Below are 52684 nucleotides of genomic sequence, written 5' to 3'. Positions count from 1 at the left end.
TTGGCACCCACCACAGGAAGGGAATCGGGTGGCGTGGGGCGTCAGATCGATCTGGAGGGCATCACCATCAGGCTTGATCGTGACGACAGAAAAGCCCTCCCAAAAAGGAAGGAAAGTATTAATATCGCGCATAAGAACGCCGGTTTGTTAGATGTGTTTGCTCGCACGAACATCATCAAGCAAATCGGCGTTCTTGTTTCTGTGTTTCCCGGGATTCCGTGAAGAACCTTTTTTTTGCCCTGCCGACAGCGGGCGCTAATCTGCAATCGATCAAAAAACCTTGTGCAAACGAACGAGTGCGTTAGCATCCGTCCCCGAATTGGCGCACCTGGGCATTTTTGCCCGTCGCTGTTGGTTTTCGCGCCGCAAACGCAATGGTTTTGGGGACTTGAAGATGAAGAAGTATCTGTCGATGCTGCTGGTCGGCGTCACGGCACTGGTTGCAGTCAATGCGGCGCACGCCGGCGCGATCGATGACGCGGTCAAGCGCGGCACCTTGAAAGTCGGCATGGATCCGACCTACATGCCGTTCGAGATGACCAACAAGCGTGGCGAGATCATCGGTTTCGAAGTCGACATCCTCAAAGCCATGTCCAAGGCCATGGGCGTCAAGCTGGAGCTGGTCTCCACCGGTTACGACGGCATCATCCCGGCGCTGATGACCGACAAGTTCGACATGATCGGCAGCGGCATGACCCTGACTCAAGAGCGCAACCTGCGCCTGAACTTCAGCGATCCGTTCATTGTGGTCGGCCAGACCTTGCTGATCCGCAAGGAGCTGGAAGGCACCGTCAAGTCGTATAAAGACCTGAACACCGCCGACTACCGCATCACCTCCAAGCTCGGCACCACCGGTGAAATGGTCGCCAAGAAGCTGATCTCCAAAGCCAAGTACCACGGCTACGACAACGAGCAGGAAGCCGTGCTCGACGTGGTCAACGGCAAGGCTGACGCGTTCATCTACGACGCCCCGTACAACGTTGTAGCGGTGACCAAGGTCGGCGCTGGCAAACTGGTGTTCCTCGACAAGCCGTTCACCTACGAGCCGCTGGCCTTCGGCCTGAAGAAGGGTGATTACGACAGTCTCAACTTCATCAACAACTTCCTGCACCAGATCCACGAAGACGGCACCTACGATCGCATCCATGACAAGTGGTTCAAGAGCACCGAGTGGCTCAAGGACATGGAATAACGCCGGTCTGCCAGACCGCGTCGCCCCTTTCGCGAGCAGGCTCGCTCCCACATTTGAAATGCATTCCAATGTGGGAGCGAGCCTGCTCGCGAAGAGGGCCTTGTAAGCAATACAAAATCCGGAACCTGCAATGAAACATAAAAAAGCCCAATGGCCCTGGCACGTTCTGACCGTGCTGGTGCTGATCGGCCTGGCCGGCGCGTTGTATTACGCCACGTCGCTGATGTCCTACGAATGGCGCTGGAACCGCGTGCCGCAGTACTTCGCCTATCAGGCCGAAGAAACCCAGCGCGCCACCGACATCTCCACCGTGACCGAACTGGTGCGCAAGGGCAGCAGCGCGCAAGTCACTCTGCGCAATGATGCCGGTGACGAGCAGCACCTGACCGTCGACGAGAACAGCCTGCAATTCGCTCAGGGCGACGATGTGGCCGAAGGCGATGTCGTGGGCGTCACTCGGCATTGGGCGGCAGGGCCGCTGTTGTGGGGGCTGTGGACGACGCTTTGGCTGTCGGTGGTCTCCGGCGTTCTCGGTTTGCTGATCGGTCTGGTCACCGGGCTGTGCCGCTTGTCGAGTAACCCGACCCTGCGCGACCTGTCGAGCATCTACGTCGAACTGGTGCGCGGCACGCCGCTGTTGGTACAGATCTTCATTTTCTACTTCTTCATCGGCACGGTGATGAACCTGTCCCGGGAGTTCGCCGGGATCGCCGCGCTGTCGCTGTTCACCGGCGCCTATGTGGCCGAGATCATCCGTTCCGGCGTGCAGTCGATTGCCCGTGGGCAGAACGAAGCCGCGCGCTCGCTCGGTCTGAGCGCCGGCCAGTCGATGCGTCACGTGGTGCTGCCGCAAGCGTTCAAGCGCGTGTTGCCGCCGCTGGCCGGGCAGTTCATCAGTCTGGTCAAGGACACCTCGCTGGTGTCGGTGATCGCCATCACCGAACTGCTCAAAAGCGGCCGTGAAGTCATCACCACCTCGTTTTCGCCATTCGAGATTCTGTTCTGCGTTGCCGGCCTGTACCTGTTGATCAACCTGCCGCTGTCGAAAATCGCCAGCCGGCTTGAGCGGAGGCTCGCGCAAAGTGATTGAAGTCCGCGATCTGGTAAAAGTCTTCGACACCCGTGGCCAGGTAGTGCGCGCGGTGGATAACGTCAGCACCACGGTGGCCAAGGGCGAAGTGCTGGTGGTGATCGGTCCTTCCGGTTCCGGCAAGTCGACCTTCCTGCGCTGCCTCAATGGCCTGGAAGAATTCGATTCGGGCTCGGTGAGCATTGATGGCCTGCAACTGGCCGACCCGAAAACCGACGTCAACGCCTACCGCCGCGAAGTCGGCATGGTGTTCCAGCATTTCAACCTGTTCCCGCACATGACCGTGCTGGAAAACCTCTGTCTGGCGCAGAAAGTCGTGCGCAAGCGCGGCAAGAAAGAGCGCGAAGCCAAGGCGATGGAGTTGCTGAAAAAGGTTGGTATCGCGCAGAAGGCCAACGAGTTTCCGTCACGCCTCTCCGGCGGTCAGCAGCAGCGCGTAGCGATTGCCCGGGCGCTGGCGATGGAACCGAAGGTGATGTTGTTCGATGAGCCGACTTCGGCCCTTGACCCGGAAATGGTCGGCGAAGTGCTGGAGGTGATGAAGAACCTGGCCGTGGAAGGCATGACCATGGTCTGCGTTACCCACGAAATGGGTTTTGCCCGGGAAGTGGCGGACCGGGTGCTGTTCTTCGATCACGGCAAATTGCTGGAAGATGCGGCGCCGGCGGAGTTCTTCGATGCGCCGAAGGATCCGCGTGCTCAGGCCTTTCTGCGTCAGGTCTTGTAATTTCAGCGTCTGACCTACCGCTTTCGCGAGCAAGCCCGCTCCCACATTAGACCGCGTCCGCTTGGACAACTCGGTCAACTGTGGGAGCGGGCTTGCTCGCGAGATGCATCACCTCGGTCCACAGCGAACCGAGGCACATCAGTCACCTCAAACCTTGAATCGCCCCACCAGCGTCTGCAGATGCGTCCCCAGCCGCGCCAGCTCAACGCTGGACGCCGCCGTCTCTTCACTCGCCGCCGATGTCTGATCCGACACATCGCGCACATTCAGCACGCTACGGTTGATCTCTTCGGCCACCGCACTCTGCTGTTCAGCCGCCGCAGCAATCTGCTGGTTCATCGCCTGAATCGCCGACACAGTGCGGGTGATGCTTTCCAGCGAGCCACCGGCGCGACGGGTCAGCTCCACACTGCTGTCGGTCAGGGTGCGGCTGTTGTCCATGATCGTCGCCACTTGCTGGGTGCCGTTTTGCAGGCCGACGATCAGCTCTTCGATCTCTTCGGTGGACTTCTGCGTGCGCTGGGCGAGGCTGCGTACTTCGTCGGCGACCACGGCGAAACCACGCCCGGCTTCACCGGCACGCGCCGCTTCGATGGCCGCGTTGAGCGCCAGCAGGTTGGTTTGCTGGGCCACGGATTTGATCACGTCGAGGACGCTGCCGATCTTGTCGCTTTCGCGCTTGAGCTCGCCCATGGCTTCGGTGGAGTGGCCGACTTCAACCGCCAGACGCTCGATCTGTGCGATCGCTTCGCCCACCACCTTGTCGCCTTCACGGGCCTGTTGGTCGGCAGCGACGGCGGCTTCGGAAGCCTCTTCGGCGTTGCGCGCAACTTCCTGCACGGTGGCGGCCATTTCGTTCATGGCGGTGGCGACCTGATCGGTCTCGATCTTCTGATTGTTGACCCCGGCGCTGGTTTGCTCGGTGACGGCCGACAGTTCTTCGGCGGCGCTGGCGATCTGCGTGACGCCGTCGCTGATCCCGCCGATCAACTCGCGCAGGCCTTGGGTCATGCTCTGCATCGAACGTTGCAACTGACCGAGTTCGTCGCGGCGCAACGAGACCAGGTTTTGGGTCAGGTCGCCGGCAGCGACGCGCTCGGCGACTTTCAGGGTCTGGTTCAGCGGAATGATGATCTGCCGGGTGATCGCCCAGGCGGCCAGCAGGCCGAAGGCCACGGCCAGAAGGGTCGCGATGATCAGCATGTTCTTGGCATGCGTGGCATCGGTGTCGCGGACGATGGTCTGGGACTCGGTGAGTTTCTTGCTGACGTCGAGCAAGATGTCGCCCTGAGTCGACATGCGCGCGGCGGCCTTGGCATTGTTGACCTGCGAGTCGCGGAACTGCGCAACCGCTGCGCGGTAGGCTTTGATCGAATCGGTGGCCTGTTGCAGGTTGGCGATGTGCTGTTCCGGCAATTTCGCTGGCAGGCTTTCGAGGTTTTTCAGGGCATTGTCGATGGCGTCCAGCGCTGGCTGCTCAGCCCCGGCCTTGCCGCTGTAGGTGTAGCCGCGCACCTGATAGCGCGCCTGTTGCAGCAGTTTGCTCAGCTCGATCACGCTGTTGAATTGCGCGACGCTGTCGCCCTGCAGCATGGATTTCTCGACTTCGGAAACTTTAGCCACGGCGTTGTCGGCGTTGGCGCCGAGTTTGCTGCGGGCATCTTCACGCTGCACGGTGGCCTGAGTCATGTCGGCGAAGGCGCGTTTGTATTCGGCGACGGCGGCCAGTTGCTGATCGACCATGGCCGCGTCGGACGGCTGCTCGATCAGGCTGCGGGCGGTTTGCAGACCGCTGTCGAGCTTGCTCAGCAGCTCATTGACCGCGCCCGGACCTTGCTCGCCACGGCGTGCTTCATAGTCCAGACGCGCCAGGCGCAGGTCTTTGGTCAGCTCGTTGAGGCTGGAGATGAACCCCAGCTTATCGCCCTGGCTGATGATGCCACTCATGCCGGTCCAACCGGTGAAGGTGATCAACAGCGTCAGCAACAGCACCAGGCCGAAACCGATTCCCAGCTTGCGTTTGACGCTGACGTTTCCAAGACTCTCGGCTAACCAACGGTACATGCGACGACTCCCCGACCACTAATTGGACTTATGGGGACTGTATCGGCTCAGTGATGGCAATCTGTAACGCCATTTGTCCGGGCTAGAACAGGCGCGCGAGCAGGGCAGTGACGGCGGTTTCGACACGCAGGATGCGCTCGCCGAGTTGCACCGGTTGCAGGCCGGATTTGGCCAGCAGATCAATCTCGTAGGGAATCCAGCCACCTTCGGGGCCGATGGCCAGGGTCACCGGTTCGCTCAATGCGCGCGGGCAGGGCGGGTAGTTGCCGGGATGGCCAACCAGACCGAGGGTGCCTTCGGTAATCGCTGGCAGCCGATCTTCGACAAACGGCTTGAAGCGTTTCTCGATGACGATTTCCGGCAGCACCGTATCCCGCGCCTGTTCGAGGCCAAGGACCAGATTCTCGCGAATCGCTTCCGGCTCCAGAAACGGCGTCTGCCAGAAACTCTTCTCGACACGGTAGCTGTTGACCAGAATCACCTTTGACACGCCCATAGTCGCTACGGTCTGGAACACCCGACGCAGCATCTTCGGCCGCGGCAGGGCCAGCACCAATGTCAGCGGCAGCTTGGCCGGTGGCGGCTGATCGAGGGTGACACGCAGTTCCGCTTCACCGGCCTCCAGCCGCAAAAGCTCGGCCGAGCCCATCAGCCCATCGATGCGCCCTACGCGCAGGCTGTCGCCGACTTCCGAGCGATGCACTTCCTGCATGTGCGTCAAACGGCGATCACGCAGCACGACGCGGTCGGCCGCAATGAAATCGGCTTCTTCGAGCAGCAGCAGGTTCATGGCTGGGTCGCTGGCGGCTGGTCGTTATGGTCGTCAGCCGGTTCTTCTTCCGGGCGTTCGCGTTTGCTGATCAAGCCACCGAAGATGATGCCGATTTCAAACAGCATCCACATCGGCACGGCCAACAGGGTCTGCGAGAAGATGTCCGGCGGCGTGAGGATCATGCCGACCACGAAGCAGCCGATGATCACGTACGGACGGATCTTTTTCAGGTATTTGACGTCGACCACGCCGATCCACACCAGCAGCACCACGGCCACCGGGATTTCAAACGCCACGCCGAAGGCGAAGAACAGCGTCATGACGAAATCGAGGTAGCTGGCGATGTCGGTCATCATTTCCACGCCGGCCGGGGTGGCGGCAGCGAAGAACTTGAAGATCAGCGGGAATACGAAGTAATAGGCGAAGGCCATGCCGGTATAGAACAGCAGGATGCTGGAGACCAGCAGCGGCACGGCAATGCGCTTCTCATGCTTGTACAGGCCCGGCGCGATGAAGCCCCAGATCTGATGCAGGATCACCGGGATCGCGAGGAACAGCGAAACCATCATCGTCAGCTTCAGCGGCGTCAGGAACGGCGACGACACGTCGGTGGCGATCATCGTCGCGCCCACCGGCAGGTACTGGCGCAGCGGCGTCGAGACGAAGGTGTAGATCTGCTGGGTGAACGCGAACAGCCCGGCGAAGATGATGAAGATCGCCGCCACACAACGCAGCAGACGGGTGCGCAACTCGGTGAGGTGCGAAACCAGCGGCATGTGCTGGTCGTTTTCGGGAAGGCTAGGGCCTGTCATCGGTCATTTCCTGTGTCGCGCCGAGCCCGTATTTGCGCAGGGCAAGGCGCGAGGCGCGTAGTTTGGCGTTTCAAATAAGCAACGAGTAACGCAGCCCTGCGCAAATACGGGCCGGCCCTTCGGGTTGTGCCTGAAAGCGGGCCAGGCTGCGTTGTAGTCCTTGGGAAGGTAAAGCACATTCCCTGCGGACTACGCCTTGCCTGGCCCGCTTTCAGGCGACAACGCGACGCAGGAAATGACCGATGACAGGCCCTTGTCATGGGGCTCGCGGCGGCAGAGTGGTGTCGTGAGGCGCAGGTGTGATCGGCGCGGCGGTTGTAGTTACGTGTTCAACCGAAGTTTCTGCAGTAGCGGGCACGGTTTCTGTCGGCGCTACAACGGCAGCAGGTGCAGGTGCAGGTGTCGGAGCAGGCGCAGCGGGTGCAGTCGGCGCATGAATCGTCTGCTCACCCACATGTTCAACCGGCGTCGGCTCTTGCTGAACCGGATTGAAAATCTTCCGCGCCTCCTGCTCCAGCGACAGAATGTGCTCGTTGTGCAGTTGCCGACGGATCTCGTCGGCACCGATTTCACGTTCAACTTCCTGTTTGATCGCGTTGAAGCTGCGCTTCAGCCGTCCGACCCACAGGCCGGCGGTGCGTGCAGCACCCGGCAGACGCTCGGGGCCCAGCACCAGCAGGGCAACGAGGCCGACGAGCAGCAGTTCAGAGAAGCTGATACCAAACATTAGTCAGTGCTCACACGTCTTTGCGGATCGGCTCTTCGACTTTCTGCGCCTGCACGTCGATGGTGTGCGGCGGGTTGGCCTGCGCGGTGGCTTGCGGCTGTACCGGTGGCACCGGCTGCGCAGGCGTCACGGTCGGATCGGCAGCCGGCTTCTCGTCGTCGTTCATGGCTTTGCGGAAGCCCTTGATCGATTCGCCAACGTCGGTGCCGAGGTTTTTCAGTTTCTTGGTGCCAAACACCAGCACCACGACTACCAGAATGACGACCCAGTGTTTCCAGTCAAAAATGCCCATGTTGCTGTTCCTCTCTAATAGTTGTTCAGGCGGATGGACGCGAGGCTTTCTCGACGTGTCCGGACAGGCCGAAGCGACGATCCAGTTCATCGAGCACGGCCTGCGGATGCTGCCCCAGTTGGGCGAGCATGACCATGCTGTGGAACCACAGGTCGGCCGTCTCGTAGATCACGTCGCTGCAGTCACCGCTGATGGCGGCGTCCTTGGCGGCAATAATGGTTTCGACCGACTCTTCGCCGACTTTCTCCAGAATCTTGTTCAGACCCTTGTGATACAGGCTGGCGACATAGGAACTGTCGGCCGCTGCGCCCTTGCGCTCTTCAAGTACCTGAGCGAGGCGGGTCAGGGTGTCACTCATGTTTGTGTCCTGCGCAATAGATGGCATGCGGGTCTTTCAGCACCGGGTCGACCGTTTTCCAGTCGCTGTTTTCGAAGACGCGGTAAAAGCAGCTTTGACGGCCGGTATGGCAAGCGATGTCGCCGATCTGTTCAACCATCAGGATGATCACGTCGGCGTCACAGTCCAGACGCATTTCATGCAGGGTCTGTACGTGGCCGGACTCTTCGCCCTTGCGCCACAGCTTGCCACGGGAACGTGACCAGTAGATTGCACGGTTTTCCGCAGCGCTCAGTTCCAGCGCTTCGCGGTTCATCCAGGCCATCATCAGTACGCGTCCGGTCTTGTGATCCTGGGCAATCGCCGGCACCAGGCCATCAGCGTCCCACTTGATCTCGTCCAGCCAGTTTTTCATCTTCGACTCCGACAGCGAACCCACACTTCAAATAGTCGGGTTCAGGCGTTGAAACAGTGTGCCAGCCGATCACGGAACTGGCTATCGGCGAACGACCAGATACAAGCCGACGGCCACCATGATTCCCGCCGGCCAATGCCCCAGTTCGTTCAGCGGGCCACCGGCGGCGAGGATCGTACCGCCCGCCAGATGGGCACTGCCGAGCAGGCGCAGGAACCAGTCGTCCTTGCGTTTATGCCTCGGCGGCGGTGGGTCGTTGGCGTGGGGCTGGGACATGCGTTCGAGCAGATCGCGGGCCATGTTGGCCAGGTGCGGAATCTGTTCGAACTGGCTCTGCACGTTGCCGAGCAAGGCTTTCGGGCTGACGCGCTCGCGCATCCAGCGCTCAAGGAACGGTTGCGCGGTATTCCACAGATCCAGATCCGGATAGAGCTGACGACCGAGGCCTTCGATGTTCAGCAGGGTCTTTTGCAGCAACACAAGTTGCGGCTGCACTTCCATATTGAAGCGGCGTGCAGTCTGGAACAGGCGCATCAGCACCTGGCCAAATGAAATATCTTTTAACGGTTTTTCGAAGATCGGCTCGCACACGGTGCGGATCGCCGCTTCGAATTCGTTGAGCTTGGTTTCTGCCGGCACCCAGCCCGAATCGATGTGCAATTGCGCCACGCGACGGTAGTCACGCTTGAAGAACGCGAACAGGTTGCGCGCCAGATAATCCTGGTCTTCCGGGGTCAGGCTGCCGACGATGCCGCAGTCGATCGCGATGTATTGCGGGCTCCACGGGTTGACGGTGCTGACGAAGATGTTGCCCGGGTGCATGTCGGCGTGGAAGAAACTGTCTCGGAACACCTGGGTGAAGAAGATCTCCACGCCACGTTCGGCAAGCATTTTCATGTCGGTGCGCTGATCGGCAAGGGTCGCCAGATCCGTCACCTGAATCCCGTAGATGCGCTCCATCACCAGCACTTTCGGCCGGCACCAGTCCCAATAGACTTGCGGCACATAAAGCAGCGGCGAACCTTCGAAATTGCGCTTCAGCTGGCTGGCGTTAGCGGCTTCGCGCAGCAGGTCGAGCTCGTCGTAAATGGTTTTTTCGTAGTCCTGCACCACGTCTACCGGGTGCAGCAAGCGGGCGTCGGCCGAGACTTTTTCAGCAGCGCGGGCGAGGATGAACAGCCACGCCAGATCCTGCGCGATGATCGGTTTCAGGCCCGGGCGGATCACCTTCACCACCACTTCTTCGCCGGTTTTCAATTGCGCGGCATGCACCTGCGCCACCGAAGCCGAGGCCAGCGGTTGAACATCGAATCGGCTGAACACTTCGCTGATTTTCTTGCCCAGCTGTTCTTCGATCAGCTTGATCGACAGCTGCGAATCGAACGGCGGCACGCGATCCTGCAGCAGCATCAGCTCATCGGCGATGTCTTCCGGCAGCAGGTCGCGGCGGGTCGAGAGAATCTGCCCGAACTTGATGAAAATCGGCCCCAGATCCTGCAATGCCAGACGCAATCGCGCGCCCCGGCTCAGCTCCAGCGGCTTGCGCGGGAACCAACGCCACGGCAGCGCATAGCGCAACGCCAGGAGGAACCAGGGCAGCGGCAGATCGAACAGCAGATCATCGAGGCGGTAGCGGATCACGACGCGCTGGATGCGCAACAGACGGCGGACGGCAAGCAGCTTCATGCGTTATCGCTTGGGTCGAGGGATCGGGAAAGGCGCTCGAAACGCGCCTCGAGACGTTCCAGATCAAGTTTGATCCGGTCCAGTTCGCTGAACCGTGCTTCGGCTTCGCGCTGCCCGACGAGGGTGCGCGATTCTTCGGCGAGGTATTCGGCGAGGTTCTGGTTGAGGCTGGCAAATCCTTGTTGATACCAGCGTGCGCGGCTGCGCAGGTGACCGCCCACCAGTTGCGTGGCCACCGGGCCGAGCCAGCGCGAGAGTTCGTACTCCCAGTCCAGCTCCAGATCCTGCAGCACACCGGCCAGCTCCAGCAGCACACCGCTGTCGCCATCGAGCTCGACTTGCGGGGCGTGCAGCACCGCGGTCTTGTCTTTGCTCAGGGCCAGTTTCACCAGGCTCGAGGCTGGCGCGCGCAGGGTGCAGTCGACACCGGTTTCCCAATGGGAAGCCAGCATCAAGCCTTCATCGCTGGGCAGAATGAACAGTTGCAGCGCCGGGCTGCGGCAATCGACGGCAATCACCTTGCCGGTCAGATGCGCGAGCCGCGGCAGCGCCGTGCTGTCGAGACGCAGCACCCGGTTCAGACCGAGTTCGACGCTGGCGAGCAGCCCGGTGAGCAGCATCAGGGCTTGATGCCGCGGTGCAGGGCGACGATGCCTGCGGTCATGTTGTGATAGGTCACGCGGTCGAAACCGGCGTCGACCATCATCGACTTCAGGGTTTCCTGATTCGGGTGCATGCGGATCGATTCGGCCAGGTAGCGATAGCTTTCCGAGTCGTTGGTGATCAGCTTGCCCATCAGCGGCATGAAGGCGAACGAGTAGGCGTCGTAGGCTTTGGACATCAGCGCGTTGGTCGGCTTGGAGAATTCCAGCACCAGCAGGCGACCGCCGGGCTTGAGCACGCGCAGCATCGAACGCAGAGCGTCTTCTTTATGCGTCACGTTGCGCAGGCCGAAGGCGATGGTCACGCAGTCGAAATGGTTGTCCGGGAACGGCAGTTTTTCCGCATCCGCCTGAACGAATTCGACGTTGCCGGCCACACCCAGATCCAGCAGGCGATCACGACCGACCTTGAGCATGGATTCGTTGATGTCGGCCAACACTACCTGGCCGGTAGGGCCAACGAGGTGCGAGAACTTTTTGGTCAAATCGCCGGTGCCACCGGCGATGTCCAGAACGCGGTTACCGCTGCGCACGCCCGACAGTTCGATCGCGAAACGCTTCCACAGACGGTGCATGCCGCCCGACAGAAGGTCGTTCATCAGGTCGTACTTGGCGGCTACGGAGTGGAAAACTTCAGCGACTTTTTCCGCTTTCTGGCTTTCCGGAACGTTTTTGAAGCCGAAGTGAGTGGTGGGTTCGGCATCGCTGCCTTTGCGCTGATCAGTCATATCGCTGTCACCAAAAGAGAATGCGCGACATTCTAATCCCCAAGCCATGCTTTGTCTTGGAATGGCTAAAGGTAAGATGGGCAACCTTCGGGACGATTTGCCGCAGACGCGGTCAAGATTTACCGACACTTCTTCATAAATCAGGAGTCATCCAATGGCCAAAATCAGTGTTGAGCGTGCCCACAGTCTGGGCAAGGAAGCCGCCCGCGAGAAGGCCGACAAGCTGGCGCAGAAACTCTCCGATCAATATGGCCTGGAGCCGCAATGGTCGGGCGATACCCTCAATCTCAAGCGCTCGGGCGTGAAAGGCGCGGTGCATGTGGCTGACGATTCGATCAAGGTCGACGTGGAACTGGGCCTGATGATGTCGGCCATGAGCGGGATGATCAAAGCCGAGATCGAGAAGGCGTTGGACAAAGCGTTGGTCTGATTTCTGCCTGAAATGAAATCCCCCTGTGGGAGCGAGCCTGCTCGCGAATGCGGTGTGTCAGTCACAGAAAATCCGACTGATAAAACGCTTTCGCGAGCAGGCTCGCTCCCACATTCGTTTCGTGTGAAGCCAGAGGTTCATGTCAGTTGTTAGGGTGCCGTTTCTAATTTTTCTGCCTACTTTGTGCCTGAGCCCGACAAACCTGCGGGCAGTTCCTCAAACCTTCTGCGCGTGAGGTGCACCATGGCCAAAGTCATTTTGAAGAAAAAAATTGACGCTTCGACAACCGCTCTGAGCGACGTCAAATCCTATGCCCGCAAGATCTGGCTGGCAGGCCTGGGTGCCTACGCCAAGGTCGGCCAAGAGGGCAGCGACTACTTTCAAGAGTTGATCAAGGCTGGTCAAACTGTTGAAAAGAAAGGCAAAAAAGTCGTCACCGAAAAACTCGAAGCGGCCAACGCCGAGATCGATGAAGCCCGTGACGAAGTCAGTTCTTTCAAAGGCCGTGTCGAAGTTCAGCTCGACAAGGTCGAGAAGGCGTTCGACACCCGCGTGGCAAGCGCCTTGAATCGTATCGGCATTCCGTCTAAACATGACGTTGAGACACTCTCTGCTAAGCTCGATGAGCTGACGGCATTGCTCGAACGCGTCGCGCGTAAATCTTAAGGAGAACGGGATGGCTGGTAAAAAGAACACCGATAAAGAAGGCAGCTCGTGGATTGGGAAAGTCGAAGACTACTCCCGCAAAATCTGGCTGGCTGGTTTAGGCGTGTACTCGAAGATCGACACTGACGGCAGCAAGCTCTTCGATACATTGGTCAAAGACGGCGAGAAAGCCGAGAAGCTCACCAAGTCGGCAGTCGGCAAGAAAGTCGATGCCGCCAAGGATTCCGCTTCTTCGGCCAAGTCGCGCATCAGCGGCGTGAAAGATCGCGCACTGGGCAAGTGGGACGAACTGGAAGGGGCTTTTGACAAGCGCCTGAACAGTGCGATTTCGCGTCTGGGTGTGCCGAGCCGCAACGAAGTTAAAGCGCTGCACAGCAAGGTCGAGACCTTGACCAAGCAGATCGAAAAACTCACTGGCGAGAAGGCCCGTCCGGTTGCGGCGAAAACCGCTGCAGCAAAACCGGCAGCTAAAACTGCAGCGGCAAAACCTGCAGCCAAAACGGCTGCCAAGCCACTGGCTAAAGCGGCTGCAAAACCTGCGGCCAAAACCGCAGCAGCTAAGCCCGCCGCCAAAGCAGCCGCCAAACCGGTTGCCGCCAAAACCGTTGCCAAACCTGCCGCCAAGCCTGCTGCGAAAGCTGCGGCTAAACCAGCCGCCAAGCCAGCAGCGAAAACCGCTGCCGCCAAACCTGCTGCCAAGCCTGCAGCGAAACCTGCTGCGGCGAAGAAACCGGCAGTGAAAAAACCGGCCGCACCGAAAGCCGCTGCGCCGAAACCGGCATCTCCAGCGGCCAAGCCTGCCACTCCGGCAGCCCCGGTGAGCGCGTCGAACTCCGCCGCTGCACCGACTCCGGCGGCAACTCCGACTGCTGCATCGACCCCGTCGACGCCAACCAGTCAGTCCTGATTCTTTCAGGGCAAAACAAAACGCCCGGCCTGTGAAGGTCGGGCGTTTTTGTTTGTGCAGATAATCTCCGGAACACCGCGAGTTCCCCGTGGGAGCGGGCTTGCTCGCGAATGCGGTGTGTCATTCAGCATTGATGTTGGCTGACCCACCGCCTTCGCGAGCAAGCCCGCTCCCACAGGTGAACAATGTGTCGCAACGTCAGTCGTGGTCTTCGAGGTATTGCAGGGCCATCCGTTCGGTGGCGACCTTCACCGGCGGCAAAAGATGCGGCGCCACCAGCATCATGATCTGATAAACCACCAACCGAACCTCACCCTCCCGATCCAGAATCCGCTGATAATCCAGCGAAAACAGCAACGTCATGGTGATCTGTTCAACCAGTTGCCCCAGCGCCTGGGTATCGCTGACCAGTTGCCCTGACGCCTTCAACCGCGCCAGCAATGACGCCAGTGTGCGCTTCAAGGCATTGAGCAAATGCCGAATCCCCTTCGCCAGTTTCGGCAAGCGTCCGGCCAGGTTCGACAGATCCTGAAACAGGAACCGGTACTGCGCTAACCGCTCGACGATCAGGTGCAAAAACAGCCAGTAATCTTCCGGCGCCAATTCGACATCCGAAGGCGGATCGAGCAGCGGCGCGAGTTCATTCTGGAAGCGTTCGAACAACCCGAGTATCAACGGCTCCTTGCCGTGGAAGTGGTAGTAGAGGTTGCCGGGGCTGATCCCCATTTCATTGGCAACTTCCATGGTGGAGACGTTTGGCTCGCCCTTTTCGTTGAACAGTTGCAGCGCACATTCGAGAATCCGGTCGCGGGTTTTCATCCAGTCTTCTTAGAAAAGTTCGGTTAAGCGTCAGCGCACACGCACGTAAGTACCGGGTGCTGCCTCCATCGGTGGATAGTTAGGGTTGCCGAGGGTCATCTGGGTTTCGTGCTGGGCGCCCGAGCGTTGCTGAATCCATTCCAGCCACTGCGGCCACCAACTGCCGTCGACGTGTTTGCCGTCGTAGTACCAGGCGCGCGGGTCGCTGCTCATTTTGCCGTTATCGACGTAAGCGGCTTTCGGGTTGCTCGGCGGGTTGAGGATGCTTTGCACGTGGCCGCTATTGGACAGCACGAAGCGCTTGTCCCCCCCCAGCAGCAGGGTCGAGCGATACACCGCATCCCATGGCGTGATGTGGTCGTTCATGCCGGCGACGCTGAAGCTGTCGACGGTGACTTTCTGCAGGTCGATCGGCGTGCCGCAGACTTCCAGACCGCCGGGGTGGGTCAGCGGGTTGTGCTTGAAGAAGTCCAGCAAGTCGCCGTGAAACGCGGCGGGCAGGCGGGTGTTGTCGTTGTTCCAGTAAAGGATGTCGAAGGCTGGCGGCTCTTTGCCCAACAGGTAGTTGTTGACGAAGTAGCTCCAGATCAAATCGTTGGGGCGCATCCAGGCGAATACTTTGGCCATGTCTCGGCCGTCCAGCACGCCTTTCTGATAGGAGCGGCGCTTGGCCGCTTCGATGGTTTGTTCGTCGGCGAACAGGGTGGTCGGAGTCTCGATCTGACTGTCGAGCAAGCTGACCAGATAGGTCGCGCTGGAGATGCGCCGCAATTGCCGTTTGGCCTGCAGGTGCCCCTGTAGTGCTGCGATGGTCAGTCCCCCGGCGCAGGCGCCCATCAGATTGACTTCGCGGGCGCCGGTGATTGCCCGGCAAATATTCATCGCCTCTTCCACCGCCTCGACATAGGTCGAGAGGCCCCATTCGCGATGGCGCACGTCCGGGTTGCGCCAACTGATCATGAAGGTCTGCAAGCCATTTTTCAGCGCGTACTGAACGAAACTGTTCTGCGGGCTGAGGTCGAAAATGTAGTACTTGTTGATTTGCGGCGGCACCACCAGCAGCGGCTTGGCGTATTGCTTTTCGCTCATCGGCTTGTACTGGATCAGCTCGAGCATCTCGTTGCGAAAAACCACCGAGCCGGTGGTGGTGGCGACGGTCTTGCCGACCTCGAAAGCCTGTTTGGTGACCTGGCGTGGCAAGCCGTCGTTGTGCAGCAGGTCATCGAACAGATGGCTGAGTCCGCGCACCAGGCTGTGGCCGCCAGAGTTGAACAGTTCTTTGAGCGCCAACGGGTTGAGCAATGTGTTGGAGGGCGCCACGGCATCGTTGAGCAGGGTGAAGGCGAAGTGCGCACGGGCGCGGTCGTCGTCGCTCATGCTGCTGTCATCGATCCAGCTCTTGACCTGTTTTTGCCAGGCCAGATAGCCCTGCAGGCTGCGCCGGTAGAATGGATTGAGGCTCCAGGCCGGATCGGCGAACCGTGCATCCTGCGGGTTGGTCGGGTACAGGGTTTCACCGAGCAACACGCGACCGAGTTGGCCGCCGAGTTTCAAGGCGTGTTTTGCACTGTGGATCGGATTGCGCAGCCCATGAGCGGCGACGCTGCGCAACGTCGAGAGCAAATCCCGGCCACGCAGGCCGGTCATTGCACTTTGTGCATTGATGAACACGGCGGGGCTGGGCACTACGCCCGTCGCTGGTTTGTCGCGCATGACTCAACACTCCTTCGTCTTCAGGCCAAAAACAAACTCACCGAACCAGAACACCATAGACGCTGTTGCGGGTTGCTGCCTGCGCGGCGTCCTGCCGCGCACTGTGTATAAAACCTTGCATAAAGCCTGCCGCAGCGATTAACCGCCCAGCGGTGTCGGGTGCGGGTGCATCACTGCACGCTGACGTTCCTCCTGGAGAAATTTCATGATGATCGGTGCCACCGCTTCGGCGCGGGTAATCAGGAACAGATGCCCGTCATCAATGATGTGCAATTGGGCGTTGGGAATTCGCCAGGCGAGCATGCGCATGTTGATCAACGGAATCAGCGGGTCGTCATCGCCGGCCAGCACCAGCGTCGGCTGATGGATCTTGTGCAGCCAGTGAATGCTGGTCCAGCCGAGGCCGGCGAACAGTTGCCAGTAATAACCGAGCTTGCCCGCCGAACGCACTTTCGCCGCGTGGCTGGCCGCCAGGGTCGGATCGCGGCGGAACGAGCCGCCGTAGATCCACGGCGCGATGCGGATCACATGGGACGGCTGGATGTAGCGCCGGGGGCTGGCCATCATCCACAGCACTTTCGGTTTGCCCGGCACCATCACCGCACCGGCAGCGGTGGCCGCCAGCACCAGTTTCTTGCAGCGCTCGGGGTAGTCGTAGGCGAATTGCTGCGCCAGTGCGCCACCCCACGACACGCCGATCACATTGACCTGACCGTAGTCGAGGTAATCGAGCATCCGCGCAGTCAGCTTGGCGAGGCCGGGAAAGCGATACGGCCGGTTCGGCGTCGAAGAACCGCCAACACCGGGCACGTCGAAGGCGATCACTTCCAGATCCGGGGCCAGCGCCGCTACAAACGGAAATACCAGCTCAAGGTTGGCGCCGATGCCGTTGAAAATCAGCAAGGGCGTCAAGTGAGGCTTGCCGGGGCGTACCGCCGTGCGGAGGGTCTGGCCATCCAGGTCGACGGTACGAAAGATGAACGGTTGCGGCATGCTTCAGGCCCTGTGGGTCGATCTCAATATCACCCCGAATCCCTTGTGGGAGCGGGCTTGCTCGCGAAGGCGTCGTGTCAGTCGCCATTGATGTTGGCTGATCAACCGCTTTCGCGAGCAAGCCCGCTCCCACAGGGGGAATGAGGTGTGTCAGTTATCGCTCGTGTACGTAAGTGCCCGGCGAGGCTTCACCTGGCGCATACGCCTTGTTGCCGAGTTTGGTCGGGGCCTTTTTCAGGTTGCCCGAACGCTCGGCCTGCCATGCCTGCCAGTGCAGCCACCAGGAATCGGTGTGCTTGGTCGAATTCTCTTGCCAGTCATCGGCATTGGCCGCCATTTCCTCACCGGTCATATATCGAGACTTCGGGTTGCCCGGCGGGTTGAGAATGCTCTGGATATGACCGCTGCTCGACAGCACGAATTCGACCTTGCCGCCGAACAACTGGGCCGACTTGTAGCAGGACTTCCACGGCGTGATGTGGTCGTTGGTGCCGGCCAGCGAGAAGATGTCGGCCGTCACCTGTTTCAGGTCGATCGGCGTGCCGCACACTTCCAGTGCATTGGGGCGGATCAACGGGTTGTTTTTGAACATCTCGATCAGGTCGCCGTGGAACGCGGCCGGCAACCGCGTGGTGTCGTTGTTCCAGAACAGGATGTCGAACACCGGCGGCTCGTTGCCGAGCAGGTAGTTGTTGACCCAGTAGTTCCAGATCAGGTCGTTGGGGCGCATCCATGCGAAGACCTTGGCCATGTCTTTGCCTTCGAGCACGCCGGCCTGATAGGAGTGACGCTTGGCGGTCTCAAGGGTCTGCTCATCGATGAATAGCGCGACGTCGCTGTCCAGCGTGGTGTCGAGCACGCTGACCAGCAGGGTCAAGGCGTTGACCTTGTTCTGGCCAAGCGCCGCGTAGTGGCCGAGCAGGGCGGTGCAGGTGATGCCGCCGGAGCAGGCGCCGAGCATGTTGATGTCTTTGCTGCCGGTGATCGCGGTGACCACATCGACCGCTTCTTTCAGCGCATCGATGTAAGTCGACAGGCCCCACTCGCGCTGCGCCTTGGTCGGGTTGCGCCAGCTGACGATGAACGTCTGCACGTTATTACGCAGGCAGAAGCGCACCAGACTCTTGTCCGGGCTCAGGTCGAATACGTAGAACTTGTTGATCTGTGGCGGCACCACCAGCAGTGGCCGTTCGTGGACTTGCTCGGTGATGGGCTTGTACTGGATCAGCTCCAGCACATCGTTGCGAAACACCACTGAGCCTTCGGTCACGCCCAGGCTCTTGCCAACCTCGAACGCACCCATGTTGACCTGGCTCGGCATGCCACCGTTGTGTACCAGATCCTTGGCCAGGTGCGAGAGGCCATCGAGCAGGCTTTTGCCGCCGGTCTCGAAGAAGCGTTTGACCGCCGCCGGGTTGGCCGCCGTGTTGGTCGGGGCCATGGCTTCGGTCATCAGGTTGATCACGAAATGGCCGCGGGCAATGTCCTTGGGTGACAGGCTGCTGTCGTCGATCCAGGCATGGAGTTCCTTGCGCCACGCCAGGTAAGTTTGCAGATAACGTTTGTAGAGCGGGTTCTGGCTCCACGCCGGATCGGCGAAGCGACGGTCATCGCCGGCGGGTTGCAGTTCGGATTTGCCGAACAGCACGTTCTTCAGTTCGAGGCCGAAATGGGTGACGTGCTTGACGCTATGGATCGGTTGTTGGATGGCCTGTTTCAGCACCATACGAGCAGAGGCCAGCAGATCCTTTCCGCGTAGCCCAACGACGGGATTAAGCCCCAGGGTGTTTTCCGAGGCTTGGTACTTCAGGTCATCGTTATTCTTGTTACTCATCTACGACGCTCCATTGTCTTGAGACGAGTACCCGGTTTTGCGCTGTGCAGTTCCACAGCCAATGCCAGGTACTACTGCTCGGGTGACCGTTAATTCTGCATAGCTGCTTTACAGTCGTAGAGCATTGCAGGGAACTTGCCAGCTCCATTGGTTACCCGAGTTTAATTTTTTTCGCAAGCAGGCCGATCCTCGGCCATACAGCGGAGCATTCAAACAGATGAATTTAGAAAATGCCCTCTAAAGAGCAAGACGCTCGGATTAGAGCATCAGCTTGACAATCGACTGATCCGGATCGCGGGTTTTTCCAGCTGCTTTGAGTTCAGCCAGATAATCGGCCCAGAGTGCGTCATGACGTCGTCCGAGTTCGTAGAGATAGTCCCAAGTGAACAGGCCGCTGTCGTGGCCGTCATCGAAGGTCAGTTTCAGTGCGTAGTGACCGGCCGGTTCCAGCTTGCTCAAGCCCACATTGAGCTTGCCGAATTGCAGAATCGGTTTGCCGTGGCCCTGGACCTCGGCGGAGGGGGAATGCACGCGCAGAAACTCTGCGGGCAGGGTGAACTCCTCGCCGGACGCGTAGGTGAGCGTCAGGGTTTTCGAGGCTTTGTGCAGTTTGATGTCGGTGGGGATCATGATCAGGTATCCGTCTAGTGCGGAACCTTGTGGGAGCGAGCCTGCTCGCGAAAGCGGTGGTTCAGTCAACACAAGGGTTGAATGTACTGCCGTCTTCGCGAGCAGGCTCGCTCCCACAGTTCCATTACATCTGTAAGAGTTGCTTACAGGATATAACGGGACAGGTCTTCGTTCTGCGCCAATTCGCCGAGGTGGCTGTTGACGTATTCGGCGTCGATCAGGATCGGCTTGTCATCGTGGGCGCTGGCCAGGTCGCCGGCACTGAACGACACCTCTTCGAGCAGACGCTCAAGCAGCGTGTGCAGACGACGGGCACCGATGTTCTCGGTCTTCTCGTTGACCTGCCAGGCGATCTCCGCCAGACGCTTGATGCCTTCAGGCTGGAACTGGATGTTCAGGCCTTCGGTTTTCAGCAGCGCGCAGTACTGCTCGGTGAGCGAGGCGTGCGGTTCGCTGAGGATGCGTTCGAAGTCTTCCGGGCTCAGGGCCTTGAGTTCGACGCGGATCGGCAGACGGCCTTGCAGCTCCGGCACCAGATCGCTCGGCTTGCTCAGGTGGAACGCACCGGAAGCGATGAACAGAATGTGGTCAGTCTTGACCATGCCCAGTTTGGTGTTGACGGTGCAGCCTTCGATCAGCGGCAGCAGGTCACGCTGTACGCCTTCACGGGACACGTCAGCGCCGCCGACGTTGCCACGCTTGGCGACCTTGTCGATTTCGTCGATGAACACGATGCCGTGCTGCTCGACCGCTTCCAGCGCCTTGGCCTTCAACTCTTCTTCGTTGACCAGGCGCCCGGCTTCTTCGTCGCGCACCATCTTCAGGGCTTCTTTGACCTTGAGCTTGCGCGCCTTCTTCTTGCCCTTGCCCATGTTGGCAAACAGGCTCTGCAGCTGGTTGGTCATTTCTTCCATGCCCGGCGGCGTGGCGATCTCGATGCCGGCCACTTCGGCCACTTCGATCTCGATTTCCTTATCATCCAGCTGACCTTCACGCAGGCGCTTGCGGAACAGCTGACGGGTGTTGGAATCCGAGCTTGGCGCTTCTTCATTGCTGAAGCCCATGCGGGCCGGCGGCAGCAGTGCGTCGAGGATGCGATCTTCGGCGGCGTCTTCGGCGCGGTGGCGAACCTTGGTCATCTCCTGCTCGCGCAGCATCTTGATCGCAGCGTCGGCCAGATCACGGATGATCGACTCGACGTCACGGCCGACGTAGCCGACTTCGGTGAACTTGGTCGCTTCGACCTTGATGAACGGCGCGTTGGCCAGTTTCGCCAGGCGACGGGCGATCTCGGTTTTACCGACACCGGTCGGGCCGATCATCAGGATGTTCTTCGGGGTCACTTCAACGCGCAGCTCTTCAGGCAGCTGCATTCGGCGCCAGCGGTTGCGCAGGGCAATCGCGACGGCGCGCTTGGCATCGTCCTGGCCGATGATATGGCGGTTGAGTTCGTGGACGATTTCGCGGGGAGTCATGGACATAGTAGTTGGCGGTCCTCAAGCAGAAACAAGCCGTGGCACAGGGCCTTATCAGGCTTCTTCAGCGAGATCCTGCTCCTCAATGGTCTGGGTGTGGTTGGTGAATACACAGATGTCAGCGGCGATACCGAGGGCGGTTTCGACGATTTCACGGGCCGACAGGTCGGTCTTTTTCAGCAGTGCGCTGGCCGCAGCCTGGGCGTAACCGCCACCGGAGCCCATGGCGATCAGGCCATTTTCAGGTTCGACCACGTCACCGTTGCCGGTGATGATCAAGGATGCGTCCTTGTTGGCGACCGCGAGCATGGCTTCGAGGCGGCTGAGGGAGCGGTCGGTGCGCCATTCTTTGGCGAGTTCGACAGCGGCGCGGATCAGGTGGCCCTGGTGTTTCTCAAGCTGGCCTTCGAAACGTTCGAACAGGGTAAAGGCGTCGGCGGTGGCACCGGCGAAACCGGCAATGACCTGACCGTGGTACAGGCGACGAACTTTCTTCGCGTTGCCTTTCATCACGGTGTTGCCGAGAGAAACCTGGCCGTCGCCGCCCATGACGACTTTGCCGTGGCGGCGGACTGAAACGATGGTGGTCAAGGGAAGAGTCTCCACACTGCAGGGCGAAAATGCCTTATGCCCATTCATATGGGGGTGGTGGAGAGGATTTCAACCGGGGGCGGCGCAGAGGGACGAACGGCGGGCGATTGATCAGAGGGCGCCGGCGTGAGGCACGACGCCTTCGCGAGCAAGCCCGCTCCCACAGGGGCAGCGTATATCCTGTGGGAGCGGGCTTGCTCGCGAAAAAACGATGACGCGGTGGTTCTGACTAAATCAGCGGCTTTGGCGTTGTTGTAACAACAGATTGCTAAAACCGCTGCCCGCCAGTTGTTTCTGCGCCGTGGTCAGTTGTTCGCGGTTGCTGAACGGGCCGACCAGTACGCGGTACCAGGTTTCGTCCTTCACTGTGCCCGACTCAACCGAAACCGCCTGGCCAAGCAGAATGATCTGCGCACGCACCTTGTCCGCATCCGCCTCTTTGCGGAACGAACCGGCCTGGAGGAAGAACTTGGTTACTGGCGCCGCTTTGGCTACCGGTGGCGCTGGCGGCGGCGTGATGCCTGCCAGTGCCGCCTGGGCCCGCGCGGTATCGATTTTTGCTGCTTCCGCCGGAGTGACCGGAGTTGTCGGCACTTGCGGCGTCGGCAGGGTTTTCTCCGGCACGGCATCCGGCGGCACGATCACTTCCGATTCCGGCAGCAGGGTGTAGAAGTCGTACTTCGGCTTCACCGGCTGCGTCGGGCTCGGCGGGGTCTTGTTGGCCTCGGCGATCTTCGACGCTTTCTGCTGTTGTTCGACCTTCTCACGCTTGACCGTGTCACTGCCCTTGCCCGGTTCCAGCTTCATCAGGAACACGATGAACGCACCGACCGTCAGGCCGATGGCCATCCACAGCCAACCCGGGATCGGTTGCTTCGCAGGAGCTTGGTAACGGCTGGCGCCACGCTTGGGTGCAGGTTTTTTCTTGGCGGCCAACTTACATACGCTCCAGAGTTTCCAGACCCAACAGCTCCAGGCCTTGCTTGAGGGTGCGACCGGTCAGTGCGGCCAGACGCAGACGGCTCTGCATCTGTGCCGGCGTTTCGGCAGCGAGGATCGGGCAGTTCTCGTAGAAGCTGGAGAACAGGCCCGCAACGTCGTACAGGTAAGTGCAGAGGATGTGCGGGGTGCCTTTGTCGGACACGTTGTTCAGCACTTCGCCGAACTGTGCCAGCTTTGCTGCCAGCTCTTGTTCATGCGCCGCTTCGAGGACGATCGGGCCGTCGACTTCGCTGAAATCCTTGCCCAGTTTGCGGAACACGCCGGCCACGCGGGTGTAGGCATACAGCAGATACGGTGCGGTGTTGCCTTCGAAATTCAGCATCAGGTCGAAGTTGAAGCTGTAGTCGCTGGTGCGGTGCTTGGACAGGTCGGCGTATTTCACTGCACCGATGCCGACGACCTTGGCGATGTTGCGCAACTCGTCTTCGGCCAGTGTCGGGTTCTTTTCTTTGACCAGGTTGTAGGCGCGTTCCTGCGCTTCGGTCAGCAGGTCGATCAGCTTCACGGTGCCGCCATCACGGGTCTTGAACGGACGGCCGTCGGCACCGTTCATGGTGCCGAAGCCCATGTGTTCCATCTCCATCGGATGGGTCACGAAACCGGCCTTGCGCGCCACCGCGAACACTTGCTGGAAGTGCAGGGCCTGACGCTGGTCGACGAAGTACAGCGCGCGATCGGCTTTCAGTTTGCCGCTGCGGTAGCGCACGGCCGCCAGGTCAGTGGTGGCGTACAGGTAACCGCCGTCAGCCTTGACGATGATCACCGGCAGCGGATCGCCGTCGGCGTTCTTGAACTCGTCGAGGAACACGCACTGGGCGCCGTTGCTCTCGACCAGCATGCCTGCAGCCTTGAGGTCGTTGACCACGTTGATCAGGTCGTCGTTGTAGGCACTTTCGCCCATCACGTCGGCCATGGTCAGTTTGACGTTGAGCAGTTCGTAGATCTTCTGGCAGTGCGACAGCGAGATGTCCTTGAACTTGGTCCACAGTGCCAGGCACTCGGCATCGCCGGCCTGCAACTTGACCACCAGGCCACGGGCGCGGTCGGCGAACTCTGCGGATTCGTCGAAACGCTGCTTGGCGGCGCGGTAAAAGTTTTCCAGATCGGACAGCTCGTCGCTGGTGATCGGGTTTTCTTGCAGATACGCCATCAGCATGCCGAACTGGGTGCCCCAGTCGCCCACGTGGTTCTGGCGGATCACTTCGTCGCCGAGGAATTCGAGAACGCGCGCCACGCCGTCGCCAATAATGGTCGAACGCAAGTGGCCGACGTGCATCTCTTTGGCCAGGTTGGGTGCGGACAGGTCAACCACGGTGCGCTGCGCCGGGCCGGCCTTGCGCACGCCTATATGGGCGTCAGCCAGTGCGGCGTCGAGGCGGTTGGCCAGGGCCTGGGTATTCTGGAAAAAGTTGATGAAGCCCGGGCCGGCGATTTCGGCCTTGGTGACGTTCTCGTCGGCCGGCAGCGCGGCGATGATTTTTTCCGCCAGATCGCGTGGCTTCATGCCCGCAGGCTTGGCCAGCATCATCGCGATGTTGCTGGCGAAGTCGCCGTGAGTCTTGTCACGGGCGTTCTCCACCTGAATCGCCGGCGACAGGCCTTCAGGCAACACACCTTCGTTGACGAGTTGGGTGAGGGCTTGTTGGATCAGCTGGCGAATGGTGTCTTTCATGGTCTTCTCTTTCGACCGCAAGCGCGGCGGCGCATCGATGCGCGGGTGGAAAAACTGGGCATTATCCGTTGCGAAGACGGGCTTGCCAACCTTAGCAGGCAGCTTATGGATATGTGGTGACAAATAGACCGCTTTCGCGAGCAGGCTCGCTCCCACATTGGATCTGCGGCGTTTATACATTATGTGTCTGGCATCAATCCCTTGCAGGAGCGAGCCTGCTCGCGAAGGCGATCTTCAGATCAATACAAATCGACCGGATCGACATCTAAAGACCAACGCACCGCCCGCCCACTCGGCATCTGCTCCAGCACCAGCAACCAACTGGCCAGCAGCCGATGCAACGGCGCCCGCGCCGTCGCCTGAAGCAAAAGCTGCGCGCGATAACGCCCGGCACGACGCTCCATCGGCGCCGGCACCGGGCCGAGCAATTCGATGCCGCTCAGATTCTGCTCGGTCAGCAAGCGCTCAGCCTCGCTGCACGCCTCGTCGAGAAAACCTTCGGCCTGCCCCGGCTTGTGCGCTTCGGCCCGCAACAATGCCAGATGCGCGAACGGCGGCAGGCCGGCAGCGCGGCGCTCGCTCAAGGCCTGTTCGGCGAAGGCGAAGTAACCTTGTTCGGTCAGTTGCACCAATAAAGGGTGGTCGGCGAGGTGGGTCTGGATGATCACCTTGCCCGGCTCCTCGGCCCGCCCGGCGCGACCGGCGACCTGCACGATCAACTGCGCCATGCGCTCGCTGGCGCGGAAGTCGCCGGAGAACAGTCCGCCGTCGGCATCGAGGATCGACACCAGCGTCACGCGTGGAAAGTGGTGCCCTTTGGCCAACATCTGCGTGCCGACCAGAATGCACGGCTGGCCCTTCTGAATCGTTGCGAACAACTGATTCATTGCGTCCTTGCGCGAAGTGCTGTCGCGGTCGACCCGCAGCACCGGGTAATCGGGGAACAGAATCGCCAGCCGTTCTTCAGCACGCTCGGTGCCGGCGCCGACGGGCCGCAAGTCGACCTTGTTGCACTTCGGACACTGGCGCGGTGTACGTTCGACGTAGCCGCAGTGGTGGCAGCGCAGCTCGCCGTAGCGCTGGTGTACGGTCATCCGCGCATCGCAACGCGAGCACTCGGACATCCAGCCGCAATCGTGACACAGCAGCGTCGGGGCAAAGCCGCGACGGTTGAGGAACACCAACACCTGTTGGCCGTTCGCCAGCGTCTGGCCGATCGCTTGCTGCATCGGCCCGGAGATGCCGCTGTCCAGTGGGCGGCTTTTCACGTCCAGGCGCAGGAAGCGCGGTTGTTTGGCGCCGCCAGCCCGCTCGTTGAGGCGCAGCAGGCCATAACGGCCGGTGTAAGCGTTGTGCAGGCTTTCCAGCGAAGGCGTGGCTGAGCCGAGGACGATCGGGATGTTTTCCTGCCGCGCGCGCACCAAGGCCAGATCGCGGGCGTGGTAGCGCAAACCTTCCTGCTGTTTATAAGAACCGTCGTGCTCTTCGTCGATGATGATCAGCCCCGGATTTTTCATCGGGGTGAACAGCGCCGAGCGGGTGCCGATAATAATGTCGGCCTCGCCGTCGCGGGCGGCGAGCCAGGCTTCGAGACGCTCGCGATCGTTGACTGCCGAGTGGATCAGGGCGATGCGTGCATTGAAGCGCTGCTCGAACCGCGCCAGGGTTTGCGGGCCGAGGTTGATCTCCGGAATCAACACCAGCGCCTGCTTGCCGGCCTCGAGGGTTTCGCGGATCAGCTGTAAATAGACTTCGGTCTTGCCGCTGCCGGTAACGCCGGCCAGCAGGAACGCGTGATAACTGTCGAAGCCGGCGCGAATCGCTTCATACGCGGCGCGCTGTTCGTCGTTAAGCGGCAGTTCCGGCTGGGCGAGCCAGTGTTCATGGCGCGCGCCGGGTGCGTGGCGACGGATTTCAACCTGGACCAGATTCTTCGCCAGCAACAGGTCGAGGCTGTCTTTGCTTAACATCAGCTTGCTCAGCAACTGATGGGCGACGCCGTGCGGGTGTTGGGCGAGCGTCGCCAATGCCTCACGTTGCCGTGGTGCGCGTGCGATGCGCGGATCATCCAGGCTGGCGCCGGGAGCGGCGGACCAAAAGCGTTCCTGGCGGGCCTCGGCCAGTTCGCCCTGACGCAACAACACCGGCAGCGCCCAACTCAAGGTGTCGCCGAGGCTGTGCTGGTAATACTGCGACGTCCACAGGCACAGTTTGAACAGCGCCGGGGGCAGCGGCGGCGTGGCATCGAGCAAGGCCAGCGCCGGTTTGAGTTTTTCCACCGGTACTTCGCTGGTATCGGTCACTTCGACCAGAATCCCGATCATCTCCCGCCGACCGAACGGCACCCGCAGGCGCATGCCCGGCTGCAGCTGGGCGCGCAGCACACCGGCCGGGGCTCGATAGTCGAACAGGCGGCGCAAGGGCGAAGGCAGGGCGAGGCGCAAAATGGCGTCGGGCACGCGGGGGTCTCGATACACTGGAAAGAAAGGTCATGCACGACCTGGGGGAGCGGGCTTGCTCGCGAAAGCGGTGTATCAGACGACATAAATGGTGACTGACACTCCCTCTTCGCGAGCAAGCCCGCTCCCACAGGGGAGTTTGTTCAGGGGCGGGAGCCTAGCAGACGGTCGGTCTAAGGGACAGCTTGCGCGATTGACATTGTCTGGTAGAATCCGCGGCCTAATTACGTGCGGTATTCAACAATAGTGTTGGGTGGCGGCACGCTAGCTGAGGAAGACACCATGAAAGCTGATATTCACCCGAATTACCCAGTCATCGCTGTTACCTGCAGCTGTGGCAACAAGTTCGAAACCCGTTCGACTTTCGGCAAAGCTCTGCCAATCGACGTTTGCAACGAATGCCACCCGTTCTACACCGGTAAGCAGAAGACTCTGGACACTGGCGGCCGCGTTCAGCGCTTCGCAGACCGTTTCGGTGCTTTCGGCAAGAAAGCTCCAGCTGCAGAGTAAGGTTGAAGGGCCCGGTGGGCTTTTCCTCGTTGCTGAAAAAGGCGTCCCTCGCGGGCGCCTTTTTTGTGTCCGCGATTTGGCTGTCAGCCGCTCAAGCTTTCTGCCCGGCGCCTTCGGGGCTTGCAATCGTCGCCGTACAGCGCGTGGTCGATGGCGACACTGTGCGCCTGAGCGACGGTCGCAGCGTGCGCATGATCGGCCTCAATACGCCTGAACTCGGCAAGCAGGGCCGCAGCGACGAGCCGTTCGCCCTGATGGCACGCAAACGCCTGGAAGCCTTGGTGGCTGACAGCGGCGGACGCGTCGGTGTGCTCCCCGGCAAGCAAGCGAAAGACCATTACGGACGTACGCTTGCCCACCTCTACAGCGTCAGCGGCGCCAATCTCGAAGCGCAGATGCTCGCCGACGGCCTCGGTTTTCAGGTCGCCGTGGCACCGAATGTCGATCTGGTTACCTGTCAGCAAGCTGCCGAGCGTAGCGCGCGACAGGCCGGACGAGGCCTCTGGCGGCAATCACCTGTACTGAAAGCGGAGCAGATCCAGCGCTCGGGTTTTGCTGTGGTCAGTGGTCGTGTGAGCAAGGTGCAACGCAATCGTGGCGGAATCTGGATCGAATTGCAGGACTCGCTTGTATTGCGCGTTGCTCCCAATCTGGTCGGACAATTCGACAATGCCCGCTTGCAAGCGCTGAAGGGCAAGCAGATCGAGGCCCGCGGCTGGGTGGTCGATCGGTCGCGGCGCGGCGGTTTGCAATCAGGTCAGTCACGTTGGTTACTGCCACTGACCGATCCTTCGATGCTGCAGACCGTGCGCTGAAGAAAAATTGTAGACATTTTTTATATCGATTGTGAACAGTCAAGCCCTTGTGCGCCGTGGCTCTTGGCCCAAAGTCGTAGGGCAGGGCGCTTGACAGCGGTGACCGCTCAGTCTTGTGGGGACTTTGCGAGGCGCGTATCCTCGCTGACCAGTCTGTCCAACAGTAAAAAGCGGAATGCCAAAATGTCTGATCTGAAAACTGCCGCTCTCGAATATCATGCCAATCCTCGTCCAGGGAAGCTGAGTGTCGAGCTCACCAAGGCCACTGCTACCGCCCGCGACCTGTCGCTGGCCTACAGCCCCGGCGTAGCTGAACCAGTGCGTGAGATCGCTCGCGATCCTGAACTGGCCTACAAATACACCGGCAAGGGCAACCTGGTTGCAGTCATTTCCGATGGCACCGCGATTCTGGGGCTGGGTAACCTCGGCCCACTGGCTTCCAAGCCGGTCATGGAAGGTAAAGGCGTGCTGTTCAAGCGCTTCGCCGGCATCGATGTTTTCGACATCGAAGTCGACTCCGAAAGCCCGCAAGCCTTCATCGACACCGTAAAACGCATCTCTATCACCTTCGGTGGCATCAACCTGGAAGACATCAAGGCACCTGAGTGCTTTGAGATCGAACGCGCTCTGATCGAGCAGTGCGACATTCCGGTATTCCACGATGACCAGCACGGCACCGCTATCGTGACCGCTGCCGGCATGATCAACGCCCTGGAAATCGCTGGCAAAACCCTGCCGGAAGCGAAGATCGTCTGCCTGGGCGCTGGCGCTGCCGCCATCTCCTGCATGAAACTGCTGGTGAGCATGGGCGCACGCATTGAAAACATCTTCATGGTTGACCGTACCGGTGTGATCCACTCCGGCCGTGACGACCTGAACCAGTACAAAGCCGTGTTCGCTCACGCCACCGACAAGCGCAGCCTGGCTGACGCTCTGAAAGGCGCTGACGTGTTCGTTGGTCTGTCCGGCCCGAACCTGCTGAGCGCTGAAGGCCTGCTGTCGATGGCTGCCAACCCGATCGTGTTCGCCTGCTCGAACCCGGACCCGGAAATCTCCCCGGAACTGGCGCACGCCACCCGTAACGACGTGATCATGGCCACTGGCCGTTCGGACTACCCGAACCAGGTCAACAACGTACTGGGCTTCCCGTTCATCTTCCGTGGTGCCCTGGACGTTCGCGCCAAGCGCATCAACGAAGAAATGAAAGTGGCAGCCGCCAACGCCCTGCGTGAACTGGCCAAGCTGCCGGTACCACAGGATGTGTGCGACGCCTACGGCGGTGCCCCACTGGAATTCGGTCGTGAGTACATCATTCCGAAGCCAATGGACAAGCGCCTGATCACCCTGATCTCCGACGCTGTGGCCAAGGCCGCCATCGAGACCGGCGTGGCCACCCTGCCGTATCCGAAGAACTACCCGCTGAAAAGCGTGGATGACGTGTTCAACGGCTAAGTCGTTGTAGCGCTTCAACCGAAGCCCCGGCTCGTGAGAGTCGGGGCTTTTTTATGTCTGGCGGTTTTGTGATGTGGCTCACTGCCTCTTCGCGAGCAGGCTCGCTCCCACCTTGAAATGCATTCCCCTGTGGGAGCGAGCCTGCTCGCGAAGGCGTCAGCACAGCCAATATCTCAGATGGCAGGCAATAAAAAGCCCCGCACTTCTCACGAAGGCGGGGCTTTTTTGCTGCTTCAGAATCAAAACAGATCGATCGGCGCCTGCTCATCCGCCGGCAACGGGCTGCCCGGTGCCGAGCCATTACCCAGCTCATTCACCGAAGGCGGCGTGTCTTCAGCCTTGAACAGCTCGAAATACGCCCCAGGCGTGCTCGGCGTCGCCGCGCGGCCGCTGACCGGATCCACGCGCAGGCTCAGCAACCCTTCCGGCTCAGGCTGGACGTGAGGCGGCTTGTCCTTCAGCGCAGCGCCCATGTAGTTGATCCAGATCGGCAGCGCGACTGTACCGCCGAACTCGCGGCGGCCGAGGCTTTCCGGCTGGTCGAAGCCAGTCCACACCGTGGTCACGTAATCGGCGTTGTAACCGGAGAACCAGGCATCTTTCGATTCGTTGGTAGTACCGGTTTTACCGGCGATGTCACTACGGCCAAGAGCCAGCGCGCGGCGGCCGGTGCCGAGCTTGATCACGTCCTGCAACATACTGTTGAGAATGTACGTAGTGCGCCCATCGACGATCCGCTCGGCCACGGCCGGCGCTTGTGGCGTCGCTGCAGCGCCTGGGGCTTCACCCGGAACCGGTGCGGCGTTGACGGTGAACGACTGCTCGGCCGGCGCGGCGATACCGTCGGTGGCCGAGCCACCCTGCGGTACGGTCGGCGGGTTGGCGACGAACAGCGAGTCGCCGTTACGGCTTTCGATCTTGTCGATGATGTACGGGGTGATCTTGTAGCCGCCGTTGGCGAACGTGCTCCAACCGGTAGCGATCTCCATCGGCGTCAGGGTCGCGGTGCCCAGTGCCAGCGACAGGTTCGGCGGCAGGTCCTGCTTGTTGAAGCCGAAGCGGGTGATGTAGTCGATGGTCTTGCCCACACCCATCGCCTGCAGCAAGCGGATCGACACCAGGTTGCGCGACTTGTACAGCGCCTCTCGCATACGGATCGGGCCGAGGAAGGTGTTGGTGTCGTTCTTCGGACGCCAGACCTTGTCCAGGTACTCGTCGACGAACACGATCGGTGCGTCGTTGACCAGCGTGGCGGCGGTATAGCCACTATCCAGCGCGGCGCTATAGACGAACGGCTTGAAGCTCGAACCCGGCTGGCGCTTGGCCTGCATCGCGCGGTTGTAGTTGCTCTGCTCGAAAGCGAAACCACCGACCAGCGAGCGAATCGCGCCGTTCTGCGGATCCAGCGATACCAGTGCACCTTGCGCCTGCGGAATCTGGCTGAACTTAAGCGAGTTGTCTTTCTGGCGCTGCACGCGAACCAGATCGCCGACCTGTGCCACATCCGACGGCTGGCGCGGGTTGGCACCCATGCTGTTGGTATTGAGGAACGGCCGCGCCCATTTCATGGTGTCCCAGGCCACATGTTCTTCACCAGTACGGGTCAGCACTTGCAGACCGTTCTTGTCGACTTGCGTGACGATCGCCGGTTCCAGGCTGCTGATGGTGCGCTGTTTGGTCAGTTCGGTTGCCCACGCCTCGCGGGTCTTGCCTGGCAGGCGTGACTCTGGGCCACGGTAGCCGTGACGCTGGTCGTAGGTCATCAAGCCTTCATGCAGCGCGGTGTTGGCCATTTCCTGCAGGTTGCTCGGCACCGTGGTGGTGACGCGGAAACCTTCGGTGTAGGCGTCGCTGCCATAGCGACCAACCATTTCGGCACGGGCCATTTCGGCGATGTACGGCGCGTTCACTTCCGGGGTCGGCACGTGATAGCTGGCGTTCAGCGGCTCGTTGATCGCGGCGGTGTAGTCCGCCTCGCTGATCTTGCCGAGTTTGTACATGCGTCCAAGGATCCAGTCGCGACGTTCTTTGCTGCGCGCCGGGTTGGCCAGCGGGTTGAAGCGCGACGGCGCTTTCGGCAGGCCGGCGATCATCGCCATCTGCGCCAGGCTGACGTCACGGATCGACTTGCCGTAATACACCTGCGCCGCCGCCTCGATGCCATAGGCGCGGTTGCCCAGATAGATCTTGTTGACGTACAGCTCAAGGATCTCGTCCTTGGTCAGCTGTCGCTCGATCTGCAGGGCCAGAAGAATTTCGGTGGTTTTGCGCGAGAAGCTGCGTTCGCTGGTCAGGAAGAAGTTCTTCGCCACCTGCATGGTGATGGTGCTGCCGCCGGATTGAATGTGCCCGCTCTTGACCAGTTGGGTCGCGGCGCGCATCAGGCTGCTCGGATCGACGCCATAGTGATTGGCGAAGTTGTCGTCTTCAGCACTTAGTAACGCATTAATGAAATTGGGGGGAATGTCGGCGAAACGGATCGGAGTCCGGCGCATTTCGCCAAACTCTGCGATCAATTTGTTATCGCTGCTGTAGACCCGGAGTGGAATCTGCAACTGAATGCTTCTCAGCGCCTCCACGGATGGCAAACCCGGACTAAGGTAAAGATACGCGCCGCTGAGACCTAAAAGCAGTCCGCAGAAAACGGCGACGATGGACCAACCGAAAAATTTCAGCAAACGAATCAAGGCGTTTGGACATCCAGGGCAAGAATGAATTTGGCGACGGGGTTGCGGCTACACACAGAACGGCCCGCGCTGGCAGTAAAAAGCGGAAAAAAACGCTGGGCATTATAAGCACTTTTCTGCTGGAGGCGTCATTGGCGCTTCTGTCAAGACGGGGTGAAGGAACGCAATGCGTATTACAGAGTCCGTAACTCACGGAAAGTCATAGGGAATTGGTAGTGCTAGGACTCTTCAACAAAAAAGCCAATACGTTACTGGGAATCGACATCAGCTCCACGTCGGTGAAGCTGCTGGAATTGAGCCGTCAAGGCGACCGCTACCGGGTTGAGGCATACGCGGTGGAGCCGTTGCCAGCGAACGCCGTGGTCGAAAAAAATATCGCCGAGCTTGAAGGGGTGGGTCAGGCCCTCAGCCGGCTGCTGGTCAAGGCGCGCACCGGCAACAAGAACGTGGCGGTGGCGGTGGCCGGTTCGGCGGTGATCACCAAGATCATCGAAATGGATGCGGGCCTGACCGACGACGAGCTGGAAAACCAGCTCAAGATTGAAGCCGACCAATACATTCCCTATCCGCTGGACGAGGTCGCCATCGACTTCGAAGTCCAGGGCGTCTCACCGCGCAACCCCGAGCGGGTCAATGTTCTGCTCGCCGCCTGCCGCAAGGAAAACGTCGAAGTCCGCGAAGCCGCGCTCGCACTGGCCGGGCTCACCGCTCGCGTGGTCGACGTCGAGGCGTATGCGCTGGAGCGCTCGTTCGGTTTGCTCGCGATGCAGTTGGCCGCTTCCCAAGAGCGTTTGACCGTAGCGGTGGTCGACATCGGCGCGACCATGACCACCCTCAGCGTCCTGCACAACGGCAAGATCATCTACACCCGCGAGCAACTCTTTGGCGGCCGGCAACTCACCGAGGAAATCCAGCGCCGCTACGGCTTGACCATCGAGCAGGCGGGGCTGGCGAAAAAGCAGGGCGGCCTGCCCGACGACTACGTCAGTGAGGTGCTGCAGCCATTTCGCGAGGCGCTGGTACAGCAGGTCTCGCGTTCGTTGCAGTTCTTCTTCGCCTCCGGGCAGTACAACGCGGTGGATCACATTCTGCTGGCCGGCGGCACGGCGTCGGTGCCGGGGCTGGACCGGCTGATCGAGCAACGCCTGAATACCCCGACCCAAGTGGCCAATCCGTTTTCCGACATGGCCTTGAGCAGCAAGGTTAACGCCGGGGCTCTGGCCAGTGACGCGCCGGCCCTGATGATTGCTTGCGGGCTCGCGCTCAGGAGTTTCGACTGATGGCGCGGATCAACCTTTTACCCTGGCGTGAGGAGCGCCGCGAAGAGCGGCGCAAACGCTTCCTGCTGACCTTGATCGGGGTGGTGGTCGGGTCGGTCGGCGCCGTATTCATTGCCGATCAGATCATCAGCAACGCCATCGCCCGGCAAGTGGCGCGCAACGATTACATCAGCAAGCAGATCGCCGTGGTCGACGAGCGGATCAAGCAGATCAGCGAGCTCAAGGCCCACCGTCAGCAACTGGTCGAACGCATGCGCATCATCCAGGACTTGCAGGGTAACCGGCAGGTCAGCGGGCGGATCTTCGATCAACTGGCGCGTACGTTGCCCGGTGGCGTGTATTTCACTGACGTGAAAATGACCGGCAAAACCCTGTCGATCAGCGGGGCGGCGGAATCGAACAATCGTGTCTCCGAGTTGATGCGCAATCTGGACGCGTCCGACTGGTTCGATGCGCCGAGCCTGAACGAAGTAAAAGCGACCTCGGCCGATCAACTGGAGCAAGCCAACGTATTTCAACTGACCGTTCGTCAGACCCAGCCCAAGGCCCTGGAGGACGAGCCATGAAGCCGTCCGAATGGCTGGATAGTCTGCGCAACATCGACTTCAACGACCTGGACACCAGCAACATCGGTTCCTGGCCGGCGGCCGTGAAAACCATCGCCGGAGCGTTGTTGATGGTGTTGGTGTTGGCGCTTGGCTACAACTTTTTCATCAGCGACATGGAAAACCAGCTCGACGCCAAACGCGAGGAGGAGGCCACACTCAGGGAGCAGTTCGCCAGCAAGGCGCGGCTGTCGGCAAATCTGGAGCTGTACACCCAGCAGATGAAGGAGATGGAGAACACGTTCGGCGTTTTGCTGCGGCAATTGCCCAGCGACACCGAAGTGCCAGGCTTGCTGGAAGACATCACGCGTACCGGTCTGGGCAGTGGTCTGGAGTTCGAAGAGATCAAACTGCTGCCGGAGGTTGCTCAGCAGTTCTACATCGAACTGCCGATCCAGATCACCGTCACCGGTGCCTATCACGACCTCGCCACTTTCGTCAGCGGTGTGGCCGGGTTGCCGCGCATCGTCACCCTGCATGACTTTGAACTGGCCCCCGCCAGTAAGGAGGGCGGGCCGAAACTGCGAATGAGCATCCTCGCCAAGACTTACCGCTATAACGACAAGGGGCTGCAAAAATGACCCCGATTCGTTATTTCGTCCTGTCGTTGGCGCTGCTGGCATTAAACGGTTGCGGTGGCAGCGATGACGTCAGCGACCTCGATGCCTACATGAATGAAGTGCGCCTGCGTCCGGCAGGGAAAATTGAACCAACCCCGACATTTCGGTCTTACCCGACATTCACTTACAGCGCCGCCAACCTGCGCAGTCCGTTCTCGCGCCAGGTGCGCGTTGATCTGGCCGGGCAGAAACAGGGCTCGCGCAACGTCAAGCCCGACCCCAACCGGGTCAAGCAATACCTCGAGGGTTTCAACATCGAGCAGTTCGAGATGGTCGGCACCATTGGCAACACCTCCGGTTCTTTCGCGCTGTTGCGTGGAGCGGGTGGAGTGCATCGCCTGAAGGTTGGCGATTACCTGGGGCGTAATGACGGGCGCATTGTTGCCATCAGCGCCACCCAGGTTGATGTGGTCGAAATCGTGCCTGATGGCGATGGCGCCTGGCTGGAGCGTCCGCGCACCATTCCTTTGAAAGAGCACTCATAGTGGAAGTCGAATAATGAACAGGATTTTCTCCACCCTCGGTTTTTCGCTATGGATAGCGCTGTTGTCGCCGATGGTACTCGCGGCCAACCTGAAAACGCTGAGCGTGGCGGCGTTGCCGGGTGACCGCGTCGAACTGAAGCTGTCGTTCGACGGCCCGCCGCCGCAGCCCAAGGGCTACACCACCGATTCGCCGGCACGGATCGCGCTGGATTTGCCCGGTGTGGCCAGCCAGTTGGCCAACAAGAATCACGATCTGGGCAGCGGCAATGCGCGCACGGCCACCGTTGTTGAAGTCAAGGACCGGACGCGGCTGATCGTCAGCCTCACGCAGTTGGCGCCTTATGACACGCGGGTTGAAGGCAATAATCTGTTCGTGGTGGTGGGGCAGGGTGCGCCAGCCGCCGCGCCGCGCCCCGCTGCCGTTACGGCGCCTCGCGCGGCCACGGCAGCGACGCCCGCCAAGGCGTTTGTGCCAAAGACCAAAGCCATTCGCGGCGTAGACTTTCAACGCGGCACGGCGGGTGAGGGCAACGTGGTCATCGACCTGTCCGACCCGACCATCGCCCCGGACATTCAGGAGCATGACGGCAAGATCATCCTCAGCTTCGCCCGCACACAACTGCCCGACAAGCTGCGCGTACGCCTCGACGTCAAGGATTTCGCCACGCCGGTGCAGTTCGTCAACGCCGCCACCACTGGCGACCGCGCGATCATCACCGTTGAGCCCAGCGGCACGTTCGATTACTCGACTTTCCAGACCGACAACAAACTGACCGTCAGCATCCGGCCGATCACGGCGGACGACCTGCAAAAACGCAACGCCGACCGTCAGGCCTATGTTGGCGACAAGCTGTCGCTGAACTTTCAGGACATCGACGTGCGCTCGGTGCTGCAACTGATCGCCGACTTCACCAATCTCAATCTGGTGGCGAGCGACACGGTGCAGGGTGGCATCACTTTGCGTCTGCAAAACGTGCCGTGGGATCAGGCGCTGGATCTGGTGCTGAAAACCAAAGGGCTGGATAAACGCAAGATCGGCAATGTGCTGCTGGTGGCGCCGGCCGATGAAATCGCCGCCCGCGAGCGCCAGGAACTGGAGTCGCAAAAGCAGATCGCCGAGCTGGCGCCATTGCGCCGAGAACTGTTGCAAGTGAATTACGCCAAGGCAGCGGACATCGCCAAGCTGTTCCAGTCGGTGACCAGTGCCGAGGCAAAAATCGACGAGCGCGGTTCGATCACCGTCGATGAGCGGACCAACAACATCATTGCCTACCAGACCCAGGATCGTCTCGACGAGCTGCGGCGGATCGTGGCGCAACTGGATATTCCAGTGCGTCAGGTGATGATCGAGGCACGGATCGTTGAAGCCAACGTCGATTACGACAAGAGTCTGGGTGTGCGCTGGGGCGGTTCGGTGCAGAACAAGGGTAACTGGAACACTTCCGGGGTCAGCAATGGCTCATCGACCACCATCGGCACGCCGGGCAGCACCAGCACCAACTCGCCGTTCGTCGATATGGGCACCGTCAATAACACCTCGGGGATCGGCATTGCCTTCATCACCGATAACGTTTTGCTCGATCTTGAGCTGACCGCCATGGAGAAGACCGGCAACGGCGAAATCGTCTCGCAACCGAAGGTGGTCACCTCCGACAAGGAAACCGCGAAGATCCTCAAAGGCACCGAGATTCCCTATCAGGAAGCCAGCTCCAGTGGCGCCACGTCGGTGTCGTTCAAGGAGGCGTCGCTGTCGCTGGAAGTGACGCCGCAGATCACCCCCGACAACCGCATCATCATGGAGGTCAAGGTCACCAAGGACGAACCCGACTACTTGAACAAAGTGCAGGATGTACCGCCGATCAAAAAGAACGAGGTCAACGCCAAGGTGCTGGTTAACGACGGCGAAACCATCGTGATTGGGGGCGTTTTCTCAAATACTCAAAGCAAGGTCGTAGATAAGGTGCCATTTCTTGGCGATGTGCCGTATCTTGGCCGCCTTTTCCGGCGTGATGTGGTTTCGGAGAAAAAATCCGAGCTGCTGGTATTTCTCACTCCGCGTATCATGAATAACCAGGCGATTGCTGTGAGTCGTTGATTCTGTGCGAAATTTGATTCTTGTAGGACCGATGGGCGCTGGAAAAAGCACCATCGGCCGATTACTGGCCAAAGAGCTGCGCCTGCCGTTCAAAGATTCCGACAAGGAAATTGAACTGCGCACGGGCGCCAATATCCCGTGGATCTTCGACAAGGAAGGCGAGCCCGGCTTTCGTGATCGTGAGCAGGCGATGATCGCCGAGCTGTGCACGTTCGACGGCGTGGTGCTGGCGACCGGCGGTGGTGCGGTAATGCGTGAGGCCAATCGCAAGGCCCTGCATGAGGGCGGGCGCGTGGTGTATTTGCACGCCTCCGTCGAGCAGCAGGTCGGCCGCACGGCTCGCGATCGCAATCGGCCGCTGCTGCGCACCGCCAATCCCGAGAAAACCCTGCGCGACCTGCTCGCCATCCGGGATCCGCTCTATCGGGAAATCGCCGATCTGGTGGTGGAAACCGACGAGCGGCCGCCACGTATGGTGGTGCTCGACATTCTCGACCGCCTGGCGCAGCTTCCACCCCGTTAAAGCATCGCCCGAAATGCGCTATCCTCGGCGTCCTGTCACAGCCGGTCGAGGTTGTGGCGGATGGCGTGCGAGCGGCGTCATACCCGCTACAGGCCGCAGACAACCAATAATTCAGGGCAGGACGCCTGCTTCATCTTCACTGTGGGGACACATGCAGACACTCAAGGTCGATCTAGGCGAGCGCAGCTACCCGATTCATATTGGCGAAGGTTTGTTGGATCAGCCCGAGCTGCTGGCTCCGCATATCCATGGGCGGCAAGTGGCAATCATCTCCAACGAGACCGTTGCGCCACTCTATCTCGAACGTCTGACTCGCGGCCTTGCGCAGTTCTCGGTGATCTCGGTGGTGCTGCCGGACGGCGAAGCCTTCAAGAACTGGGAAACCCTGCAACTGATCTTCGACGGTCTGCTGACCGCCCGTCATGACCGCCGCACCACCGTGATCGCCTTGGGCGGCGGTGTGATCGGCGACATGGCCGGTTTCGCCGCTGCCTGCTATCAGCGTGGCGTCGATTTCATCCAGATTCCTACCACATTGCTGTCCCAGGTCGATTCGTCGGTGGGCGGCAAGACCGGGATCAACCACCCGCTGGGCAAGAACATGGTTGGCGCGTTCTACCAGCCGAACGTGGTGCTGATCGACACCGCGTCCCTGAAAACCCTGCCTGAGCGCGAGCTGTCGGCGGGTCTGGCGGAAGTCATCAAGTACGGTCTGATCTGCGACGAGCCGTTCCTGACCTGGCTCGAAGACAATGTCGACGCCCTGCGTGCGCTGGATCAAAAAGCCCTGACGTACGCCATCGAGCGTTCCTGCGCAGCCAAGGCAGCGGTGGTCGGTGCCGATGAGAAGGAAACCGGCGTGCGCGCCACGCTCAATCTCGGCCACACCTTCGGCCACGCCATCGAGACCCACATGGGCTATGGTGTCTGGCTACATGGTGAGGCGGTCGCCGCTGGCACCGTGATGGCGTTGGAAATGTCCGCGCGTCTGGGCTGGATCAGCGAGCAGGAGCGCGATCGCGGCATTCGTCTGTTTCAGCGCGCCGGTCTGCCGGTGATCCCGCCTGCAGAGATGAGTGAAGCTGATTTTCTCGAACACATGGCTATTGATAAAAAAGTGATCGACGGTCGTCTGCGCCTGGTGCTGCTGCGCCGGATGGGCGAAGCGGTAGTGACCGACGATTATCCGAAAGAGGTTCTACAGGCCACGCTGGGAGCGGATTACCGCGCCCTGGCTCAGCTTAAAGGTTAATAAGATTCCGATGACTAGTTTGCATGCCGACGAGGCGTTTCTCGGCCATTTCCAGTTAAGTCACGACCCCTTCGCGCCGCGGGTGCCGGGCTTCAAATTCTTCCCGGCCCAGCGCAAGCCAGTGCTGGGCCAGCTGCATCATCTGGCGCGTTACAGCCAGTTGTTGCTGGTGGTGACCGGCCCACAGGGCAGTGGCAAGACTTTGCTGCGTCAGGCACTGGTGGCCAGCACCAACAAGCAATCGGTGCAGAGCGTGGTGGTTTCCGCGCGCGGTGCCGGCGATGCGGCGGGCGTGCTGCGTCAGGTGGCTCAGGCGCTGAACGTGGCGCAGGCTGACGTTGGCGCGATTCTGGACCAGGTGGTGCAGTTGGCGCTGACCGGTCAGGAAGTCTATCTGCTGGTGGACGACGCCGAGCAGCTCGACGAGTCCGCCCTCGAGGCGCTGATGGCGCTGGGTGCCGGCGCGCCGGAAGGTCGCCCCCATGTGTTCCTGTTCGGTGAGTCGTCGCTGATCGCTCAGCTTGAGGCTTTGCACCTTGAGGAAGAGCGTTTCCACGTCATCGAACTGCAGCCGTACACTGAAGAAGAGACCCGCGAGTATCTCGATCAGCGGCTTGAAGGCGCGGGCCGGGGTGTCGAACTTTTCACCGCGGATCAGATCTCTGATATTCACGAAAGCTCCGAGGGTTGGCCCGGTAATATCAACCAGGTCGCTCGCGATGCTCTGATCGAAGTCATGATTGCCAGCCGCTCTGCGGTGAAGCGTCCAAGTATGGGGTTCAACATGCCGAAGAAACACGTATTGGCGATTTCCGCCGTCGTTGTGGTCGCGGTCGCCGCCGCCTGGCTGATGCCGGGTCGCAACAAGGCACCAACCACTGGCGCACCGGCCAACGAACAGGCACAACTGCCATTGGGCCAGGGCGCTGCGAATGGCGGCGCGCCGAACGTCGAGTTCGCCGGCAACACGCAGCCGATGCCGTTGCCGCTGGTCGGCAATTCGCAACCGGTCATGCGCGGCCCGTTGGCTGAAGCCGCTGGCGGAATCACCGAAGGCGACGACGGCGTGCCACTGGAAGGCTCCAGCGATACGCCGCCAACCGTGACCACTTCCGCGCCACCGGCAGGCGTTCCGGCCGGTCCTGCACCGACGCCGGTTCCAGTCCCGGCTGCCAAGCCTGTGCCTGTGCCTGCGCCGACGCAAATCGCCACCGCCAAGCCTGCTCCGGCAGCGCCAGCGGCGAAACCGGCTCCAGCGCCGGCCAAACCAGTCGCCGCCGCCAAACCGGCCGAGAAGCCGGTTACCGTGGCCAAAGCCGCCGGTGGCAGCTGGTACGCCGGTCAGCCGACGAGCAATTACGTGGTGCAGATCCTCGGCACCAGCTCCGAAGTGGCCGCGCAAAGCTTTGTCAAGGAGCAGGGCGGCGAGTACCGTTATTTCAAGAAAGTCCTCAACGGCAAGCCTCTCTACGTGATCACCTACGGCAACTTCGCCAATCGTGATGCGGCTGTTTCTGCCATCAAGGCCTTGCCAGCGAAGGTTCAGGCTGGTAAACCTTGGCCTCGTACTGTCGCTAGCGTCCAACAGGAACTGGCAACAACTCGCTGAAGATTCGGCGGCCTTACCCAGGCCGCCTCTCCAAGCACCTCAAAATTTCTACGAGTGCGCGCCGCCTCCAGGGACGGTTGGCGCTTGCTGACGACCGCGACGCCGCCCCATTTTTTGCTGGGCAAGGCGCGAGGAACGCAGTTTGGTTTTTCCAAATAAGTTCCGAGCAACGCTGCCCAGCGAAAAATGGGGCGCGTCCCTTCGGGTTGCGCGCCAACGTGTGCGAGGCTGCGTTGCGGGATTTGCCAAGGGAACAACCATTGGCAGCATCCCGCGCCTTGCCTCGCACACGTTGGCGTGCAACGCGGTTCGCCAGCAAGCGCCAACCGTCCCTGCGGCCGCGTGCCTTGTGGTGTCTGCGTCACAGTAGTCTTTGAGTCGTTGCGGTCAAAATTAAAAAAGTTTTGACTAGCACAGCAGATCGCTTTAAACCTTTCACAAATGCGACATAGATTTGCGACAGTTCGTCGTCAAATTTGTGAGCGTCTGTGTCGCTGTGTACAATGACCACCCTTTTGCCCCCGCTAAGCCGGCGTACGTTCGGCGCGGATCGCAAGTGGTTGAATTGAAAAGAAATTTGCCTCGAAAAGAGGCAGCCTGGTGAGAAAGTGTCTATGAAAGCAGGTCTGTACCAACCAGATGAATTCAAGGATAACTGCGGTTTCGGCCTGATAGCCCATATGCAGGGCGAACCCAGTCATACCCTATTGCAAACGGCCATTGAGGCCCTGACCTGCATGACCCACCGCGGTGGGATTAACGCCGACGGCAAGACCGGTGACGGTTGCGGTCTGCTGATTCAAAAGCCTGACGCGTTCCTGCGTGCGATTGCCCAGGAAGCCTTCAGCGTCGAGCTGCCTAACCAATACGCTGTGGGCATGGTCTTCTTCAACCAGGATCCGGCCAAGGCCGAAGCCGCTCGCGAGAACATGAACCGCGAGATCCTCGCTGAAGGCCTGCAACTGATCGGCTGGCGCAAAGTGCCCATCGACACCAGCGTCCTCGGCCGCCTGGCCCTTGAGCGTCTGCCGCAGATCGAACAGGTGTACATCGGCGGCGAAGGCCTGAGCGATCAGGACATGGCGGTCAAGCTGTTCAGCGCTCGTCGTCGTTCGTCGGTGTCTAACGCCGTCGACTCCGACCACTACATCTGCAGCTTTTCGCACAAGACCATCATCTATAAAGGCCTGATGATGCCGGCCGACCTGGCCGCGTTCTATCCGGACCTGAGTGACGAGCGCCTGCAAACCGCGATCTGCGTGTTCCACCAGCGCTTCTCCACCAACACCCTGCCGAAATGGCCGCTGGCCCAGCCATTCCGCTTTCTCGCCCACAACGGCGAGATCAATACGATTACCGGTAACCGTAACTGGGCGCAGGCCCGTCGAACCAAGTTCACCAACGATCTGATGGATCTGGAAGAGCTCGGCCCGCTGGTCAACCGTGTCGGTTCCGACTCCTCGAGCATGGACAACATGCTCGAACTGATGGTCACCGGCGGCATCGACCTGTTCCGTGGCGTGCGGATGATCATTCCGCCTGCGTGGCAGAACGTCGAAACCATGGACCCGGATCTGCGTGCGTTCTACGAGTACAACTCGATGCACATGGAGCCGTGGGACGGCCCGGCCGGCGTGGTGATGACCGATGGTCGTTACGCGGTGTGCCTGCTCGACCGTAATGGTCTGCGCCCGGCGCGCTGGGTCACCACCACCAACGGTTTCATCACCGTTGCTTCGGAAATCGGCGTCTGGAACTACCAGCCGCAAGACGTCATCGCCAAGGGCCGTGTCGGTCCGGGGCAGATCCTTGCCGTGGACACCGAAACCGGGCAGGTCCTCGACACCGACGCGATCGACAACCGTCTGAAATCCCGTCATCCGTACAAGCAATGGCTGCGCAAGAATGCCCTGCGCATTCAGGCGACCATGGAAGACAACGATCACGGTTCGGCTTTCTACGACGTCGATCAGCTCAAGCAATACATGAAGATGTATCAGGTCACGTTCGAAGAGCGTGATCAGGTACTGCGTCCGCTGGGCGAACAAGGCTATGAAGCCGTGGGTTCGATGGGCGACGACACGCCGATGGCTGTGCTGTCCCAGCGCGTGCGCACGCCGTACGACTATTTCCGTCAGCAGTTCGCGCAGGTCACCAACCCGCCGATCGACCCGCTGCGTGAAGCGATCGTGATGTCGCTGGAAATCTGCCTCGGTGCCGAGCGCAACATCTTCCAGGAGTCGCCGGAACACGCCTCGCGCGTGATCCTCAGCTCGCCGGTCATTTCCCCGGCCAAGTGGCGCTCGCTGATGAACCTCGACCGCCCGGGTTTCGAGCGGCAGATCATCGACCTCAACTACGATGAAAGCGTCGGCCTCGAAGCGGCCATCCGCAACGTCGCCGATCAGGCTGAAGAAGCCGTGCGCGCCGGTCGTACCCAGATCGTTCTGAGCGACCGTCATATCGCCCCGGGCAAACTGCCGATCCACGCTTCGCTGGCCACCGGTGCGGTACACCACCGCCTGACCGAAAAAGGCCTGCGCTGCGACTCCAACATCCTCGTTGAAACCGCCACCGCGCGCGATCCGCATCACTTCGCGGTGTTGATCGGTTTCGGTGCCTCGGCGGTCTATCCGTTCCTGGCCTACGAAGTGCTGGGCGACTTGATCCGTACCGGTGAAGTGCTGGGCGACCTCTACGAGGTGTTCAAGAACTACCGTAAGGGCATCACCAAAGGTCTGCTGAAGATCCTGTCGAAGATGGGCATCTCGACCATCGCCTCGTATCGTGGTGCGCAGTTGTTCGAAGCCATCGGCCTGTCCGAAGAAGTCTGCGAGCTGAGCTTCCGTGGTGTGCCGAGCCGCATCAAGGGCGCGCGTTTCGTCGACATCGAAGCCGAGCAGAAAGCACTGGCCACCGAAGCCTGGAGCCCGCGCAAGCCGATCCAGCAGGGCGGTCTGCTGAAATTCGTCCACGGTGGCGAATATCACGCGTACAACCCGGACGTGGTCAACACCCTGCAAGCCGCCGTGCAGCAGGGCGACTACGCCAAGTTCAAGGAATACACCTCGCTGGTGGACAACCGCCCGGTGTCGATGATCCGCGACCTGTTCAAGGTCAAGACCCTCGACACGCCGCTGGACATCAGTGAAGTCGAACCGCTGGAATCGGTGCTCAAGCGCTTCGACTCCGCCGGTATCTCGCTGGGCGCCTTGTCGCCGGAAGCTCACGAAGCCCTGGCCGAAGCCATGAACCGTCTCGGTGCGCGTTCTAACTCCGGCGAAGGCGGCGAAGACCCGGCGCGTTACGGCACCCTCAAGAGTTCGAAAATCAAGCAGGTCGCGACGGGCCGTTTCGGCGTGACGCCGGAATACCTGGTCAACGCCGAAGTGCTGCAGATCAAGGTCGCCCAAGGCGCCAAGCCAGGCGAGGGTGGGCAACTGCCGGGCGGTAAAGTCAACGGGCTGATCGCCAAGCTGCGTTATGCAGTGCCGGGCGTAACCCTGATTTCGCCGCCGCCGCACCACGACATCTACTCGATCGAAGACTTGTCGCAGCTGATTTTCGACCTGAAACAAGTCAACCCGAAGGCACTGGTTTCGGTGAAGCTGGTAGCAGAAGCGGGCGTCGGCACCATCGCCGCCGGTGTGGCCAAGGCCTACGCGGACTTGATCACCATCTCCGGCTACGACGGTGGCACCGGCGCTTCGCCGCTGACCTCGATCAAATACGCCGGCGCACCGTGGGAACTTGGCCTCGCCGAAACTCACCAGACCCTGCGCGGCAACGACCTGCGCGGCAAAGTCCGGGTGCAGACCGACGGCGGCCTGAAAACCGGCCTCGACGTGATCAAGGCAGCGATTCTTGGCGCCGAAAGCTTCGGCTTCGGCACCGCGCCAATGATCGCGCTGGGCTGCAAATACCTGCGCATCTGCCACCTGAACAACTGCGCCACTGGCGTTGCGACTCAGAACGAGAAGCTGCGCAAGGATCACTACATCGGCACCGTCGACATGGTGGTGAACTTCTTCACCTACGTCGCCGAAGAAACCCGTGAGTGGCTGGCCAAGCTGGGCGTGCGTTCCCTCGAAGAGCTGATCGGTCGTACCGATCTGCTGGAAATCCTCGAAGGCCAGACCGCCAAGCAGAACCACCTGGATCTGACGCCGCTGTTGGGCAGCGATCACATCCCGGCGGACAAACCTCAGTTCTGCGGCGTTGAGCGCAACCCGCCGTTCGACCTGGGCCTGCTGGCCGAGAAAATGGTCGATCTGGCGTCGTCGGCGATCAACGACATGAGCGGCGCCGACTTCGACCTGGACATCTGCAACTGCGACCGTTCGATCGGCGCACGGATCTCCGGCGAAATCGCGCGCAAGCACGGCAACCAGGGCATGGCCAAGGCGCCGATCACCTTCCGCTTCAAGGGTACTGCCGGGCAGAGTTTCGGCGTGTGGAACGCCGGCGGCCTGAACATGTACCTGGAAGGCGATGCCAACGACTACGTCGGCAAAGGCATGACCGGTGGCAAGCTGACCATCGTGCCGCCCAAGGGCAGCGTTTATAAGACTCAGGAAAGCGCCATCATCGGCAATACCTGCCTGTACGGCGCTACGGGTGGCAAGCTGTTCGCCGCCGGCACCGCAGGCGAGCGTTTTGCCGTGCGTAACTCCGGTGCCCACACGGTTGTGGAAGGCACTGGCGATCACTGCTGCGAGTACATGACCGGTGGTTTCGTCTGCGTTCTGGGCAAAACCGGTTACAACTTCGGCTCCGGCATGACCGGTGGTTTCGCCTACGTGCTCGATCAGGACAACAGCTTCGTTGACCGGGTCAACCACGAACTGGTGGAAATCCAGCGGATCAGCGGCGAAGCGATGGAGGCTTATCGCAGCCACCTGCAAAACGTGCTGAACGAGTACGTCGCCGAAACCGACAGCGAGTGGGGTCGTGAACTCGCCGAGAACCTCGATGACTACTTGCGCCGTTTCTGGCTGGTCAAGCCGAAGGCTGCCAACCTGAAATCGTTGCTTTCCAGCACTCGTGCCAACCCGCAGTGATATGCGCCTGAAGAGTTTGATGAGGTTTTAACAATGGCTGAACGTCTGAATAACGACTTCCAGTTCATCGATGTCGGGCGCAAAGATCCGAAGAAGAAACTGTTGCGTCAACGCAAGAAAGAGTTCGTCGAAATCTACGAACCGTTCAAACCCCAGCAGTCGGCCGATCAGGCCCACCGCTGTCTGGGTTGCGGCAACCCGTATTGCGAATGGAAGTGCCCGGTGCACAACTTCATTCCCAACTGGTTGAAGCTGGTGGCCGAAGGCAACATCCTTCAGGCCGCCGAGCTGTCACACCAGACTAACACCCTGCCGGAAGTCTGCGGCCGCGTGTGTCCGCAGGATCGTCTGTGCGAGGGTGCCTGCACCCTTAACGACGGTTTCGGCGCGGTGACCATCGGTTCGGTCGAGAAGTACATCACCGACACCGCGTTCGCCATGGGCTGGCGCCCGGACATGTCCAAGGTCAAACTGACCGGCAAACGTGTCGCGATCATCGGCGCAGGCCCGGCGGGTCTGGGTTGTGCCGACGTGCTGGTACGCGGTGGCGTGACTCCGGTGGTGTTCGACAAGAACCCGGAAATCGGTGGTTTGCTGACCTTCGGCATCCCCGAGTTCAAGCTGGAAAAGACCGTGCTGAGCAATCGTCGCGAAGTCTTCACCGGCATGGGTATCGAGTTCCGTCTGAATACCGAAGTCGGCAAAGACGTGACCATGGAACAACTGCTCGCCGAATACGATGCGGTGTTCATGGGCATGGGCACTTACACCTACATGAAGGGCGGTTTTGCCGGTGAAGATCTGCCGGGCGTGTATGACGCGCTGGACTTCCTGATCGCCAACGTCAATCGCAACCTGGGCTTTGAAAAGTCGCCGGAAGATTTCGTCGACATGAAAGGCAAGAAGGTCGTGGTGCTCGGCGGCGGCGACACGGCGATGGACTGCAACCGCACGTCGATCCGTCAGGGCGCCAAGTCGGTGACCTGCGCCTATCGTCGTGACGAAGCGAACATGCCCGGCTCGCGCAAAGAGGTGAAGAACGCCAAGGAAGAGGGCGTGAAATTCCTCTACAACCGCCAGCCGATCGCCATCGTTGGTGAAGACAAGGTCGAAGGCGTCAAAGTGGTCGAGACCCGTCTCGGCGAACCGGACGCCCGTGGCCGTCGCAGCCCTGAGCCGATCCCGGGCTCCGAAGAGATCATCCCGGCCGACGCCGTGGTTATCGCCTTCGGTTTCCGCCCGAGCCCGGCGCCGTGGTTCGAGCAGTTCGAGATCCAGACCGACAGCCAGGGCCGCGTCGTTGCGCCTGAGCAAGGTCAGTACAAGCACCAGACCAGCAATCCGAAAATCTTTGCCGGTGGCGACATGGTGCGCGGTTCCGACCTGGTGGTGACGGCGATCTTCGAAGGCCGCAACGCCGCCGAAGGGATTCTGGATTACCTGGGCGTCTAAACCCGGCTCCTGAGCCAAGCGCAATAAACTTGTGGGAGCGAGCCTGCTCGCGAAAGCGGTCTGTCAGCCAACTTAAATGTTGGATGTGCCGGCCTCTTCGCGAGCAGGCTCGCTCCCACAGTTGTTTTGCGTGCTGCAAAAATCTGCATTCCAACGCAATAAATTGACCCGATAGACAAAAGGCTGACCTGCATCCGTGCCTTTTGCCTCGCGCTCTGAGAAAATGCCCGCACTTTTTTTCCGGATGCCGACATGACTGCCCTGAAGAACGACCGTTTCCTCCGCGCCCTGCTCAAGCAACCCGTAGACGTCACCCCCGTGTGGATGATGCGTCAGGCCGGCCGCTACCTGCCGGAATACCGCGCCAGCCGTGCCCACGCCGGTGACTTCATGAGCCTGTGCATGAATCCGGAATTCGCGTGCGAAGTCACCATGCAACCGCTCGACCGCTATCCACAACTGGACGCGGCGATCCTGTTCTCCGACATCCTCACCATTCCCGATGCCATGGGCCAGGGCCTGTACTTCGAGACCGGTGAAGGTCCGCGCTTCAAGAAAGTCGTCAGCACCCTGGCCGACATCGAAGCCCTGCCGATCCCTGATCCGCACAAAGACCTCGGCTACGTGATGGACGCGGTCAGCACCATCCGCCGTGAACTCAACGGCCGTGTGCCGCTGATCGGCTTCTCCGGCAGCCCGTGGACGCTGGCCACTTACATGGTCGAAGGCGGCTCGTCGAAAGACTTCCGCAAGACCAAGGCGATGCTCTACGACAACCCGCAAGCCATGCACCTGCTGCTGGATAAACTCGCGCAGTCGGTGACTTCGTACCTCAACGGCCAGATCATGGCCGGTGCGCAAGCGGTGCAGATCTTCGACACCTGGGGCGGCAACCTGTCGGCGGCGGCGTACCAGGAGTTCTCCCTGGCCTACATGAAGAAAATCGTCAGCGGCCTGATCCGCGAGCACGACGGTCGCAAAGTGCCGGTGATCCTCTTCACCAAGAACGGCGGTCTGTGGCTGGAAAGCATCGCCCAAGCAGGCGCCGACGCACTGGGCCTGGACTGGACCTGCGACATCGGCAACGCCCGCGCTCGCGTTGGTGACAAGGTTGCCCTGCAAGGCAACATGGACCCGACCGTGCTCTACGCCAAGCCGGAAGCGATCCGCACCGAAGTCGGACGTATCCTGGCCAGCTACGGCAAGGGCAGTGGCCACGTGTTCAACCTCGGTCACGGCATCACGCCTGAGGTCGATCCGGAACACGCTGGTGCGTTCTTGCGTGCGGTGCATGAGCTGTCGGCGCAGTATCACGAGTAACTGACACAGTGGTTGTTGTTTGCCCTGCCCCGGAATCGGGCAGGGCAATTGATTCAATGTTCCTTCGTTGTCCTCCTCGCTTCCCTCTCTCTCCCTCTCTCTCAGTATTGATCGGGTGCGTATGCGTCCGGGACGTCTGACGTCTGCCGGTTTTCTCCTCATCTGCTGAATAAAAGCACGCCATTGACGCGAACAAAGTGCTTGCGTCGTGTGATGAATCTCTCAAAACATTAATGGCCATTAATATTATTAGTCGTAAGTTTTTAGTTGTTGGTCGGCACTATCTGGAATGTTTGTTTGAATAAGGAAGTTTGCAGTTTTCAGGTGGGTAGTGAAGTAACAGTTATCAGGTTTATAAAAATCCTATTGATTCGGTCGGTTATTTTTAGCACTTGAAATATTTAACAAAATATTTCGTAGCGTTATGGTCTTGCTGTGTATTGGTTGCGAAGTTCTTGCCTGATCGATATTTTTATCCAACATATCGACGGTTTTTCGCTACGTTTTGTCTCGCTAGATATCATTGGGCCACTATTGAGTGCACTGTTTTAGAGCGGTTTTTTTTCGCCTCTGTGCGCTGTGATTGCGATAACGTTAAAAATTTTTTCTTTGCACAAAGCAGTTGGCTATTTCGTAAAAAGTGCCAGAAACCCCTCTATTTCAGGCGTGCAGGTTTCTCGAGTAAGATTTTCGTCAAAGCAAAATCGCACCGACATCGATGACGGCATCACGCTTGGATATCTCTCGCAGAGTGACTGTGCATGCCGAGATAACAGTTGATGCCGTCAGCGAAGTCTCGATCGTTAGTTTGATTATGGAATATCAGAGGACCAGCCATGTCGCGGCAGCGGCTTGTTCTGGAGAAGGAACTCGTGCGGCAAAAAACCAACGTCGTAAGTGTGTTAATTGGAGAGCAAGATGACGAAAAACATTTCATCAGCGGGGATCCTCGCCGGGTGTGCATCCTCGTTGACCCTGCTGGCTTCACTGTTGGCTTCTCAGCAAGTGGCGGCGCATGGCTATATTACCGAGCCGCCTGAGCGAGCTTACTCTTGCCGATTGGGCGTCAATACAAATTGCGGTGGTGCTCAATATGAGCCACACAGTGTGGGTGAGGGGCCTAAAGGTTTCCCGTCTGCGGGGCCGGTCGATGGCAAGATTCCAAGTGCCGAAAACGGTTCGTTTTCCGAGATGGATATTCAAACGGCTACCCGCTGGCATTTGAATGAAATCAAGAACCGCAATGTCGAGTTTGCCTGGAACTACACCGCCGCCCATCGAACCACTCGTTGGGAATACTTCATCACCAAAACCGGCTGGAACCCGAATGAACCGCTCAAGCGTGCGTCGTTCGATACCACACCGTTTTGCGTGGTGGAGGCCAACGGCAGCTCGCCGATTGCCGGGCCGTCGGGCGGCGCTGGCCCAGGAAAAGAAAAGCACAAATGCACGATCCCGGCCGATCGCAGTGGGCATCACGTCATTCTCGGTATCTGGACTGTCGATGACACAAAGTCGGCTTTCCATAAAGTCATTGATGTGAACATCACTGCCGATGGCAATACGGAACCGGGACCGGGACCGGGACCGGGACCGGGACCAGGTCCTGTGGACAGTTGGAATGATGTCGGCAACATCGCCCCGAACAGAACCCTGGGCATCGGCGACAAGGTTAACGCCCGCGCATTCTTAGGCGGAGCTGAAAGCGCTGAATACAGTGTCGGGATCACGATCGATTCAACAGAAGAAGGCCTGCCGCAGAACTGGTCCTACAAACTGGCCGAAAAGGTCAACGCGACCCAGAAACTGATACGTGCCGGTGTACGTGACGCCGAAGGCAATATTGCCCCGGTCAAGGGCACGAATGGCTTGTACGCCAAGGTTGAAAGTGGTGTTACCAGCTATCAGCTGCAAACGGTAATAGTCAGCGATATCGACGCTTACATGCACGTCCACAACATGGCGAGTGAGTTTGTGCTGGACAAAGGTAAGGCGAAAGTCGACCTCACGGTCATGACCAACCGCGAACTGACCGTTGAGGCCACCGTGGTGGATGCCAACAACAAGCAAGTGGGCTATGCGAAACAACTGGTCAATGCCACCACTGCGCCGATCAGCGTTCAGGTAACCAGTTCGCCCGGTGCACACCAGGTATTGCTGGTTGGCAGCAGCAAGGATGGCCGGATCAATCTTCAAGACGCCAAGCGTTTTGAAATGACCGGTACAGCCGGCGGTGGCGATCACGCCTTTGAGTTCCCTGCCGGGATTGGCAGTTACAAGGCCGGTACCCAAGTGCTGCAGCCAAAAAACGGCAAGGTCTATGAGTGCAAGCCGTTCCCGTTCGAAGGCTGGTGCAAGTCTTACAGCCCCTCCGCCAATCAGTATGAGCCAGGTATTGGTTCCAACTGGCAGGACGCCTGGATTGCCAGGTAATCCCTAGCCGTTCGACGCCGGACAGCCGTCATGGCTGTTCGGCGTCGTCAGTGGGGATGCGAGGCATACCCTGGATGTGTGGATCGGAACGTGAAGACATGAACAGAAAACCCGTTTTCCCAAGGCAACCCGTGTCTGCGCAGGAGTTGCTCACCGACAGACTTCGATCGTTTGAGTTGAGCCGCCCTTGACGTTTTTATCGATGGCGCCCTCCAGAAAGATCTCGGTGTTTCTCGGCTCGACGTTGCTGCTGCCGCTGGTGTGTGGCGGTGTATTGCTGTGGAAGGAGCGCGCCTGGCGCGACACGCTTCCCGTTCTGGCGAACCTTGCGATCAAACCGTCTCCCTCAGTTGACGCACAGGCGCCGTTCAATCCGGGGGCGATTGCTTCGTTGCTGGGGCTGGTAGCGCAAGAGTCACTGGCCCGAAGCAGTGAGGCGTTAGTGCTCAAGGCCAGTTTTGTTTCCAGTACCGGTGACTCCCGAGCGCTGTTGGCCGGCACTGACGGTGAACGGACCTACCGGCTCGGCGACACCTTGCCGGGCGGCAGTGTGCTGCGCCGCATCGAGGTCGGCCAGGTGGTGTTCTGGCGCAATGGCCGCGAAGAAGTCTTGCCCATCGAAATGTCGGCCAAACGCTGGTTGCTGCCCATCGAAGGCAGTTCACCCGGCGTTGCTGGCGCAAGCGCCAACCTTTATCTCCAACCCACGCCCTACAGTGGCCAAAGTGATTGATCGCATGACTATGCTCTTCCGGTTTTCTGCACGCCGCGTCTTGCGGTTTCTGGCGTTCGCACCGTTGTTGGTTCAAGGCGTTGTAATGGCGGAAGCGCCGCAATGGCAGTTGTCCATGAAGGATGCGGAGTTGCGCGATGTCGTGCAGGAGATGTCTTCGATACTCGGCTCCACGGTGATTCTTGATCCGCGTGTTCAGGGCCGAATCACCGTGCTTTCCAAACAGCCGCTGGACCGTGAGGGTGTTCGGCGTCTGTTCTTCTCCGTGCTCGATGCCCACGGTTTCGCCGCTGTTGATCAGGGTGATCGCTTGCTGATCATTCCGGCGGGCGAAGCCAAGGCGCGCGCTGGAAGCGAAAACGGCCACACGGCGTCGAGCACCGAGTTCGTCACTCAAGTCATCGAGTTGAACGCCAGTGTTGCCGCCGATCTCGCCGGGTTGATTCGTCCGTTGGTGTCCACCAATGGCTATATCGGACCCTCCGCTTCGGCCAACGCATTGATCGTTACCGACAGCGCCGGCAACGTTCGCCGCATCAGCGAGATAGTGCGGCAACTGGATTCCGGTGCCAAAAATGCACACGCCGTTGTTGAGTTGCGCTATGGCCTGGCCGTTGAGATTGCCAAAGTCATGGAGCAGTCGATCGGCAAACAGAACCTGGAGTCCGGCAGCCAGGTTATCGCTGATGGCCGCAGCAATCGTCTGGTGATTCTGGGCACACAGGTCGCCCGGCAGCGGTTGATCGATATGGCACGGGCGCTCGATACACCCGCCAACGCCCGCGCTGACAACTCCAGGGTCATACGTCTGCGCCACAGTGACGCCAAGCAGTTGGCCGAGGTGCTTGATTCCATGAGTCAGGGAATGAAAGCGGCCGGTGGTTCGGGCATTGGCAAAGATAATTCGCCGGCCTCCCCTGTGGTGGTCAAGGCCGATGAGAGCCAGAACGCGCTGGTAGTCATTGCCGAGCCGGCGCAGGTGCGCACCATCGAGAATATTGTCCGTCAACTCGACCAGCCACGCGCTCAGGTGCTGATTCATGCCGCGATCGTCGAAA

General features: G+C 60.1%; 45 protein-coding genes and 2 pseudogenes (1 of these 47 only partly in view). 24 read left to right on the top strand and 23 right to left on the bottom strand.

Going from position 1 to position 52684, the window contains the following annotated elements; all coding sequences use genetic code 11:
* From CKW18_RS30505 to CKW18_RS03485, 4 genes are all read left to right on the top strand, one after another.
* Positions 1-222, top strand: a 222-nt coding sequence (locus CKW18_RS30505; RefSeq protein ID WP_218274340.1) for a hypothetical protein, incomplete at its 5' end; no start/stop codon positions are given.
* A 172-nt stretch (positions 223-394) separates the two neighbouring features.
* A complete protein-coding gene (locus CKW18_RS03495; protein WP_095187484.1) occupies positions 395-1192 on the top strand; it encodes a transporter substrate-binding domain-containing protein in 798 nt (265 codons plus the stop codon).
* A 130-nt stretch (positions 1193-1322) separates the two neighbouring features.
* The gene (locus CKW18_RS03490; RefSeq protein WP_095187476.1) at positions 1323-2282 is read left to right on the top strand and encodes an amino acid ABC transporter permease; all 960 of its coding nucleotides are present in this window, start codon (positions 1323-1325) and stop codon (positions 2280-2282) included.
* Positions 2275-3009 carry an amino acid ABC transporter ATP-binding protein gene (locus CKW18_RS03485; protein WP_095187475.1) on the top strand — a complete coding sequence of 245 codons (735 nt, stop codon included), beginning with the start codon at positions 2275-2277 and terminating at the stop codon, positions 3007-3009. The genes CKW18_RS03490 and CKW18_RS03485 overlap by 8 nt, the downstream gene beginning before the upstream one ends.
* A gap of 147 nt (positions 3010-3156) precedes the next feature.
* On the opposite strand, the gene CKW18_RS31400 is transcribed toward CKW18_RS03485, so the two are convergent.
* The 11 genes and pseudogenes from CKW18_RS31400 to ubiE form a co-directional block, all read right to left on the bottom strand.
* Positions 3157-3870 carry a methyl-accepting chemotaxis protein gene (locus CKW18_RS31400; protein WP_371857607.1) on the bottom strand — a complete coding sequence of 238 codons (714 nt, stop codon included), beginning with the start codon at positions 3868-3870 and terminating at the stop codon, positions 3157-3159.
* Positions 3871-4011: 141 nt separating this feature from the next.
* Positions 4012-4956, bottom strand: a pseudogene (locus tag CKW18_RS31395) (methyl-accepting chemotaxis protein); the annotation flags it as partial.
* Between the two features lie 199 nt (positions 4957-5155).
* A complete protein-coding gene (locus CKW18_RS03475; protein WP_095187473.1) occupies positions 5156-5863 on the bottom strand; it encodes a 16S rRNA (uracil(1498)-N(3))-methyltransferase in 708 nt (235 codons plus the stop codon).
* The gene (gene tatC, locus CKW18_RS03470) at positions 5860-6657 is read right to left on the bottom strand and encodes a twin-arginine translocase subunit TatC (RefSeq protein WP_095187472.1); all 798 of its coding nucleotides are present in this window, start codon (positions 6655-6657) and stop codon (positions 5860-5862) included. Before tatC ends, CKW18_RS03475 begins: the two co-directional genes overlap by 4 nt.
* Before the next feature lie 256 nt (positions 6658-6913).
* Positions 6914-7384, bottom strand: coding sequence for a Sec-independent protein translocase protein TatB (gene tatB / locus CKW18_RS03465; RefSeq protein ID WP_095187471.1), 471 nt, complete (start codon positions 7382-7384; stop codon positions 6914-6916).
* A 10-nt stretch (positions 7385-7394) separates the two neighbouring features.
* Complete coding sequence (locus CKW18_RS03460; RefSeq protein WP_095187470.1) at positions 7395-7676, bottom strand: twin-arginine translocase TatA/TatE family subunit; 282 nt, start codon at positions 7674-7676, stop codon at positions 7395-7397.
* 25 nt (positions 7677-7701) lie between these two features.
* Positions 7702-8034, bottom strand: coding sequence for a phosphoribosyl-ATP diphosphatase (locus CKW18_RS03455; protein ID WP_003220849.1), 333 nt, complete (start codon positions 8032-8034; stop codon positions 7702-7704).
* Positions 8027-8428, bottom strand: coding sequence for a phosphoribosyl-AMP cyclohydrolase (gene hisI, locus CKW18_RS03450; RefSeq protein WP_095187469.1), 402 nt, complete (start codon positions 8426-8428; stop codon positions 8027-8029). The genes CKW18_RS03455 and hisI overlap by 8 nt, the downstream gene beginning before the upstream one ends.
* An 81-nt stretch (positions 8429-8509) precedes the next feature.
* On the bottom strand, positions 8510-10114 hold the full coding sequence (ubiB, locus tag CKW18_RS03445; RefSeq protein ID WP_095187468.1) for a ubiquinone biosynthesis regulatory protein kinase UbiB: 1605 nt from the start codon (positions 10112-10114) through the stop codon (positions 8510-8512).
* Positions 10111-10734, bottom strand: coding sequence for an SCP2 domain-containing protein (locus CKW18_RS03440; protein WP_095187467.1), 624 nt, complete (start codon positions 10732-10734; stop codon positions 10111-10113). The genes ubiB and CKW18_RS03440 overlap by 4 nt, the downstream gene beginning before the upstream one ends.
* Positions 10734-11504 carry a bifunctional demethylmenaquinone methyltransferase/2-methoxy-6-polyprenyl-1,4-benzoquinol methylase UbiE gene (gene ubiE / locus CKW18_RS03435; protein WP_008080626.1) on the bottom strand — a complete coding sequence of 257 codons (771 nt, stop codon included), beginning with the start codon at positions 11502-11504 and terminating at the stop codon, positions 10734-10736. The genes CKW18_RS03440 and ubiE overlap by 1 nt, the downstream gene beginning before the upstream one ends.
* A gap of 154 nt (positions 11505-11658) precedes the next feature.
* Between ubiE and CKW18_RS03430 the strand changes: the two genes are divergently transcribed.
* From CKW18_RS03430 to CKW18_RS03420, 3 genes are all read left to right on the top strand, one after another.
* Positions 11659-11934 carry a polyhydroxyalkanoic acid system family protein gene (locus CKW18_RS03430; RefSeq protein ID WP_095187466.1) on the top strand — a complete coding sequence of 92 codons (276 nt, stop codon included), beginning with the start codon at positions 11659-11661 and terminating at the stop codon, positions 11932-11934.
* A 243-nt stretch (positions 11935-12177) separates the two neighbouring features.
* Positions 12178-12600 carry a phasin family protein gene (locus tag CKW18_RS03425; protein WP_095187465.1) on the top strand — a complete coding sequence of 141 codons (423 nt, stop codon included), beginning with the start codon at positions 12178-12180 and terminating at the stop codon, positions 12598-12600.
* Between the two features lie 10 nt (positions 12601-12610).
* The gene (locus CKW18_RS03420) at positions 12611-13507 is read left to right on the top strand and encodes a phasin family protein (protein WP_095187464.1); all 897 of its coding nucleotides are present in this window, start codon (positions 12611-12613) and stop codon (positions 13505-13507) included.
* Positions 13508-13593: 86 nt separating this feature from the next.
* Here the strand turns inward: CKW18_RS03420 and CKW18_RS30875 are convergent.
* The 11 genes and pseudogenes from CKW18_RS30875 to CKW18_RS03365 form a co-directional block, all read right to left on the bottom strand.
* A pseudogene (locus tag CKW18_RS30875) lies at positions 13594-13683 on the bottom strand (metal ABC transporter ATP-binding protein); the annotation flags it as partial.
* Positions 13684-13705: 22 nt separating this feature from the next.
* Positions 13706-14326 carry a TetR/AcrR family transcriptional regulator gene (locus CKW18_RS03410; protein ID WP_095187463.1) on the bottom strand — a complete coding sequence of 207 codons (621 nt, stop codon included), beginning with the start codon at positions 14324-14326 and terminating at the stop codon, positions 13706-13708.
* Positions 14327-14356: 30 nt separating this feature from the next.
* Positions 14357-16039: a class II poly(R)-hydroxyalkanoic acid synthase gene (gene phaC, locus CKW18_RS03405; RefSeq protein WP_095187462.1), complete on the bottom strand. Its 1683-nt coding sequence runs from the start codon at positions 16037-16039 to the stop codon at positions 14357-14359.
* Between the two features lie 138 nt (positions 16040-16177).
* Positions 16178-17032, bottom strand: coding sequence for a poly(3-hydroxyalkanoate) depolymerase (gene phaZ, locus CKW18_RS03400; RefSeq protein WP_095187461.1), 855 nt, complete (start codon positions 17030-17032; stop codon positions 16178-16180).
* A gap of 154 nt (positions 17033-17186) precedes the next feature.
* Positions 17187-18866, bottom strand: coding sequence for a class II poly(R)-hydroxyalkanoic acid synthase (gene phaC / locus CKW18_RS03395; RefSeq protein ID WP_095187460.1), 1680 nt, complete (start codon positions 18864-18866; stop codon positions 17187-17189).
* 258 nt (positions 18867-19124) lie between these two features.
* The gene (locus CKW18_RS03390; protein ID WP_170947213.1) at positions 19125-19499 is read right to left on the bottom strand and encodes a gamma-butyrobetaine hydroxylase-like domain-containing protein; all 375 of its coding nucleotides are present in this window, start codon (positions 19497-19499) and stop codon (positions 19125-19127) included.
* A 140-nt stretch (positions 19500-19639) separates the two neighbouring features.
* Positions 19640-20977: an ATP-dependent protease ATPase subunit HslU gene (gene hslU, locus CKW18_RS03385; protein ID WP_095187459.1), complete on the bottom strand. Its 1338-nt coding sequence runs from the start codon at positions 20975-20977 to the stop codon at positions 19640-19642.
* A 48-nt stretch (positions 20978-21025) separates the two neighbouring features.
* Positions 21026-21562: an ATP-dependent protease subunit HslV gene (hslV, locus tag CKW18_RS03380; RefSeq protein ID WP_003220875.1), complete on the bottom strand. Its 537-nt coding sequence runs from the start codon at positions 21560-21562 to the stop codon at positions 21026-21028.
* Between the two features lie 234 nt (positions 21563-21796).
* A complete protein-coding gene (locus CKW18_RS03375) occupies positions 21797-22498 on the bottom strand; it encodes an SPOR domain-containing protein (protein ID WP_095187458.1) in 702 nt (233 codons plus the stop codon).
* Position 22499: 1 nt separating this feature from the next.
* Positions 22500-24236 (bottom strand): arginine--tRNA ligase, encoded by a 1737-nt coding sequence (argS, locus tag CKW18_RS03370; protein ID WP_095187457.1) that lies wholly within the window; start codon positions 24234-24236, stop codon positions 22500-22502.
* A 239-nt stretch (positions 24237-24475) separates the two neighbouring features.
* Entirely contained in the window at positions 24476-26695 is a 2220-nt protein-coding gene (locus CKW18_RS03365; protein WP_095187456.1) for a primosomal protein N', read from the bottom strand.
* A 282-nt stretch (positions 26696-26977) separates the two neighbouring features.
* On the opposite strand from CKW18_RS03365, the gene rpmE reads away from it, so the two are divergent.
* The 3 genes from rpmE (at position 26978) to CKW18_RS03350 (ending at position 29472) form a co-directional block, all read left to right on the top strand.
* Complete coding sequence (rpmE, locus tag CKW18_RS03360) at positions 26978-27205, top strand: 50S ribosomal protein L31 (protein ID WP_095187455.1); 228 nt, start codon at positions 26978-26980, stop codon at positions 27203-27205.
* A gap of 14 nt (positions 27206-27219) precedes the next feature.
* Entirely contained in the window at positions 27220-28020 is an 801-nt protein-coding gene (locus CKW18_RS03355) for a thermonuclease family protein (RefSeq protein ID WP_095187482.1), read from the top strand.
* A gap of 183 nt (positions 28021-28203) precedes the next feature.
* Positions 28204-29472, top strand: a complete 1269-nt coding sequence (locus CKW18_RS03350) for a malic enzyme-like NAD(P)-binding protein (RefSeq protein WP_095187454.1) — start codon at positions 28204-28206, stop codon at positions 29470-29472.
* A 239-nt stretch (positions 29473-29711) separates the two neighbouring features.
* On the opposite strand, the gene CKW18_RS03345 is transcribed toward CKW18_RS03350, so the two are convergent.
* Positions 29712-32156, bottom strand: coding sequence for a penicillin-binding protein 1A (locus CKW18_RS03345; RefSeq protein ID WP_371857606.1), 2445 nt, complete (start codon positions 32154-32156; stop codon positions 29712-29714).
* Positions 32157-32374: 218 nt separating this feature from the next.
* Here CKW18_RS03345 and CKW18_RS03340 point away from each other — a divergent pair, with 218 nt between their 5' ends.
* From CKW18_RS03340 to gspD, 14 genes are all read left to right on the top strand, one after another.
* A complete protein-coding gene (locus CKW18_RS03340) occupies positions 32375-33439 on the top strand; it encodes a pilus assembly protein PilM (protein ID WP_095187452.1) in 1065 nt (354 codons plus the stop codon).
* On the top strand, positions 33439-34005 hold the full coding sequence (locus CKW18_RS03335) for a PilN domain-containing protein (protein ID WP_095187451.1): 567 nt from the start codon (positions 33439-33441) through the stop codon (positions 34003-34005). The genes CKW18_RS03340 and CKW18_RS03335 overlap by 1 nt, the downstream gene beginning before the upstream one ends.
* A complete protein-coding gene (pilO, locus tag CKW18_RS03330) occupies positions 34002-34625 on the top strand; it encodes a type 4a pilus biogenesis protein PilO (RefSeq protein ID WP_095187450.1) in 624 nt (207 codons plus the stop codon). Before CKW18_RS03335 ends, pilO begins: the two co-directional genes overlap by 4 nt.
* The gene (locus tag CKW18_RS03325) at positions 34622-35149 is read left to right on the top strand and encodes a pilus assembly protein PilP (protein WP_095187449.1); all 528 of its coding nucleotides are present in this window, start codon (positions 34622-34624) and stop codon (positions 35147-35149) included. The genes pilO and CKW18_RS03325 overlap by 4 nt, the downstream gene beginning before the upstream one ends.
* Before the next feature lie 13 nt (positions 35150-35162).
* On the top strand, positions 35163-37244 hold the full coding sequence (gene pilQ, locus CKW18_RS03320; protein ID WP_095187448.1) for a type IV pilus secretin PilQ family protein: 2082 nt from the start codon (positions 35163-35165) through the stop codon (positions 37242-37244).
* Between the two features lie 4 nt (positions 37245-37248).
* On the top strand, positions 37249-37767 hold the full coding sequence (gene aroK, locus CKW18_RS03315) for a shikimate kinase AroK (protein ID WP_095187447.1): 519 nt from the start codon (positions 37249-37251) through the stop codon (positions 37765-37767).
* Between the two features lie 151 nt (positions 37768-37918).
* The gene (aroB, locus tag CKW18_RS03310) at positions 37919-39019 is read left to right on the top strand and encodes a 3-dehydroquinate synthase (RefSeq protein ID WP_095187446.1); all 1101 of its coding nucleotides are present in this window, start codon (positions 37919-37921) and stop codon (positions 39017-39019) included.
* A 10-nt stretch (positions 39020-39029) separates the two neighbouring features.
* On the top strand, positions 39030-40628 hold the full coding sequence (locus CKW18_RS03305; RefSeq protein WP_095187445.1) for an AAA family ATPase: 1599 nt from the start codon (positions 39030-39032) through the stop codon (positions 40626-40628).
* A gap of 614 nt (positions 40629-41242) precedes the next feature.
* Positions 41243-45688: a glutamate synthase large subunit gene (gene gltB, locus CKW18_RS03295; protein WP_095187444.1), complete on the top strand. Its 4446-nt coding sequence runs from the start codon at positions 41243-41245 to the stop codon at positions 45686-45688.
* A 33-nt stretch (positions 45689-45721) separates the two neighbouring features.
* Positions 45722-47140, top strand: coding sequence for an FAD-dependent oxidoreductase (locus CKW18_RS03290; protein ID WP_095187443.1), 1419 nt, complete (start codon positions 45722-45724; stop codon positions 47138-47140).
* Positions 47141-47392: 252 nt separating this feature from the next.
* Positions 47393-48460 carry a uroporphyrinogen decarboxylase gene (hemE, locus tag CKW18_RS03285; RefSeq protein WP_095187442.1) on the top strand — a complete coding sequence of 356 codons (1068 nt, stop codon included), beginning with the start codon at positions 47393-47395 and terminating at the stop codon, positions 48458-48460.
* 969 nt (positions 48461-49429) lie between these two features.
* Entirely contained in the window at positions 49430-50893 is a 1464-nt protein-coding gene (gbpA, locus tag CKW18_RS03280) for an N-acetylglucosamine-binding protein GbpA (protein WP_371857603.1), read from the top strand.
* 202 nt (positions 50894-51095) lie between these two features.
* Positions 51096-51626: a type II secretion system protein N gene (locus CKW18_RS03275; protein ID WP_095187440.1), complete on the top strand. Its 531-nt coding sequence runs from the start codon at positions 51096-51098 to the stop codon at positions 51624-51626.
* Positions 51627-51630: 4 nt separating this feature from the next.
* Positions 51631-52684, top strand: the 5' portion of a protein-coding gene (gene gspD / locus CKW18_RS03270; protein ID WP_371857602.1) for a type II secretion system secretin GspD. The gene runs 872 nt beyond the window's last position; the window shows 1054 of its 1926 coding nt (coding positions 1-1054); its start codon is at positions 51631-51633; the stop codon falls past the right edge of the window.

This window comes from Pseudomonas sp. Irchel 3E19, from assembly GCF_900187585.1.
GTDB classification, from domain to species: domain Bacteria; phylum Pseudomonadota; class Gammaproteobacteria; order Pseudomonadales; family Pseudomonadaceae; genus Aquipseudomonas; species Aquipseudomonas baetica.
Note: the sequence above shows the minus strand (reverse complement) of the source record. Positions and strands in the feature narration are given on the sequence as shown.

Excerpts from the sequence above, each read along its gene's own strand:
- CKW18_RS03495 (WP_095187484.1), top strand. The coding sequence starts at position 395 with ATGAAGAAGTATCTGTCGATGCTGCTGGTCGGCGTCACGGCACTGGTT.
- CKW18_RS03490 (WP_095187476.1), top strand. The coding sequence starts at position 1,323 with ATGAAACATAAAAAAGCCCAATGGCCCTGGCACGTTCTGACCGTGCTG.
- CKW18_RS31400 (WP_371857607.1), bottom strand. The coding sequence starts at position 3,870 with ATGAACGAAATGGCCGCCACCGTGCAGGAAGTTGCGCGCAACGCCGAA.
- CKW18_RS03475 (WP_095187473.1), bottom strand. The coding sequence starts at position 5,863 with ATGAACCTGCTGCTGCTCGAAGAAGCCGATTTCATTGCGGCCGACCGC.
- tatC (WP_095187472.1), bottom strand. The coding sequence starts at position 6,657 with ATGACAGGCCCTAGCCTTCCCGAAAACGACCAGCACATGCCGCTGGTT.
- tatB (WP_095187471.1), bottom strand. The coding sequence starts at position 7,384 with ATGTTTGGTATCAGCTTCTCTGAACTGCTGCTCGTCGGCCTCGTTGCC.
- CKW18_RS03460 (WP_095187470.1), bottom strand. The coding sequence starts at position 7,676 with ATGGGCATTTTTGACTGGAAACACTGGGTCGTCATTCTGGTAGTCGTG.
- CKW18_RS03455 (WP_003220849.1), bottom strand. The coding sequence starts at position 8,034 with ATGAGTGACACCCTGACCCGCCTCGCTCAGGTACTTGAAGAGCGCAAG.
- hisI (WP_095187469.1), bottom strand. The coding sequence starts at position 8,428 with ATGAAAAACTGGCTGGACGAGATCAAGTGGGACGCTGATGGCCTGGTG.
- ubiB (WP_095187468.1), bottom strand. The coding sequence starts at position 10,114 with ATGAAGCTGCTTGCCGTCCGCCGTCTGTTGCGCATCCAGCGCGTCGTG.
- CKW18_RS03440 (WP_095187467.1), bottom strand. The coding sequence starts at position 10,734 with ATGCTGCTCACCGGGCTGCTCGCCAGCGTCGAACTCGGTCTGAACCGG.
- ubiE (WP_008080626.1), bottom strand. The coding sequence starts at position 11,504 with ATGACTGATCAGCGCAAAGGCAGCGATGCCGAACCCACCACTCACTTC.
- CKW18_RS03430 (WP_095187466.1), top strand. The coding sequence starts at position 11,659 with ATGGCCAAAATCAGTGTTGAGCGTGCCCACAGTCTGGGCAAGGAAGCC.
- CKW18_RS03425 (WP_095187465.1), top strand. The coding sequence starts at position 12,178 with ATGGCCAAAGTCATTTTGAAGAAAAAAATTGACGCTTCGACAACCGCT.
- CKW18_RS03420 (WP_095187464.1), top strand. The coding sequence starts at position 12,611 with ATGGCTGGTAAAAAGAACACCGATAAAGAAGGCAGCTCGTGGATTGGG.
- CKW18_RS03410 (WP_095187463.1), bottom strand. The coding sequence starts at position 14,326 with ATGAAAACCCGCGACCGGATTCTCGAATGTGCGCTGCAACTGTTCAAC.
- phaC (WP_095187462.1), bottom strand. The coding sequence starts at position 16,039 with ATGCGCGACAAACCAGCGACGGGCGTAGTGCCCAGCCCCGCCGTGTTC.
- phaZ (WP_095187461.1), bottom strand. The coding sequence starts at position 17,032 with ATGCCGCAACCGTTCATCTTTCGTACCGTCGACCTGGATGGCCAGACC.
- phaC (WP_095187460.1), bottom strand. The coding sequence starts at position 18,866 with ATGAGTAACAAGAATAACGATGACCTGAAGTACCAAGCCTCGGAAAAC.
- hslU (WP_095187459.1), bottom strand. The coding sequence starts at position 20,977 with ATGTCCATGACTCCCCGCGAAATCGTCCACGAACTCAACCGCCATATC.
- argS (WP_095187457.1), bottom strand. The coding sequence starts at position 24,236 with ATGAAAGACACCATTCGCCAGCTGATCCAACAAGCCCTCACCCAACTC.
- rpmE (WP_095187455.1), top strand. The coding sequence starts at position 26,978 with ATGAAAGCTGATATTCACCCGAATTACCCAGTCATCGCTGTTACCTGC.
- CKW18_RS03350 (WP_095187454.1), top strand. The coding sequence starts at position 28,204 with ATGTCTGATCTGAAAACTGCCGCTCTCGAATATCATGCCAATCCTCGT.
- CKW18_RS03335 (WP_095187451.1), top strand. The coding sequence starts at position 33,439 with ATGGCGCGGATCAACCTTTTACCCTGGCGTGAGGAGCGCCGCGAAGAG.
- pilO (WP_095187450.1), top strand. The coding sequence starts at position 34,002 with ATGAAGCCGTCCGAATGGCTGGATAGTCTGCGCAACATCGACTTCAAC.
- CKW18_RS03325 (WP_095187449.1), top strand. The coding sequence starts at position 34,622 with ATGACCCCGATTCGTTATTTCGTCCTGTCGTTGGCGCTGCTGGCATTA.
- pilQ (WP_095187448.1), top strand. The coding sequence starts at position 35,163 with ATGAACAGGATTTTCTCCACCCTCGGTTTTTCGCTATGGATAGCGCTG.
- aroB (WP_095187446.1), top strand. The coding sequence starts at position 37,919 with ATGCAGACACTCAAGGTCGATCTAGGCGAGCGCAGCTACCCGATTCAT.
- CKW18_RS03305 (WP_095187445.1), top strand. The coding sequence starts at position 39,030 with ATGACTAGTTTGCATGCCGACGAGGCGTTTCTCGGCCATTTCCAGTTA.
- gltB (WP_095187444.1), top strand. The coding sequence starts at position 41,243 with ATGAAAGCAGGTCTGTACCAACCAGATGAATTCAAGGATAACTGCGGT.
- CKW18_RS03290 (WP_095187443.1), top strand. The coding sequence starts at position 45,722 with ATGGCTGAACGTCTGAATAACGACTTCCAGTTCATCGATGTCGGGCGC.
- hemE (WP_095187442.1), top strand. The coding sequence starts at position 47,393 with ATGACTGCCCTGAAGAACGACCGTTTCCTCCGCGCCCTGCTCAAGCAA.
- CKW18_RS03275 (WP_095187440.1), top strand. The coding sequence starts at position 51,096 with ATGGCGCCCTCCAGAAAGATCTCGGTGTTTCTCGGCTCGACGTTGCTG.